This window comes from Devosia sp. (assembly GCF_036563435.1).
Lineage (GTDB): Bacteria > Pseudomonadota > Alphaproteobacteria > Rhizobiales > Devosiaceae > Devosia.
The window spans coordinates 1-55829 of record NZ_DATCMJ010000020.1 but is presented as its reverse complement, the minus strand read 5'-3'; the positions used below and the strand labels follow the sequence as shown (position 1 = coordinate 55829).

The following is a 55829-nucleotide window of genomic DNA, read 5'->3' as shown; positions in this document are numbered from 1 at the left end:
AATGGGCGAGAAGGCGGAATAGTAGACCCGGCGGAGCTTGTAGCCCGAATAAAGTCCGGCCGCGCGATGGAGGATCGCCCCGTCATCGGCGGCGTCGGCCCCCACGATCATCTGGGTCGATTGCCCGGCCGGGGCAAACTTCGGCTTTGCCGCCTTGGCCTTCTTGTCGGGCGCCGCTTCGTCGAGCTTGCCCCGCACATTGGCCATGGCGGTCCGAATCTCGCTCGGCTTCTTTTCGGGCGCCAGGGTTTCGAGACCGATATCGGTGGGCATCTCGATATTGGTGGACAGCCGGTCGGCCCAGCGCCCCGCCTCGGCCAGCAGTTGCGGCGCTGCATTGGGGATGACCTTGAGGTGGATATAGCCGGCAAAGTGGTGGTCCTCGCGCAGGGAGCGCGCCACCCGCACCAGTTCCTCCATCGTATAGTCGGGCGAGCGGATGATGCCCGAGGAGAGAAACAGCCCCTCGATATAGTTGCGCTTGTAGAAGTCGAGCGTCAGCTTGACCACTTCCTCCACGCTGAAGCGGGCGCGCTGGACGTTGGAGGACGAACGGTTGACGCAATAGATGCAGTCATAGACGCAGAAATTGGTGAGGAGGATCTTGAGCAGCGAAATGCAGCGCCCGTCCGGCGCATAGGAATGGCAGATGCCGCTGCCCTCGGTGGAGCCGATGCCACCCGTGCCGGCGCTGTTGCGCTTTTCCGTGCCCGACGAGGCGCAGGACGCATCATATTTGGCGGCATCCGAGAGGATAGCAAGTTTCCGGCGCAGGGTCAGCGCGGCCATGTTTGTTCCCTTTACGTTCAGGTGAAGGGATAACGCAGCGGGATCGTAAACGCATATCAAAAAGACAGGTCTGAGCAGATTGTGATCAGGGCGAACGGAAGCGCCGCCTGTGATGCGGTTGTCGAGCAGCGATGGCGAGACCGCGGTGTCGAGGGGTAGAGTGTGAAGGGAGATCGCGAGCGTCATTTCCGTGCAGGCGGGAACCTCCCTCGATGTGGCAGGGGGATTCCCGCTTTCGCGGGAAGGACGTGGTGGGAGGCTAGTCTGGTTGGTGGGGGTGCGCCACAGGCGCGGACAGAGGAGGCACTCCACCCAAGCATCGTTCAAAAATCCGCACCAATCTGTCGGAACCGTCTACCTCCTCAACCGTGCGCTGATCCTCTACATCTTGTTTCCAACAAGACGCGGCACCCCGCGCCGTTCAGGAGACAGATCATGACGCTCGAATTCGGAGGCATCCACCACCTCACTGCCGTTACCGCCGAGGCCAAGAAGAACCTAGCCTTCTATACCGGCACGCTGGGCATGCGGCTGATCAAGAAGACGGTGAACCAGGACGACACTACCGCCTACCATCTGTTTTATGGCGACGGCGTCGCCTCGCCCGGCGCCGACCTGACCTTTTTCGATTTCGATGCCCCCCGGGAATCGCGCGGCAACCACACGGTGGGCCGCACCGGCCTGCGCGTCGACAGCGAGGACACGCTCAACTGGTGGAAGAACCACCTCCAGGGCAACAATGTCGGCACCAGCGCCATCAAGGAGCGCAATGGCCAACTCTCGCTCGATTTCGAGGATTTCGAAGGCCAGCGCTTCCGCATGGTGATCGACAGCGCCAACAAGGTCGTGCCCTGGGCTAAGTCGCCAGTGCCGGCCGAGCGGCAGATCATCGGCCTCGGCCCCATCACGCTGTCGGTGCCGCGGCTCGACCGCACCGCCGCCGTGCTGACCCAGGTGCTCAACATGCGCAAGGTGCGTGAATACGCCGCCACCAGCCATACGCCCGAAACCCATGTCTTCGAGATGGGCCCCGGCGGCCCGGGCGCCGAACTGCATGTTGCGGTCGATCCCAGCCTGCCCATGGCCCGGCCCGGTGCCGGTGGCGTCCATCACGTCGCCTTCCGCACGCCGGACCAGGACACGTTGCGCCAGTGGATCGAGCGCATCAACAAGGCCGGCATCCGCTCGAGCGGCGAAGTGGAGCGCTTCTATTTCACCTCGCTCTATTTCCGCGAGCCCAACGGCATCCTGTTCGAGATCGCCACCGACGTTCCCGGCTTTGCCGCTGACGAACCGATGGAAACTCTGGGTGAATCGCTGGCCCTGCCCCCCTTCCTCGAAAGCCGCCGCGCCAGCATCGAGGCTAACCTCAAGCCGTTGGTTTGAGGGGTTTTCCATCAACGCACGTTACCCTCGGGCTTGACCCGAGGGGACTGAACTGGCGAAGGCACCGCAAGTGTAGAGCCCTCGGGTCAAGCCCGAGGGTGACGATCGAGAACGCCGGACCACGAAGCTCCATCTTGCCATCGCCACGCGCTCCGGCAACACTCGGGCATGGCCACAATCCTTCGCATCGTTCCCCGGCTCCTGGCCGTCCTCTGCCTCCTGGCCCTCCTGCCGTGGACGCTGGGCATCCCCGGCACGGACAACGCCTATGCTCGCGGCTGGAGCATCGGCTTTTATGCAATCATCCTCTATCTGGTGTTCTTTTCCGCAACGGTCCTCCTGAGATCGCTGCGTCGCTGGCTGCCCGTACCGACCACAACGCTGGACTATCTCAGGTTCGCCGCTGTGGCGGCGTTTATGGTGGCTCAGTTCATCGCCTGGCCGCTGATCCTGAGCTAAACCACCAGCCGCCACCCTCGGGATCGACCGAGGGTGACGATCGCGGTTGTGGGTGCCCGCTATTCGCACGTCCCATGCACCTGGCATACGTCGCTCGCCGTGTCCGGATAGGTTGCCGTATCCGGCTTGAGCAGTGATGCCGTGTCGATGAGGTTGATGAACTCGGCGCGATAGCCGCTTTCATCCGCGCCGCGTCCGGAGCGGGCCAGCGCCTCAATCGCGTCCCAGGGCATGTGCCCGCCATATTCACTGCCCTTGAGCTTCTGCCCGAAGGCTGCGACGGCTGCCGCAAAGCGCATGTCCTCGCCCGCCTCGCTGATGTCGCCATAGACGACGCTGGGCGTCACCGCCTGCTCGATCAGCTGGCTGACCTCGCTCTCGGGCAGCTTGAAGCGCATGCGCAGGAAGCCGATCTCGTCGCTGTCGGCCTGTGCCGGCGTTTCCTGCCCATAGCGCAGTGGATCGATCAAGGCGCCCTCCGAACCGGCTGGGGTGATCTCGTAAAGCGCCGTCACCGTGTGGCCGGCGCCGATATCGCCGGCATCCACCCGGTCATTGTTGAAGTCTTCACGCTCGAGGTGGCGCGTCTCGTAGCCGATCAGCCGGTATTCGCTGACCACGGCCGGATTGAACTCGACCTGGATCTTGACGTCCTTGGCGATCATGTCGAGCGTGCCGCCCATTTCCTCCACCAACACCTTCTGTGCCTCGCGGAAGCTCGAAATATAGCTGGCATTGCCGTTGCCGCTCTGCGCCAGCGCCTGCATCGTGGCGTCGTCCAGATTGCCCTGCCCGAAGCCGAGCACCGAAAGCGTAGTGCCGCTGTCGCGCTTGCCCTTGATGAAGTCGGCGAGCGCCTCGGGATCGTCGATGCCGACATTGAAGTCGCCGTCAGTGGCAAGGATCACCCGGTTGGTACCACCCGCCACCTTGGCCTGCTCGGCCAGCCGGTAGGCGAGCTCGATGCCCTCTGCCCCTGCCGTGCTGCTCCCTGCCGCAAGATTGTCGAGCGCCGACAGGATCCGCGCTTTCTCGGTCGCCGGCGTGGGCTCCAGCACCACGCCTGCCGAACCGGCATAGACGGCAATCGACACCGTGTCGTTGGCGGAGAGCTGGTCTACCAGCAGCGCAAAGGCGCGCTTGAGCAGCGGCAGCTTGTCGGGCTCGTCCATGGAACCCGACGTATCGATCAGGAACACGAGGTTGCTGGGCCGGTCCACGCTCGGCTCCGGCACATAGCCCTTGATGCCGATCTGCAGAATCTGCGTCTGCGGGTTCCACGGCGTCGGGTAGACGGCCAGTGTCGGCCGGAACGGCTGTTCGGCGCTTTCGGCCGTCGGATAGTCATAGGGGAAATAGTTGATCAGCTCCTCGATGCGCACCGCATCGGGCTCTGGCAGCAGCCCGTCCTCGAGCATGCGCCGCGTATAGCTGTAGCTGGCGGTGTCGACATCGATGGAGAAGGTCGAGACAGGCTCGTCCACCACGGCCTTGAGCCGCTGCTCGTCGAAGCTTGTGAAGCTGTCGCCGCTTTCTTGCGGTGCCTGGCTCAACATGGGCGGCGGCGCGAAGCTCTCGCTTTCCATCAGCGCCCCCGAAGGTACCGGAGCGGCCGCCATGCTGGGTGCGGGCGCAACCGGCGCCGGAACGGGCTCGGGCATGGCGACGGCGTCGGCTGCCGCATCCAATTCTGCGGTGTCGGCGACCGTCTGGTTCGGCGCGGCGGCCTCCCGGCGGGCCGGTGCCTCCGCCGCGATCTCCGCCGGCGTCATCGAGGTGGTAGAATAAAGCTGGTAGCCGAGCGGCAGCGCGACCAGCGCGATGGCCATGGTGCCGAGGGGTATGCGCATGTCCATGATCGTGTTCCTTGTCCAGGAGGTGATGATGGACGTGAGACGCTGGCCCGCATGCGTTCCTTGGGGCGGTGCCATTGTTTTTTTCTGAGCTTCCTCGAAGGCATTCCTGGCCGCAGCCAGCGCCCGTTGCCGCGCTTCGGCGCGCGGTTGCGGCGCTTGGGCGCTCCGGAGCTGGTCGAATGGATCGGGCATGTCGTTCTTGCTCATAGCAGCCCCCTCAGGGTCTTGCGTGCTTCATGCACATGCCAGGACACCGTGGCTTCCCTTATGCCCATGATCTCGGCCGCCGCGGCATGGCTCAACTCCTCGGCATAGACCAGCAGCACCGCGTCGCGCTGCTTTTCCGGCAGCGCCCGCACCGCCGCCCAGAGCTGGCGGCTGGTGGCAGCCTCCTCCTGCTCGGCCGGCTGGTCCTCGGGACGGATGTCGCGATAGGCCTCCGCGTGGCGGCCGCGGCGCTTTCCCGCCCGCTGCATGTCGCGCACGGCATTGAGCGTGATGCGGTAGACCCAGGAGGAAAAGGCGCTGCGTCCATCGAACCCGGCAAGGGCCGCGCCGAGCTTGATGCAGACCTCCTGCGCGATATCCTCGGCATCGGCGCGGTTGCCGCACCATTTCCAGGCGGTTCGGTGGATCAGGTCGTAGTGGTCCTCGACCAATTCGCCGAACGCCTCGGCGTCGCCATTCTGCGCGCGCGCCACCAGCGCCCGCGTCAATGCTTGCGCCGGGTCGGGCGGAGATGCGGCAGTCAGTCCCAGCATGGATCCATACACTCGCCCAGCCTTACTTCGGTGGCCATTCTAGTGCTAGGACGATCCTGCTCACCCCCTCCTTGGGTGGGTTGCGCAGAATTTATCGAGGCCGTCATGGATGAACCGGAACAAAGCCCATTCAAGCTGAACCGCGGCCGCGTGCTGATCCTGGCGCTGGGCGTACTGGTCATCATTATCGCCCTCTCTACGGCCCTGGGCGGCATCAACGCCTACCAGGCCCTGCGCGAGGCCAATGCCGAGGCGACCAGCACCGCGCCGGCAACAACCCAATAAGAGTTCCTCACCCACCGCACGTCACCCTCGGGCTTGACCCGAGGGCTCTTCACTTAGTGCAGTTCCCTCGGGCTCAAGCCCCAGGGTGACGATCTGTGTCAAGCCGCAAACACCTGCGGCACCGCTTCGGCGATGAAGCCGCCGCCCCAGACCTCCGACGTCGCCGTATCGTCGGCATAGAACACGCAGGCTTGGCCCGGCGAGATGCCGTATTCACCCGAAACCAGCGTTACGAAGACCTCGTCGCCCTGCATCTGGATCACCGCCGGCTGCGGCCCGCGGGTGGAGCGCACCTTGACCTCAACGGGAGCGCCATTGCCGGCGCTGAGTTCGCGCAGCGGCTTTGCCCCCAGCCAATTGACGTCGCGCAGGCGCACGGTATGGGTCTTGAGCGCCTCGCGGGGTCCGACGATGACGCGGCCGGTTCTGTGTTCGAGCTTGACTACATAGAGCGGCTCGCCGGCGGCGACGCCGAGGCCTTTGCGCTGCCCGATCGTGTAATTGACGATCCCGTCATGGGTGCCAAGGACCCGCCCGTCGAGATGAACGATCTCGCCCTGCGCCAGCGCTTCGGGATACATCTTGCGGATGATGTCGGCATACTTGCCCTGCGGCACGAAGCAAATGTCCTGCGAGTCATGCTTTTCGGCGATCTCGAGCCCCATTTCGCGCGCCAGCTCCCGCACTTCCGGCTTGCTCATGCCTCCCAGGGGGAAGCGGAGGAAATCGAGCTGGTCCTGCGTGGTGGCAAACAGGAAATAGGTCTGGTCGCGGTCGCCATCGACCGGGCGGAACAGCTGCCGGCGCCCGTTCTCGCCCAGCCGCGACTGCACGTAATGCCCCGTCGCCAGCACATCGGCACCGAGGTCGCGCGCCACTTCCATGAGGTCGACGAACTTGACTGACTGATTGCAGGCAATGCAGGGCACGGGCGTTTCGCCCTGCTGGTAGGCATTGGCAAAGGGCGCGATCACCGAGCGCTTGAAGCGCTCTTCATAGTCCAGCACATAGTGGGGTATACCGAGCGCCGCCGCCACGCGGCGGGCATCGTGAATGTCCTGCCCCGCACAGCAGGCGCCCTTGCGATGGGTAGCCTCGCCATGGTCGTAGAGCTGGAGGGTGACGCCGACAACGTCATAGCCTTGGCCAGCCAGGAGGCCCGCCACGACCGAGGAATCCACGCCCCCCGACATCGCAACGACAACGCGCGTGTCTTCAGGACGCTTGGCAATATCAAGCGAGTTCAACATGTTCCGTATCCGGTTGGGGTCAAGGGCCAGCGGACGACTATAGAGCCCGGCTTTTACGCCCATCCTGCGCCGCCCGCAACCATCGGGACCGGAACCCGGCAAAATCTGCCCCCTCGCGGCTGTTCTTGCCCGGCGCCGCGGATAGGTGGCCGCGATCACCACGACAACTTCTCCGCTAAGCCGCTGATCAAGCAGACCATTTCCTTCCATGAAGAAACTGGCACCCGCCTTGCATTGCCCATGGCGGATTAGTGTAACTTGCGAGGCCGCTCCCGTGGCATCACCCCTGACCGTCATTACCGGCACTGCCGGCGCCAGCACCAGCAAGACCTTCGGCCCCTCCGTCAAGGATGGGGGCGAGGACGTGTTTGCCGCGCTGCTCGGCGCGACTGAAACGCGTGAGCCCGAGCCGCAGCCGGAGGCGCCTCAGGCCTCCGCCCGGCCCCGGCCGGCCAACGACGAGGTCGAGATGTCGACCGGCTTCGAGCCGGAAGAGGAAAGGGATCTGGCGGAGGCAGATGCCGTCGCCGTGCCCGTCGATGCGCCCGTCACCCTCGTCCCCGCCGAAACGGCGAAGCCAAAGCTGACCCAGCTCGTGGAAGGCCTTGCCGCGCTTAAGGACAAGCTCGCTGCCGGTGAACCGCTCGATCCGGCAGCCATCGAGGAACTCGACGCCCTGCTAAGCGACCTGGCCCAGGCGCTCGGCATCGATCTCGGCGACATGCCCACGGCCGATGAACTGGCCGCGCTCGCCAAAGGGAGCGCCAGCAACGATGGGAGCCTTGCCGCCAAGCTGGTGAATGCCTTCGGTCCCCTGGTCGGCGAAATCGACGCTCCTGCAGACGCGTCGGAAGCCTTCGCGGCGCAGATCAAGTCCGTCGGTGACAAGCTGGCGGCTCTGTTGAGCGCGCTCAACAATGGCGAGGCCGACCCTGACCTCCTTGCCGAGATGCAAAAGAACATCAGCGGCGATGCCAGCCTTCAGGCAGCGCTGGACGCCGCCGCCAAACCGGCTATCGCCGCAGACGCCGCGCCCGTCCTCGCCAAGCCCGAGCTGAAGCTGACCGAAGCCGCCATCACCGGCAAGACGGAAGCCGTGCCAGCAACGGAGCTCGAACTCGAACCCGCCACGGACAGCAAGCCGGCGGAAGACGCGCCCAAGGCCGAAGCGGCCAAGCCGGTCGACAAGGACGCCAGGCCCGACGCCGATCAGGACAAGGGCAAGAACGCGGACAAGCCGGCGGCCGGTATTGCCGCGACGACCACTGATCAGCAGCCCGAAACGGCGGCCACGACACAGCCCCTGCCCGCCGCGCGGGCCGAAGTGGTCGCAGCCCCGCGCGTCGTCCAGGCCGGCTACCAGACCAGCCAGCAGCAGCTCAACCTGCCCCAGATCGCCTTTGAACTGGCGCGGCAGGTCAATGACGGCAATACCCGCTTCCAGATCCGCCTCGATCCGGCCGAGCTTGGGCGCATCGACGTGCGGCTCGATATCGATGCCGCCGGGCAGGTCAATGCGCGCCTCACCGTCGAGAAGGCCGAAACGCTGGACCTGATGCAGCGCGACCAGCGTGCGCTGGAACGCGCCCTGCAGCAGGCTGGCCTCGACGGCAGCAAGACCAATCTCGAATTTTCGCTGAAGCAGAACCCCTTCGGCGGCAATGGCCAGAACCAGCAGGGCAACGAGCGCAATCCGCTCTTCGGCGACTTCGCCGAAGCGGAGGAAGTGCCGCTCCCCACCGTCAATCTCTACCGCGGCAGCCTCAGCGCCAGCGGCGTCAACATCATCGCCTAAGGAGCAGGGATCATGGCCGTAAGCGGTGTTTCCGGAACCAGCACAAGCCAGATGGCGTCCTCGCGGTCGACCATTGCCGACAATTTTGACACCTTCCTGTCGATCCTGACCACCCAGCTCAAGAACCAGAACCCGCTCGATCCGCTCGATACCAACCAGTTCACCCAGCAGCTGGTGCAGTTCACCGGCGTCGAGCAGCAGCTCAAGACCAACGAGTTCCTCGAAACCCTGATGCTGTCCGGCCAGAACACGGCCAAGTCCGACGCCGTTTCCTATATCGGCAAGGAAGTGACCTCCTCGGGCAAGACCGGGGAGCTGACCGGCACCAATGCCGCCTTCTGGGCCTATAGCGCCGATGCCAAGGCCGCCAACGCGACCATCACCATCAAGGACAGCAAGGGCCAGATCGTCTACAACCAGACCGGCCCGCTCGAGGCCGGCCCCGGCACTTTCCGCTGGGACGGCAAGGGCTCCGATGGCAACATGAAGCCCAATGGCGTCTACACCATCGACATCCAGGGCAAGGACTCTAACGGCCAGACGGTCAAGATCAGCACCGCCTCGATCGGCATCGTCACCGCCGTGGACTTCACCGGCGACGTTCCGCTGCTCACCGTCGGCACTCGCCGCGTCGCGATCACCGACGTCACCGACGTCCGCATCCCCGACGTCACTGCCAAGCCAGCCCCCGACGAAGACGACGCGTAAGCACAGCCGGTCGCCCCATCGCCTCCCTCCCCCTTGCGGGAAGGAGTCGAAGGCGGGGGCCTTCAGTGATCGACCGCCTCCAACCTCATCCACCGCGTCATTCCCGCGAAAGCGGGAATCCACCTTTAGGGCGCAGGAAGAAGCAAGGATCATCCCCGCCTGCGGGAAGCCGCCGTGCCTTTCAGGCGCCGCGGCACCACCCCACTCGCCGCCCCTGATCCTGAATCAATCCATTGAAATCCAAGATCATTCTTAACCTGTTGTAAGTTTCCCCTTAGCTGAATTTTAAGGCCGTTGGCCTAGTCTCTCCTCATATGGTCAGGTTTGAGTAGAGAGTAAAATGACCGTACAAATGCGTCCACGCGTTAAGTACGTTATCGGACCGGACGGTAGTCCGCTCACGATTGCAGATCTTCCCCCGGCAAATACCCGGAGGTGGGTCATCCGCCGCAAAGCCGAAGTCGTCGCTGCCGTACGCGGCGGGCTGCTCAGCCTCGAAGAGGCCTGCGACCGCTACACCCTGAGCGTCGATGAATTCCTTAACTGGCAGGCCGCCATCGACAAACACGGCCTTGCAGGTCTGCGGACCACATGGATCCAGCATTACCGGGAAGGCTAAGCTCTCCCATAGTGCAAAACAGACCCGCCGGAGCGATCCGGCGGGTTTTTACTTGCCCGTCTATCCGATGTCCTCCGGCATCCAGCGCGCTCCCGCCGCCCTTTCCTTGAGCCGGTTGTAGTATTCCTCCACGGCCGGAAACGCCCGCTTCTCGAACGGCGTTCTGTACCAGCGGTGGCACGAGAGCCCGATGGCGATGTCGGCAATGGAGAATTCGTCACCCGCCAGGAACGGCCTTCCCTTCTGGAGTTCGCCGTCGAGGATCACCATCGTCCCGGTCCAGCGCCCAATCGCCTCTGCGATCTTTCGCGGATCGTCATAGCCCGGCATCTTGCGCAAGAGACCGGGCACGACATAGTTCCAGGACGGATTGAGTTCCGCAGCCTGCCAGCCCAGCCACTGCAGCGCCAGCCCCAGCGCCCGGCGCTCCTTCGGCAGCAGCCCGCCCCGGGTCTGCGCCAGGTAGACCAGGAGCCCGTTGCTCTCCCACAGCACGCTGCCGTCGTACTCGACGAAAACCGGCACCTGCCCATTGGGGTTGAGCGCCAGGAACTCGGGCACTTTTGGGTCGCGCACCGGCACGCCCCAATCCTCGCGCTCATAGGCGACGCCCAGCTCGTCCAGCGCCCACAGCACCTTGCGCACATTGATGGACGTGATCCGTCCCAGCACCTTGACCATCGGCTTCATCCTTCCTGAACCTTGACCCGGCATTTTCTGCCCGAATTTGCAAACTGCAACCGGGAGTTAAGACATTGTTTACCATCAGCTAGGTAATTTTTGCCCAGCGGCCTCTACGTGCATCTGCGTCGGCATGGTCGAGCTTCGAATTGAGTATCGGCGTGGAAAACTTCTCCCAGTTGATCAACCGCATAGGACTGCCCCGGCTGGCAGCGATGGCGGTTGTTGCCGTGCTGATGCTGGGCTTTTTCGCCTTCCTGATCACCCGCTCACAGACGCCCAACATGGCGCCGCTCTATACCGGCCTCAGCCTTGAGGATTCCTCGGCCATCATCACCGAGCTGCAGTCGCTCAACGTACCCTACGAGCTTCGCGGCGAGGGCGAAACCATCCTGATCCCGCGCGACCAGATCACCACGACGCGCATGACGCTGGCCGGCTCCGGCCTGCCGCAGCGCGGCCAAGTCGGCTACGAGATTTTCGACCAGCAGTCGACGCTGGGCGCAACAAGCTTCGTGCAGAACCTCAACAACGTCCGCGCACTCGAGGGCGAACTGGCCCGCACCATCACCTCGCTCAACCGCATCAAGTCGGCCCGCGTCCACCTCGTGCTGCCCGAGCGCGAGCTGTTCCGCCGCGAACGGACCGAACCATCGGCCTCCATCGTTCTTTCCGTCCGCGGCCAGCTCGCCACCGGCGAAATCCGCTCCATCCAGCACCTGGTCGCCTCCGCCATCGAGGGGCTCACCCCCTCGCGCGTCTCCATCGTCGACGACCAGGGCAATCTCCTCGCCTCCGGCACCGGCGACGAGGCCGAAGGTGCGCTGGCAGGCGACGCTGCCGAGCGTACCCTGGGCTACGAGAACCGCCTCCGCACCCGCGTCGAGGACATGCTGGCCAATGTGGTCGGCCCCGGCCGCGCCCGTGTCGAGGTCTCGGCCGAGATCGACTTCAACCGCTCCACCACTACCGAAGAACGCTTCGACCCCGAATCCCAGGTCGTTCGCTCCAGCCAGGTCCGCGAAAGCGAAAACATCACTGCCGGCGCCGATGGCCAGGTCACGGTCGCCAATGAACTGCCCGGCGCCTCGCAGAACAACGGCGCCGGCGGCGCCACCGAACAGGGTACGACCAGCGAGGAAGTCACCAATTACGAGATCAGCAAGACCACCCAGACCGCCGTCACCGAAGCGGGCTCGGTCAAGCGCCTTTCCGTGGCCGTGGTCGTCGACGGATCCTACGCGACCGACGCCTCGGGCACCGCCACCTATACGCCGCGCACGGCCGACGAGATCGCGCAGATTCTGACGCTGGTGCGCTCCGCCGTCGGCTATTCGGAAACCCGCGGCGACAGCGTCGAAGTGGTCAACATGCAGTTTGCCGAGCGGCCCGAACTGGCCCCCACCGGCACCGACGCCGCCGGCGGGCTGCTCGACTTCACCCGCGACGACCTGATGAACGGCGCCGAAATGGCCGTGACCCTGCTGATCGCCTTGGCCCTGGTCTTCTTCGTCATGCGCCCGCTGATCAAGAAGGTGATCACCCCCGAAACCCAGCCGCTGGCCCTGCCCTCGGCCGCTGAACTGGGCCACCACGGCGTCCTTGCCGCCGATGGTCAGGTGATCGCCGAGATCGAGGAGGAGGAACCCGCCGACAAGACTCCGGCCTGGGTCGCCAATGCCAAGTCCATGGGCGAAACCCAGCTCCAGACCCTCAAGACCGTGGGCACCCTTGTTGAAGAAAATCCCCGTCAGGCCGCACTGATCGTGCGCGACTGGCTCGGTAACGCTGCGTAAGCGCCATGTCACTCGTCACCCAGCCCCCCGCTTCCGACCAGACCAATGCCAAGCAACTGATCGTCGGCGCTGGCGCCGACCATCGCGTCCTGACCGGCGACGAAAAGGCGGCCGCGCTCCTGCTGGCGCTTGGCCCGGCCTATGGCAAGCCCATATTCGACGAGCTCGACGAACTCGAGGTCAAGCAGCTGTCGCGCGCCATGGTGAAGCTGGGCCCGATCACCCAGGAAATGCTCGACGATCTCATGATTGAGTTCGTCACCACCATTTCATCCAACGGTTCGCTCTCGGGCAATACCGACTCCACCGAACGCCTTCTGCTGAGCTTCCTGCCGCAGGACAAGGTGGATTCCATCATGGAAGAAATCCGCGGCCCGGCCGGCCGCAACATGTGGGAAAAGCTCTCCAATGTGCAGGCCGACGTGCTCGCCGCTTACCTCAAGAACGAATATCCCCAGACCATTGCCGTGGTGCTGAGCAAGATCGCCACCGACCACGCGTCGCAGGTGCTCGCCGTCCTGCCCGAAGAACTTGCCATGGACGTGGTGCAGCGCATGCTGGGCCTCGACCCCGTGCAAAAGGAGATCCTCGAAAAGATCGAGAACACCCTGCGCACCGAATTCATGTCGACGCTCAACCACTCCAAGCGCCGCGACAGCCATGAGCAGATGGCCGAAATCTTCAATAGCTTCGACCGCCAGACCGAGGCGCGCTTCATCACGACGCTGGAAGAGCACAACCGCGACGACGCCGAGCGCATCAAGGCGCTGATGTTCACCTTCGAGGACCTGGCCAAGCTCGAGGCCTCGGCCATCCAGACGCTGCTCACCAAGATGGACAAGAAGGACCTCGCCCTCTCGCTCAAGGGTGCTAACGACACGGTCAAGGAAACCTTCTTCAAGAACATGTCCGGCCGCACCGCCAAGCTGCTCCAGGACGACATGGAGGCCATGGGGCCGGTCCGGCTCAAGGACGTGGACGAAGCGCAGGGCCGCATGGTCTCGACCGCCAAGGACCTGGCGGCCAAGGGTGAAATCATCATCCTCAAGTCCCGCGCCGACGACCAGATGGTGGCGTGATGGCACAACCGGCCCGCTTCACCTTCGATCTGGACCTGGGCAGCCGCCCGTCGCCGACGCCTGCCGTGGCGGCCGCGCCGCCCATTCCCATGGTCCCCGAGGACCTCGTGGCCCAGCTGGTCGCCCAGGCCCGCGAAGAAGCCTATGCCGAGGGCGTGGCCGCCGGGGAACGCAACAGCGCTGCCGTCGCCGCCCAGACCCTGGCCGCCGCGGCCGGTACGCTGGCGACCCAGTCGGCCGAAATGGCTGCCGCTTTTGACGACGCGACTGCTGAACTGCGGCGCGAGGCGGTGGAACTGGCCGCCAGCATCGGCCGCAAGCTCGCTTTGCACCTCCTCGCCCGCTATCCGACGGTCGAGCTCGATGCGCTGATCGGCGAATGCATGCAGAGCCTGAGCGGCGTGCCGCACCTGGTGGTGCGCTGCAATCCCGCCATTGCCGATGCCATCCGCGACATTGCCACCGCCCATATGCAGACCTCGGGCTTTGCGGGACGCCTCGTGGTGATGGGCGAGCCCGACCTGCGCCTGGGTGACGGCCGGCTCGAATGGGTCGACGGCGGCCTCGTGCGCGACATCGGCGCCGTCTCCAAGGACATCGACAACAAGATTTCGGCCTACCTCTCCGCCAGGAGCGGCCGCGCCACACAACAGGAGAGCGGCCATTGAGCGCTTCCGATCCCAATGCCGACGAAATCTCCTTCGAGGAGATGCTCGCCCCCGGCCGCAGCGAGGGCCCCGAAGCCCATGTCGAACGCAGCGCTGCCGACCTCGAAGCGGTGTTCGAGGTTCCCGTGCGTGTCTCGGTCGTCCTGGGCCGCACCAAGATGCCGGTCTCCTCGCTCCTGCGCATGGATACCGGCACGGTGATCGAGCTCGATCGCCAGGTCGGCGAAGCCGTCGAAATCTTCATCAACGAGCGCCTCGTGGCGCGCGGTGAAATCGTGCTCGTGGAAAACAAGCTCGGCGTCACCATGACCGAAATCATCAAGCCGCAATAAGGGAGCCCTAGATGCGCCTGCTCATCATCGGAGCCCTCGAGGGCCAGCTCAGCGAAGCCACCAAGATGGCCATGAATGGCGGGGCCAAGGTCGCCCATGCCCCATCGGTCGAAATAGCCCTTGCCGCCCTGCGCGCCGGCCGCGGCGCCGATCTGCTCCTCTGCGACGTGGTCATGGACATTGCCGGCCTGATCGCCGGCCTCGAAGCCGAGCGCATCGCCATTCCCGTGGTCGCCTGCGGCGTCGAGGCCAATGCCGCCGCTGCCGTTAACGCCATCCGTGCCGGGGCTAAGGAATACATCCCCCTGCCCCCTGATGCCGAGCTGATCGCCGCGGTTATCGCCGCCGTGACCCGCGAGTCGTCGGACTTCCAGTTCCGCGACCCGGCCATGGAACGCGTGGTCAAGATGGCCGATCAGATCGCCGGCTCCGATGCCTCGATCCTGATCACCGGCGAGTCGGGCACCGGCAAGGAAGTGATCGCCAAATACGTCCACGCCCGTTCCAAGCGCGCCGCCAAGCCCTTCATCTCGGTCAACTGCGCCGCCATCCCCGAAGCCCTGCTGGAATCGGAACTCTTCGGCCACGAGAAGGGCGCCTTTACCGGCGCCGTCGCCCGCCGCATCGGCAAGTTCGAGGAAGCCTCGGGCGGCACGCTCTTGCTCGACGAAATCTCGGAAATGGACATCCGCCTCCAGGCCAAGCTCCTGCGCGCCATCCAGGAGCGGGTGATCGACCGCGTCGGCGGCGGCAAGCCGGTGCCGGTGGACATCCGCATCCTCGCCACCTCCAACCGCAACCTCAACGAGGCCGTGCGCGAAGGAAGCTTCCGCGAAGACCTCCTGTTCCGCCTCAACGTCGTCAACCTCAAGCTCCCTGCCCTGCGCGACCGGCCGGGCGACATCGCCGCGCTGTCGGAACACTTCGTTGCCAAGTACAGCAAGGCCAATGGCCTGCCGCCGCGCGAACTCTCCGGTGACGCCCGCGCCGCCCTCCTCAAGGCGCCCTGGCCCGGCAACGTGCGCGAGCTCGAGAACACGCTGCACCGCGCCGTGCTCCTGTCCTCGGGCGACGTCATCGGCCCGGATGCCATCGTCCTGCCCGACGGCATGGGGCTCACCGAAGCCGCCACGACCAACTCGCTCTCGGCCCAGCTTGCCCAGACCGCGCAGACCATGTCGGCCGCCCTGGTCGGCCGCACGGTGGCCGATGTGGAGCGTGACCTGATCCTCGACACGCTCGACCACACCTTCGGCAACCGCACCCACGCCGCCAATATCCTGGGCATCTCCATCCGCACGCTGCGCAACAAGCTCAACCAATATGCCGACGAAGGCACCCACGTGCCCGAACCCGGCGAACGCCGGCACGTGGCGTGATGATGCTCTGGCTGGTTCCCGAGCGAGCGGCTCCTACCCTCCCCTCCCCCTTGCGGGGAGGGGCCGGGGGTGGGGGTCCATCAGTAAACCGCCAAGCCACCCCCACCCTCATTCCCTCCCCGCAAGGGGGAGGGAGGCGCATACCTGACCTCGGTGCCAACATCTGATGACCGACCTGCCCACCGGCCGCGCGTTCAAAGTCCCGACCCCCGCTTCGGTGATCGACCTCCTGCGCTCGGGCGATATCGCCCTGGCCGCGGGCGTCATGGGCCTGATCGTCATCCTGATCGTGCCGCTGCCGCCGCTGCTGGTCGACATCCTGCTGGCCATCTCCATCGTCTTCTCGGTCATGATCCTCATGACCTCGCTCTTTATCCAGAAGCCGCTGGAATTCTCGTCCTTCCCGACCGTCCTGCTGATTGCCACCATGCTGCGCCTCGGCATGAACCTGGCGACCACCCGCCTGATCCTGGGCGAGGGGCACAACGGCGCTCATGCCGCCGGTCACGTCATCGAGGCCTTCGGCAACTTCATCACCCGCGGCAATTTCATCATCGGCACGGTGATCTTCATCATCCTCGTGATCGTGAACTTCATCGTCATCACCAAGGGCTCGGGCCGTATCGCCGAAGTCGCCGCCCGCTTCAGCCTCGACGCCATGCCCGGCAAGCAGATGGCCATCGACGCCGACCTGTCGGCCGGCCTTATCGACGAAGACATGGCCAAGAAACGTCGCGCCGAGCTCGAGGGCGAATCGGCCTTCTTCGGTAACATGGACGGTGCCTCCAAATTCGTGCGCGGCGACGCCATTGCCGGCCTCATCATCACCTTCATCAACGTTTCGGCCGGCATGCTGATCGGCATGATGCAGGAGGGCCTGAGCTTCCAGGAAGCGGGCAACGTCTATACGCTCCTCACCATCGGCGACGGCCTCGTCTCGCAGATTCCGGCGCTGATCGTCTCCACCGCTGCCGGTATCCTCGTCTCCAAGTCCGGCGTCACCGGCTCGGCCGACAAGGCGCTTTCCGCCCAGTTCACTGGCTATCCACGCGCGCTCGGCATGTCCTCGGCCGTGATGGGCGCCCTGGCCTTCCTGCCCGGCATGCCGATGGTCCCCTTCCTGGCGCTGGCCGGCGGCGTCGGCTATGTAGGCTGGCGTGCCGCCCAGGCCAAGGATGCCCGCACCGCCGACGAGACCGTCCAGCAGCTGCAAAAGGCCCAGGCGCAACCCGGCATGCCCGGCGCACCGGGTGCACCCGCCGCCAACAGCGAAGCCCCGATCACCGACTCGCTCAAGATCGACGAACTCAAGCTCGAGCTCGGCTACGGCCTCCTCGCCTTGGTCAAGGAAGACGAGAACGGCTCCGATCGCCTGACCGAGCAGATCAAGGCCCTGCGCCGCCAGCTGGCGGTGGAACTAGGCTTTGTCATGCCGCCCGTGCGCATCCTCGACAACATGCAGCTCGAGCCCAACGTCTATAAGGTCCGCATCAAGGAAGTCGAAGCGGGCGCCGGCGAGATCTATGCCAACCAGCTCATGGTCATGGATCCCTATGGCAACCAGATCGACCTGCCGGGCACCCACACCACCGAGCCGACCTTCGGTCTCCCCGCCACCTGGATCGAGCCCGCCCTGCGCGACGAGGCCGAACTGCGCGGCCTTTCCATCATCGATCCCTCGACGGTGATCTCGACCCACCTGACCGAAGTGCTCAAGGCCAATGTCTCCGACCTCCTGAGCTATGCCAATGTGCAGTCGCTCCTTTCGGGCCTGCCCAAAGAGCAGCAGAAGCTGGTGGAAGATATCGTCCCCGGCCTGATCTCGGTCTCCGGCGTCCAGCGCGTGCTGCAGGCGCTACTGAGCGAACGCATCTCCATCCGCGACCTGTCCACCATCCTCGAAGGCATTGCCGAAGTGGCCGGTCCTGGTCGCACCGTGCAGATGATCGCCGAGCATGTCCGCTCGCGCCTCGCCCGCCAGATCTGTGCCGCCAACCTCAACCGCGACGGCAACCTGCCGCTCCTGACCCTGTCGCCGGCCTGGGAACGCGACTTCGCCGAAGCCATGGTCGGCGACGGCGAGAACCGGCACCTCGCCATGGCGCCGTCCAAGCTGCAGCAGTTCATCGCCGGCATTCAGCAGGGCTATGAGCGCGCCGCCCAGCAGGGCGAACTGCCGGTGCTGATCACCTCGCCCTCCATCCGCCCCCACGTTCGCTCCATCATCGAGCGCTTCCGGCCCCAGACCGTGGTCATGAGCCAGAACGAGGTCCATCCCCGCATCCGCCTCAAGACGGTAGGGAGCATCTGACCATGAACAGCGGCGGCCGGTTTGCCCTGTCCGAACCGGCCCGCCGCCGCGCCCTGTCCGGAGGCCCGGAAGGAGCAGCCTGGCTGGCCGATCTCGACGCCATCCTCGCCTCCCTCGAACACGACTGGGCCATCCGCATCGGCACCTCGCTCGAGGGCGGCAGCGCCGCCTTCGTGGCCGAGGCGCGCGACGGAGCCGGCAACAAGTCGGTCATCAAGGTGGGCAGTCCCGGCAGCAGGCTGGGCCGGCATGAGGCCGAGGTCCTCCGCCGCGCCGACGGCAAGGGCTATGCCCGCCTCCTGCGCGTGGACGGCGAACGCAACGCCCTTCTGCTGGAAAAACTCGGGCCCAGTCTTGCGACCCTCGGCCTGCCCTATAGCCAGCAGGTGGACATCATGTGCGCCACCCTGCTCGAAGCCTGGCACCCCGTGCCCCTCAACGCGACCTTCATGACCGGCGCCGAAAAGGCCAACCTCCTGGGCGCCGACATCGTGGCCATGTGGCACCGGACGGGCCAACCCTGCCCCTCAGCCGCGATCGACACGGCCCTGCTCTATTGCCAGGAGCGGGCGCGTCTCTACCGCCCGGAAGGCACGGTTCTCGCCCATGGCGATCCGCATCCGGCCAACACCCTTATGGTGCCCGGCACCGACCCGGTCCGCTTTAAGTTCGTCGACCCCGATGGCCTCGCCATCGAACCGGCCTATGACCTGGGTGTGCTGCTGCGCGCCTGGAACGAGGGGCTCGACGGCCGCAATGCCTATAACCTCGCCCGCAGCCGCGTGCGGCTGATGACGCAATATACCCAGGTGCCGGCCGAGCCCATCTGGCAATGGGCCTTTATCGAGCGTGTGTCGACCGGGCTCCTGTTGCTCGAAATCGGCGACGCGGCACTGGGTCGCCAATATCTGCGCGTCGCCGAAGCTTTGCTCCTGCCGTCCTAGTGCGTCAGGATGCCGGCCGGAGGCAGCGGCTGCGTGACGCCGCTGGCCAGGTCGGACGTGTCGAGGCCGCTTTCCTCGCTGAGCTCGCGCTCGGCGCGGTGCCAGAATTCCTCTTCCCGTCCTTCGGGCGACCCAGCCTCCTGCCAGAGGGCATAGGCACGGTCGCGAATGTCGTTTTCGTGTGGCGTATGCATGTCGGTCTCCTCCGCTCTACAAGAAATCAATGCCGAGCGGAGGAGTGCGGTTGCCTAGGGCCGCGCTGGAATTTCGAGCCCGCGCTGCACGGCTGGCCGGGCGAGGCCGCGCTCCAGCCAGGCCGGCACATTCTTGAGGCTGGCATAGTCGACGATCTCGGCCGCGCCATAGAAGCCGACCAGGTTACGCACCCAGCCCAGGGTCGCGATATCGGCAATGGAATAGTCGTCCACGAGCCAGTCGCGCCCTTCGAGGCGTGTTTCCAGCACGCCCAGGAGGCGCTTGGATTCGGTGGCGTAGCGGTCGCGCGGCCGCTTGTCGTCATAGTCCTTGCCGGCAAACTTGTGGAAGAAGCCAAGCTGGCCGAACATCGGGCCAATGGACGCCATCTGGAACATCACCCAGGCAATGGTCTCGTAGCGCTTGGCCGGGTCGGCCGAGAGGAACTTGCCGCTCTTTTCGGCCAGGTAGATCAGGATGGCGCCCGACTCGAACAGCGCCAGCGGCTTGCCGCCCGGGCCGTTGGGATCGATAATCGCCGGGATCTTGCCATTTGGGTTGAGCTGGAGGTATTCGGGGCCCCAGGTCTCGTTTTTCATGATGTTGACGGCATGGGCCTCATAGGGAAGGCCGGTCTCCTCCAGCATGATCGAGGCTTTGACGCCATTGGGCGTGGGGAAGGAATAAAGCTGGATCACCTCGGGATTGGCCGGCGGCCAGATCTTGGTGAGGGGAAAGCTTGATAGGTCGGCCATGGTCTAACGCTCCGTGAATGCCAGCTTGGCGCCGAGCAGCACAAGGGCGCCGGCGAAGGTGCGCCGCATCCATAGCATGATTGCCTTCTGGCTGGTCACCCGGCTGCGAATGGCTGCTGCGAACAGTCCGTATAAAACGAAGACGCAAAGGTCATGGTCGTGTCTCCAGCTCCGCAAGCCGCGTTGTGATGATCCGCTCCAGTACGTCCCACGGCATGGGCTTGCTGTAGACGAACTTCACCGTGTCCTTCTTGTCCCGATAGGGGCCGACCATGGCTTCGAACGCGGCATCGCCGCGATAGACCGGGTAGAGCCCGATATGACGTTTCCAGGCGGCGGCATAGACGATGTAGGTGTCCTTGAGCCGCCAGGTCGGCATGTCGTATTTCACCGCTTCGTCCGCATCGGGTGCCAACCGCAGCACGGTCTCGCGCAGCGCCTGAAAAATCTCGGCCACCCCGTCCGGTAGGGCGGCGACATAGGCGTCGACGGTGGTGAACTTGGTGGCCATGACTTATCTGCGCCCAAAAGGCGGACGTCGGCAAGCTGGCAACAGCCGATGACACCGCGGCGCGGAGTGGCTATTGGAAATCCATGCAGATCACCGTCCTTATCGTTCCGCCCTTCTCCACTTTGTGCAACGCCGCCTTTGCCCTGCGGCGCGAAGTCTTCGTCTGGGAGCAGAAAGTGCCCGAAGAGGAAGAAAACGACGCCGACGACCTGACGGCGACCCATTTCGTCGCCATTGCCATGGGCGAGGTCGTGGGCACCTTGCGCCTCATCGACAAGCCCGAACACGTCAAGATCGGCCGCGTAGCCGTCCGCCAGCTGTTTCGCGGCCACGGCATTGCCCGCACCCTGATCAACGCGGCTATGGATCATGCGAAGGCCAAGGGGCGCGACCGCTTCTACCTCACGGCGCAATCGGACAAGCTGGGCATGTATGAAAAGCTCGGCTTTGTCGCCTTCGGCCCGGAATTCATCGACGGCGGCATGCCGCACCGCGCCATGCGCAGCTATGACGTGTGAGAGCCCGCAGTCGGCCCCGGCAACGCTCTCCTTTATGGCCGTCGCTGTTAACCAGTTAGCGCCTTCTTAAGGCTCTTCCCCGTTGGCGGCTGCCCTGCCCCGTCCGCGTCGCTAAAGTCTGCTTCGTCAGGGAGCCTGCGCGCCGCGTGCGAAGCGGCTCCCCGGTTAAAACAACCGCCAGGGAGGCGGACAGGGCCGGCCGCGTTCGCGCGAGCCGGCCTTCCAATCTGCGACAATCGGTTCGGAACATCTGGCTCAGTCTCGGCGTTGTCGAGACATCAATGGGCCGCACGGTACTCTACCGGCAAGTTTTGCACCGCACGGCCCGTTCACTTTCAACAATGAACAAACGGAGCCTACTATGATCCGCACCCTTCTGGCCACTACGGCCCTTGCAGCCCTGATGACCACTGGCGCTATGGCACAGGACGCTACGCCTGTTCAGAGCACCGATGCTCCTGCCGGTTCTGAAGCCCCTGCTGGTGATGCAGCAGCTCCCGCTGCTGGCGCGACCACCACGGAAGCTGCCCCGACTGCTCCAGCCCCGACTGCTGAAGCTCCGGCTCCGGTTGAAGCCCAGCCAGGCGCTGCCATGCCGCAGACCTTTGAAATGGCCCAGGGCTACACCGCCGTGGATAGCGACAACCTTGCTTCCGAGCTGATCGATCAGCCCGTCTACTCCTCGGCTGGCGATGACGCCGAAGAAATCGGCAATGTCACCGACCTTGTGTTCGACGAGCAGGGCAGCATTGCTGCCGTCGTGATCGGCGTTGGCGGCTTCCTCGGCATCGGCGAAAAGTCGGTTGCCGTTCCCTATGACGCCCTGCAGTTCGTGATCGCTGCTGACAACACCGAGCGCTGGGTTGTGGAAACCACTGCCGAAGCCCTTAACGGCGCTCCCGAATTCGTTTGGGAAGAAGACGAACCGGCCGATGAAGGCGATGCCGCCGCTGAAGGCGACGCGATGGCTCCGGCTGACGGCGGTGCAATGGCCCCGGCTGATCCGGCCGCTGCGCCTGCCACCAACTAATCCGCTCAGGATTGTTTCAAGGAAGGGCTGGCCTCAGGGCCGGCCCTTTTTCGTAGTCGGAGTTTGCCATGCCTCGCCACCTCGTCTCGCTGCCCCTCTTCGCCTTTCTGCTGGCCACTACCGCCAATGCCCAGGCACCCGCCACCGGGACGGCGCCCAGTGAACTCGAGCAGAGCGGCCTTACGCCTCCCACCGTTTTGACCGAGGGCTATGCCACAAGCGGCGAGGATGTGCTCGTTACCCAGCTCCTGGGCCAGACCGTCTTCAGCTCCACCGGCGATGACGCCGAGGAAATCGGCACGATCAACGACATGGTCGTGACCTCCGGCCAGGGCATTTCTGTCGTGGTGATTGGCGTCGGCGGCTTTTTGGGCGTCGGGGAAAAGGACGTTGCCGTCGACTTCGCGCAGCTCGAATGGGCCGCCCGCGAAGATGGCTCGCGCCGCTGGGTGCTTGAGACGACTGCCGAAGCCCTGACCCAGGCACCTGCCTTCATCTGGGGCGACAGCGAGGAAGTAACCGGCGAGCCGGCCCTGACGCCCGAGCAGGAAGAAGAGCAGATGGTGGAAGGCGACCCCAATGCCGCACCCGTCGACCCTGCGCTCACCACCGACCAGCCGGAGCGCCCGCCCATCGCCACGCCGATGGACCGCAGCGGCTTCACCGAATTCGATGAAACCGGCCTCACCGCCGAAGACCTGCGCGGCATTGGCGTCTATGGCATCAATGACGAGCAGATCGGCACGATCGGCGACATCGTCACCAATCCTGACGGCAGCTTCGACGCGGTAATCGTCGATGTCGGCGGTTTCCTCGGTCTCGGCGCCAAGCCGGTGGCTGTCGCCTTCGACAATCTCAGCTTCTCGTCCGACACGTTCGGCAACCGCTACCTCTTCATCAACGCCTCGCGCGAACAGCTGGAAAACCAGCAGGCCTATGATCCGGCCACCTACGCCACCGATCGGGCCGCGCAGCGCATGGTGCTGATGCAGTAAGGTTTAGACAGCAAAGGCCGCGCAGCTCAGTCTTGCGCGGCTCACTGATGTTCAGGGCTTCGGCTGGTTCGGCCGCCACACCGTTTCCGTGCGAAGGTCCGCGTCACGCACCACGACTTCCACATCGTCGTCATCGAGGTTGCTGGCTTCTTCGATGGCTGCGGCGACCGCCTCTTCGCGGCTCGTATAGGGCCCGATGATGTCGCCCTTGTAACTATAGTGCCAGGCCCGATCCTGGGCGGCGACGACGAAATGCTGACTGGACATTGCGTTCCTCCGAGACAGCTAACGTTAGCCGCCCGGAGGCGATCCTCGAAGCGATAAAAATCGTCAGAAGGGGTTCCAGGTGGGCTGGTTGGTGAAGTTGAGATAGCCGATATTGATGCCCAGCCGCGCGCCGACGCCCGAGCGGATCGGGACAATCACCACATTGCGCCGCTTAATCACCGTCATGCCGAAGCCGCCCAGCACATAGGCGGAGCCATCAACGCCGGCATAGCGGCCGAGCACGTCCTGAATCTGGTTGAGGTTGTAGACCAGCATCATCACCTTGGAGCCGTCGCCACCGATGTCGAAGCCGATGGACGGACCCTGCCAGTAGACGTTGTATTGGCCGGCATTGCGGGTGTGCAAAATGCCTTCGCCATAGCGTGCTCCGGCGAATAGGGCCCCGCCGGCATCCTCGCCCAGGATGTAGCCATTGGGCAGGCCAAATTCGCTGACGGCGCGCTCCACGATGGAGGCCAAGCCCTGGGAGGTGGAGCCGAAGAATGCGCGGCCATCCTCGACCAACTCTTCTCCAGAGAAGCTGTCGCTGAGCGAGCCCTGCGCCTGCGCCATGCCGGCAGGTGCCAGAAGGGCGGCAAGCAGGGTGAACAGGAGGGCAAGGCGCTTGATCATCGAAATCTCCCACGATGAGCGGGGGGTGTTAACGACACCGTTAGGGCTGAACCCCTACTGTGCCAGGGGCCGAAGCCCCGTGGTCCCACCGATCATTCCCGTCGATGATGAAGCAAAGCTCTAAACAAATCTTAACCATGCTTGCCTTTGTTTTGCCGCTTTCCGGCATGGTTCCGGCTGCCGTCGTCCCCGCTTGCGCGCAGTCGGTGGTCACGCTTTACGTCACCGATCCGCTGACTGGCATCGGCATCTACGGTTGGGATCCGGTAAGCTATTTCACCGAGCCCGAGCCGCTGCGCGGCCGCCCGCAGTTCGAATATGTCTGGAACAATGTCGCCTGGCATTTCGCCACCGCGGCCAACCGCGACATCTTCAAGTCGGCACCGGAAATCTACGCCCCCCAGTTCGGCGGCCACGGCGCCATGGGCGTTGCTCGCGGCTATGTCTCCGACAGCGATCCGCAATTCTACGCCGTCTTCAAGCAGCGGCTCTATCTCTTCTATTCCGCCGCCGGCCGCGAAGCTTTTCTCCAGGCGCCCGACGAAGCCGCTATTGCCGCCGAGGCGCGCTGGCCCGAACTGGCCAAGGGGCTGTCGATCAACTGAGCGCCGTCACGGCCCGGACCAAGTTCATGGGCAATTTACCATGTAGCCACTAAGGTCGTGGCGTTTTGATTCTTCTGGAGACTGCCGGCATGGACATCATCGAGCTCAAGGCAACCGATCTGGCCGCCATGCTGTGCTCCCGGGTCTGCCACGACCTGATCAATCCCATTGGCGCCATCGGCAACGGGCTCGAAGTGCTGGCCGATCCCAACCAGGGCGACATGGCCGAGGGCGCGCGTGACCTTATCGCCAGCGCCGCCAAGCAGAGCCGCGCCAAGCTCGAATTCGCCCGCCTGGCCTATGGCGCGTCCTCGACCTCGGGCACCGATATCGACACGCGCGAATGCGAACGCGTCGCCCGCATCCTGTTCGAGATCGAAAAGGCCGATCTCGAATGGAACGTCCCGCTGATCCTTTTGCCCAAGCACAAGGCCAAGCTCTTCATGAACATGCTGCTGATCGCCGCCATGTCGGTGCCGCGCGGCGGCCAGGTCACGGCCAGCATCCTGGGTGACGCCGGCAGTGAGCGCTTCGAGTTCACCTCCAAGAGCGATCCCGAAAAGCGGCAGAAGACCCTGGTCCCCTCCGGCGCCGCCGGCCTTCTTTCGGGCATGCCCGAGGAAGGCGCCGTCGATGCCCGCGGCATCCAGCCCTTCTATACCGGCCTCCTGGCGCGCATGACGGACATGGAGCTCGATATCGGGCTCGAAAACGACATGTTCTTCTTCACCGCCAAGCCCAAGGCGGCCGAGGCGGCTCCGGCCGAAACCGCTCCCACGGAAGAGCCTTCCTCTTCCGAGACTGAAACACAGGCTTGATGCTAACCATTTCCTAGGATGTGCTGAGCTAGACTAGGGTCGCGCGTCAGCCTCTGCGGAGCTCTCGGACATGAAGTCCTGCCTCATTGTCGATGACTCCAGCGTCGTGCGCAAAGTCGCACGACGCATTCTCGAAGACATGGACTATATCGTCGAGGAAGCCGAAGACGGGCAGGACGCCTTCGACAAGTGCCGGCAGGAAATGCCGGACGCCATCCTCCTCGACTGGAACATGCCCATCATGAGTGGGCTCGAATTCCTCAAGCTCCTGCGCGCCTATGTGGGCGGCGACAAGCCGCACATCGTCTATTGCACCGTCGAAAACGACATCGGCGCCATCGCCATGGCCCTCAAGGCCGGTGCCAGCGACTACATGATGAAGCCCTTCGACCGCACCATCCTCGAAGCCAAGTTCGAGCAGCGCAGCATCGCCGCCTAGGCGCCCTCGCCCGCCCTGCCGATCAGATAGGCCTTTTCACGCGCATTGCGCGTGAGATCGGCCGCACGGCGGAATTCCAGCGTCGCCTCGGTATGCCGACCGAGCTTGCTCAAGAGATCCCCGCGCACGCCGTAGAGCAGGTGGTAGTTCTTGAGCGCCGGGCTCTCGCGAATGGCATCGATCAGCGGCAGCGCCGCAGCCGGCCCCTCCGCCATGGACACGGCCACGGCCCGGTTGAGCTCCACCACCGGCGACGGCGCGACGGCGCTGAGACGCGCATAAAGCGCCGCGATGCGCTGCCAGTCGGTGTCTTCCGCCCGCTCCGCCCGTGCATGGCAGGCCGCGATCGCCGCCTGCAGCGCATAGGGCTCGTCCTCGCCACCCAAATCCACCGCCTGCTGCAGGGCCGTGAGCCCATGGCGGATCAGCTCGCGGTCCCAGAGCGTCCTGTCCTGCTCCAAGAGGAGCACCGGCGCCCCGTCCTTGGCCGTTCGCGCCGCGGTGCGCGAGGCCTGCAGTTCCATCAGGGCAAGGAGCGCATGCACTTCGGTGTCCTGCGGCGACAGCTGCGCCAGGATACGGCAGAGCCGGATCGCCTCGTCGCAAAGCTGCGGCCGGATCAGGTCATCGCCCGCCGTGGCCGAATAGCCCTCGTTGAAGATGAGGTAGAGCACACCCAGAACCGAGCTCAGCCGCTCCGCCCGCGCCGCACCGCGCGGCACCTCGAAGGGAATGCCGGCCTCGGCGATCGTCCGCTTGGCCCGCACGATGCGCTGCCCGATGGTCGGCTCCGCCGCCAGGAAGGCGCGGGCAATCTCCTCCGTCGTCAGTCCGCCCAGCAGCCGCAGGGTCAGCGCCACGCGCGACTCCGCAGGCAGGATCGGGTGACAGGCGGTAAAGATCAGGCGCAGCAGGTCGTCGCCGACATCGTCATCCAGCGCCTCGATCGCGGCCGTCTGTACGTCCGGCGCGTCATCCTTGATGATGCGGCCGACCTCTTCGAGCTTGCTCGCCGCCATCTTGCGGTGGCGGAAATAGTCGATGGCGCGGCGCTTGGCCGTCTGCATCAGCCAGGCGCCGGGATTGCTCGGCACCCCGGTTTCCGGCCATTTCCTGAGCGCCGTCACCAGCGCATCCTGCGCCAGTTCTTCGGCCATCGAGATGTCGCGCATCATACGCGTCAGGCTGGCGATCAGCCGCGGCTGCTCGTTCTTCCAGACGGCGGTGATGGCGCGATGCGTTTCAGACTCGGAATTCATGACGGCGAAACAAAGCAGCATCCGCCGTCATGAGCAATCGTCTCGTGTCAGAACATGCCCTTGGGCGTCTCGCCCTCAAGGAACGGCTCGATAAAGGCGTGCAGAAGATCGACCTGGTTGATCACCGCCGTATGCGAGGTCGCCGGCAGGATCGCCAGCCGCGACGCCGGCAGCGGCTGCCCCATGTCACCCATGACGCCGCCGCCCAGGAGGCGGAACATGGCCACCGCATGCTCAAGCGTCATGGCATCGGCATCGCCGGCAATGATCAGCACCGGCGTCTCGAGCCTGGCGACATCGTCGCCCCAGGCCTGCGGCTCATGTTCGAGGGCGATGAGCTTTTCCACCAGCGCCGGAAAACCCTCCTTGTCGACCGCCAGCTCCCGAAAGGCATCTTCCATGGGCGTGCCGACAAACATTTCGGGGCTCATGGAGGGGATCATCTCGACCATCGCGGGCTGCCATCCCTCCACGTCATAGGACACGGAGGCGGCGATCAGCTGGTCGACCTTGTCGGTGTGGCGAATGGCCAGCTGCAGGCCCGCGCCGGCGCCCATCGAGTAGCCGAAGACGTCGGCCTTCTCCAAGTCCACTGCATCCATGAAGGCTGCAACATCATCGGCCAGGTTGGGATAGGTGATCGGCCGGTCGATGTCGTTGGTGCGGCCATGTCCCTGGAACTCCAGGGCGTAGACCTTGTGGGTCTCGGCCAGTCTGGGAATGATGCCGCCCATGGCGGGGATGTTCATATAGGCGCCGTGCAAGACGATCAGCGGCTCGCCCTCGCCCGACACCTCGTAATACATCTCCATGCCATTGACCGTGACGGTCTGGCCTTGGGGTTCTGACTGGGCAAAGGCCGGGCTGGCCATCAGCAGGGCTGCGGCGAAGGTCGCGATGCGGATCATTTGGGTCTCCTATCAAGCGCGGTTATAACCGCGGTCCTGACTTGGCGACGAGCCACCCCCGCCGCTTTCGACGGGGGTGCGAACAATCTGCTTCTCAGGGAGCGCGTTCGAACTGCAGGCCCGACAGGGCACAGCCCTCGGCATTGCCGATGGTGAAGCCACCGGCATTGCGCTCCACCGGGCAGGTCATCGGGAAACTGGCATTGCCGATCGAGCCACTGGCCTCCGAAAGCACCAGGTCGGTATCGCTGAGCTCATAGCGGCCGGACACCGCACGACCGTTGCGGCCGGTAAGGGCAAAGCTGCCATCCTGCTCCAGCGCCAGGGTCAGCCCCTGCGCCTCACCTTCCCCCGCAACGGAGAAACGCCCGATCTGCGCCGCGGCGTCGGACTGCTGGTTGGCCGCAGCGATGCGCTCTTCCAGCGCAGCCAGTTCCTCGGCGCGCGTGGCAAGCGTCTGCGCCAGCTGGTCGACCTGCGGCTGCAACTCTTTGCGCTGCGTTTCATAGCCCACGACCGCTTCGTTCAGCTCGTCGCGGCGGGCGGTGAGGTCGGCCACCTGGCCCTGCAGCGCCTGCAGATCGGCACCCGCTGTCTCGCTCTGCGCCGTGAGATCGGCGATCTGGGTCTGGATGGCGGTAAGCTGCTCGCGCGCCGTCTGCAGTTGCGACTGCGTGTCGGCAAGCGCTGCGGTCGCGCTCGCAGCCTCGTTGCTCAATTGCGCCACGCTGTTGCTGGAGGCCGCCTCCTGGTTGCGGGCCTCGGCGAGGCGCGCGCCAATATCGGTCAGCTGCTGGTTGGCCGTGTCGATCTGGGCGGTGAGGTCCTGTTCTTCGCTTGCAAGCGTATCGACGCGCGCCTGCGCTTCTTCCGCCTGCTGTTGTGCCGCACTCGCTTCCGTCCGCCGGGCTTCGAGATCGGCCGTTGCGGTATCGAGTTCTTCGCGCCGGGCGGCGAGGTCATTGTTGACGGTCTGCGCCGTCGCCGTTGCAGCGGCGAGATCGCGCTGCGCCTTGGTCAATTGCGCCTGCGTCTCTTCCAGCGCGCCCTGCGCCTCTTCCCGCTCCGCCAGCTGGCCGGCGACGTCGTCGCGCTCGGCGGTCAGCGCCGCGATCGTCTGCTGGTCCTGCCCAGCCTGGTTGGACGCGTTGATCCACATGGAAATGAACGACACCCAGCCGACCACGGCAAGGATCAGAAGCATCAGCACCAGCGGCTCGCGCAGGCGTTGCGACAGGTTCGACATGGCAGAGCTCCCAACACAGTGTCCCAGCTCGACAACGCGGACGAGGCACCGATGTTCCTGAACTTGGCTGCCGCCCAGGCGCCGGCAAAACAAAGCCCCGCGCAATGGCTTGCGCGGGGCTGATGGGGAGCGGGGGAAGCGCCGGCTTTAGGCGACGTTCTCGCTATAGCCTTCATCGGCATCGGGCTCGCGCAGCACATAGCCACGGCCCCAGACGGTCTCGATGTAGTTCTTGCCGCCGGTGGCCACCGAAAGCTTCTTGCGCAGCTTGCAGATGAACACGTCGATGATCTTGAGCTCGGGCTCATCCATGCCGCCATAAAGGTGGTTGAGGAACATTTCCTTGGTGAGCGTGGTCCCCTTGCGGAGGGAGAGCAGCTCGAGCATCTGGTATTCCTTGCCCGTGAGGTGCACCCGCTGGGTCTGCACTTCAACGGTCTTGGTGTCGAGGTTCACGGTCAGGTCGCCGGTCTGGATGACCGACTGGGCGTGGCCCTTGGAGCGGCGGACGATGGCGTGGATGCGGGCCACGAGTTCGTCCTTGTGGAAGGGCTTGGTCATGTAGTCGTCGGCACCGAAGCCGAGACCGCGCACCTTGTCCTCGATGCCGGCAAGGCCGGAAAGGATCAGGATCGGCGTCTGCACCTTGGCGACGCGCAGTGTGCGCAGCACCTCGTAACCGCTCATGTCGGGCAGGTTGAGGTCGAGCAGGATGATGTCGTAGTCATAGAGTTTGCCGAGATCGACGCCCTCTTCACCGAGATCGGTGGTGTAGACGTTGAAGCTTTCGGACTTGAGCATCAGCTCGATGCTCTGCGCTGTAGCGCTGTCGTCCTCAATAAGGAGTACCCGCATTATATTCCCCTTGTCATTTCGTTCCTGCTGGAACCGTGGACCTGGCTGCCCACGCCAACCCTACTGGATATGACTGAACCCTAAGCCCAAATAGTTAACAAAGTTTAATTCACTTGGGCAATACGCAAACAGCGTTAGGATGAATTAAGTTTAAGTGATTGAAATCTTTAGGTTAATTGAACGTATTTTTCTTAAGAAAATGGTTTAAGAAGCCGCTCTAAGCGACTCTTTCGACTCGGGCAATTGTGGCGATGTCAGGGGTTTGCCGGATGATCTACGCAATGCTGCGGACAGACCGGCCCAAACCGTGAAATAGCGCCATTTGCTTAACAATGCGTTACCCTGTGATTCGGCGAGGGTGACGAATCGAGCCTTGCGGAAACCATACCGGCCGCTCGAACGAACGGAACATGACAGCAGCATGAAGGCACTGATCTCTGCTATTGACGCAATCGACGATGTCGAGGTGTTCGGCCGGGTCAAATCAGTGCAGGGCCTGCTGATCGAGATCGTCGGCCCGGTGCGTGAGCTGCGTGTCGGCGGCCGCGTGCAGATCGAGACCGTCAACGACGAACAGCTGGCGGCCGAAATCATCGGCTTCAAGGATGGTCACGCCCTCTGCCTGCCTTTCGGCCAGCTCGGCGGCGTCCGCCTCGGCTGCAAGGCCGTGTTCCAGCGCAATGACGGCTCGGTCTTTCCATCCGAGGCCTGGCTCGGCCGCGTCATCAACGCCAATGGCGAACCCATCGACGGCCTTGGCCCCCTCCAACGCGGCGCCAGGCCCTTCCCCCTCCGCCAGGATCCGCTCCTCGCGCATGACCGCGTGCGTGTCGGCGATCCGCTCAACCTCGGCGTCCGCTGCCTCAACACCTTCACCACCCTTTGCGAAGGCCAGCGCATGGGCATCTTTGCCGGCTCGGGCGTCGGCAAGTCGGTGCTGATGTCCATGCTGGCCCGCAATACTGATGTCGACGTTTCCGTCATCGGCCTCATCGGTGAGCGCGGGCGCGAGGTGCACGAATTCATCCAGGAGTATCTGGGCGAGGAAGGCCTGCGCCGCGCCGTGGTCGTAGTCGCCACCTCCGATGAGGCCGCCCTGATGCGCCGACAGGCCGCCTATATGTCGCTGGCGCTTTCCGAGTTCTTCCGCGACCAGGGCAAACGCGTCCTCTGCATGATGGACTCCCTCACCCGCTTCGCCATGGCGCAGCGCGAGATTGGCCTTGCCATCGGCGAACCACCCACCGCCAAGGGCTATCCGCCCACCGTTTTCACCGAATTGCCACGCCTGCTCGAGCGCGCCGGACCTGGAACGCCTTCGACCGGTTCCATTACCGGACTATTTACCGTTTTGGTGGAAGGTGATGATCACAATGAGCCTATTGCCGATGCCGTGCGCGGCATTCTCGATGGGCATATTGTGATGGAGCGCGGGATTGCCGAAAGGGGTCGTTACCCGGCGGTCAACGTGCTCCGGTCCATCTCGCGCACCATGCCAGGGTGTGTTCCGGCCGATTTTCGGCCTGTCCTGGCCAAGGCGCGCGAGCTCATGTCCATTTTTGCGGACATGGAGGAGCTGATCCGGCTGGGGGCTTACCGGAAAGGGTCAGATCCGAAAGTGGACCGCGCGATCGCCATCAACCCGGCACTTGAGGCTTTTCTAAGTCAGAGCCGGGAAGATACGACATCGATTGCCGAGGGCTATGAAATGCTCAGGGCCATCGTGGAGCAGGCGGGCGCGGCAGGCTGATGGGGCGGACTCCGCCCCGGAACTGACTTGGTGTGTAAGGAGTACAGGTCTTGAAATCGCGCAGCGAGAGCCTCATCCGGCTCAAGAAGTTCCAGGTGGACGAGAAGCGCCGTCAGGTCGCCCAGATCGAGATGATGATCAACGACTTCGAGCGCATGGCGTCCGAACTCGACCAGCAGATCGAGATCGAGCAGACCAAGACCGGCATTTCCGATGTCGCCCACTTCGCCTATTCGACCTTTGCCAAGGCGGCCATGACCCGCCGCGACAACCTCCTGGCCTCCGCCAGCGACATGCGCGGCAAGCTCGAGGCCGCCCAGGACGCCCTGGCCGAGGCGCTCGAAGACCTCAAGAAGGTCGAGCTGCTCGACCAGCGCGAGCATCAGCGCGAAGCCGCCGACCAGCTCAAGGCCGAGCAGGCCGACTACGACGAAATCGCCCGTCTCCGCTTCTCGCGCCAATAGGTGCTGACGGAGCCGTTCTGCCTTGCTGCCTGGCCCGTGCGGCCGGGCCGTCACGCCTTGGCAACTCACCACCCACTGGGGAATTACCCTGCGGGTGACGCCGGGCGCGCAACGCGTTAGGGTTAACCGGGAGCAAATCTGGTCAGCCGCCCGGGCTGGTGCCAGAACAGAACTGCCCGTATGCCTTGCGCGTGCGGAGCGCCGGAGTTGGGCAATGGTCATCGAGAACATCATGTATTTCGCGCTTGGCCTCCTCGTGGCGGGCCTCGTGGCGCTGATCCTCCTCCCCGCCGTGTGGAAGCGGGCCGTGCGCCTGACCAAGCGCCGCATCGAGGCCGCCACGCCCATCACCATGGCCGAGTTTCGTGCCGACAAGGACCAGCTGCGCGCCGAATTCGCCCTCTCCACCCGCCGTCTCGAAATGAATGTGGAGCAGCTGCGCAAGCGGCTGGCCGAGCAGCTGGGAGACGTCAACCAGAAGCGCGCCGAACTCGGCACGCTCAAGGCCGAGCGCGATCAGCATCTCTCCATCGTCCGCGAACTCGAGGCGCGCGAGGCGGAACTGCGCGCCCGCACCACCGAGCTCGAGCGCGAAGCCACCGACCTCGCCCAGCGCCTGCGCATGCGCGACAGGGAACTCGGCACCCGCAACGAAGAGCTCGAAAAACTGCGCCAGACCCTGCGCAGCACCATTCCCCAGGGCAGCGACGAGCTGGCGCTGACCGGCGACTATGACGAGGACGTGGCCAAGCTGAGCACGGCCTTGGCCATCGAACACAAGCGCTCGACCTTTCTTGAAGAGCAGGCCCGCAGCCTGGTTGCGCGCCTTGAAACCTCCGACCGCCGCAGCGCCGAAGTCACCGCCGCCATCGCCGCCATGCGCGAGGCGCTGGCCAAGCAAGCCGACCAGAGCAGCAGCGACAGCGAGAGCCTCGTTGCCGCCGAAGCCCGCATCGCCAGCGCCGAGAGCCGCCTCACCGCCCTTCTGGCCGAAACAAGCCAGACGGTGGAGCGCAGCAATGGCCGGGCCGAGCAACTCCTTGCCGAAAAGCTGAGCCTTGAAGCCGAACTCGAACAGCTCCGCGGCAAGGTGAGCGGCGTCGAGTCCGCCATCCTCGCCGATTGGGACACCGAGCGCATGGAGGAAGCGCATCTGCGCGAACGCCTCAACGACATCGCCGCCAGCGTCAGCCGGCTGGTCTATGCCGTGGATCGCGACGGCGAGGTGCCGGTCGGGGTGGAAGAAAGCCTCTTTGACCGCGTGCAGCGCTTTGCCGATGACGGCGTCGGCAGCGACCACCTGCCCGCCACCCCCGCCAAGGGCCAGCGCAAGGGCGGCTCCGTCTCGGACCGCATGACCGCCCTCCGCGAAATCCAAGGCCGCTGACTGCCCACCAGCCGTCACCCTCGGGCCTGACCCGAGGGCTCTTCACTGGACAATGCCCGCGTAAGCACAGAACTCTCGCATCAAGCCCAAGGCTGACGATCGGAAGATCCCCTACTCCCCGATCACCACGTCCCGCAGCTTCTCGCCCGTCCGTCCATCATAAAGCGTCAGCACCGTGGCCCCCTCCAGCCGGTAGGTTACGTTGACCTGCCCGTCGCTGACCAAGGCCGAGACGATCTCCGCCCCTGCCGGCACTGAAACCTCGGCCGCCACGGTCGGCGGTGGCTGGTCGCGCATCACGCGATAGACAAGGGCGAAGGCAATCGCCATAAAGCCCAGCAACAGGGTGCCCATCGAGATCGCAAACGAGCGGCGCGCCTTCGCCAAAGCGGCGAGTGCCTCGGGCGACAGTGGCGCCTCGGGCTTTTGCTCTCTCTCGTCAGGATCACTCATGGCTGAAAATACCGTTGCAGATTTCGAGGGCGACGAAGTCGAAGTCGTGGTCGATGCCGAGATGGCCGGCGGGCGGCTCGATGCCACGCTGGCCCGGGTGCATACCGTGCTGAGCCGCAACCGCATCAAGGACCTGATCCTCGAAGGCGCCGTCAGCATCGATGGCAAGACCGTCAGCGAGCCCAAATACCGGCTAACGGCAGGCGAGACAATCACTCTTCTCGCCCCGCCCCCCGAAGATGCCGACCCGCAGCCGCAGGACATTCCGCTCGATATCCTGTTCGAGGACGACCAGCTCATCGTCGTCAACAAGCCCGTCGGCATGGTGGTCCATCCCGCGCCGGGCTCGCCCGACCGCACCCTGGTCAACGCCCTCCTCTTCCATTGCGGCGATAGCCTCCAGGGCATCGGCGGCGTCAAGCGCCCCGGCATCGTTCACCGGCTCGATCGCGACACCTCCGGTGTCATGGTCGCTGCCAAGACCGAAACGGCGCACAAGCACCTGTCGGCCCAGTTCGCCGACCATGGCCGCACCGGCCCGCTCCACCGCGCCTATCTCGCCTATGTCTGGGGCTCCACCGAAACCGCCAAGGGCACGGTCGACGCGCCGCTGGGCCGCGACCAGAACAATCGCCTCAAGCAGGCCGTGCGCCGGGATGGCCGCGAGGCCATCACCCACTACTTCGTCGAAGCCCGCTTCGGCGGCGAGGGTTGGGACATCACGCGCGTCCAGTGCCATCTCGAAACCGGCCGCACCCACCAGATCCGCGTCCACATGGCCCATATCGGCCATCCCCTGGTCGCCGACACCGTCTATGCCTCGGGCTACGCCACCAAGATCAACCGCCTGCCCGCCGACGTGGCCCAGCCGATCCTCGCCTTGGGCCGCCAGGCGCTCCACGCCGCCGAGCTCGGTTTCGAACATCCGGTGACGGGCGAAGAAATGTTCTTCGAAGCCGACCTGCCCCCCGATCTGCAGGCGCTCGACGACGCCCTCCAGAACCACGACAAGGCCTTCGCCCGGTAGCGCCACGCACCGATTCACCGCATGGTGATTGAACCCCGGTCCCTGCCCACGCGTAATATCTGTGGACCGCAATGCAAGGGCTGGAACCCTTTCGCATTTGTAACGTTTTGGCGCGTTCTTGCTCTTACATTCGCCAGATTGCGTCCTATATATTCATCGTCGTTTGCCGATGGGCCGTTTACGGCCATCGCGTCAGGCACATTTCTGCCCGCGCAATGCGGGGGATTGAGAAAGGGGTGCGTCCATGGCCCAGACAAATTTGCCGGTGCTTTCAGCCGAAGGTGGCTTGAGCCGTTATCTTCAGGAAATCCGCAAGTTCCCCATGCTGGAACCGGATGAAGAATACATGCTCGCCAAGCGCTACAAGGAACATACCGATCCGGCGGCAGCGCAGAAGCTGATCACCTCCCATCTCCGCCTCGTTGCCAAGATCGCTATGGGCTATCGCGGCTACGGCCTGCCCATTTCCGAGGTGATCTCGGAAGGCAATGTCGGCCTCATGCATGCCGTCAAGCGCTTCGAGCCCGAAAAGGGCTTTCGCCTCGCCACCTATGCCATGTGGTGGATCCGCGCAGCCATCCAGGAATACGTTCTGCGGTCATGGTCGCTGGTCAAGATCGGCACCACCGCCGCCCAGAAACGCCTGTTCTTTAATCTGCGCAAGGTCAAGGGCCAGATTGCCGCTCTGGACGATGGTTCGCTCCATCCCGACCAGATCAAGCAAATCGCCACGACGCTCAACGTCACCGAGGACGATGTCGTGTCGATGAATGCGCGCCTCTCCGGCGACGCCTCGCTCAACTCGCCCATGCGCGCCGATGAAGGCACGTCCGAGTGGCAGGACTGGCTGGTCGACGACACGCCCAGCGCTGAAACCACCCTGGGCGAAAGCGAGGAATATACCGAACGCATGGGTCTTCTGACCAATGCCATGGATGTCCTGAACGACCGCGAACGCGCCATCTTCCACGCCCGCCGCCTCCAGGAAAACCCGGCAACGCTGGAAGAACTGGCCCAGCAATACGACGTCAGCCGCGAACGCATCCGCCAGATCGAAGTCCGCGCCTTCGAAAAAGTCCAGGACGCCGTCAAGGAAGCCGCCGCAGCGCACTAGCTGGGCGACGGAGAAAACAAAAAAGGCGGGCGCAAGCCCGCCTTTTTTGTTGCGCCGGATTCGCAGTCGTCTCCCTCCCCCTTGAGGGGAGGGATCAAGGGTGGGGGTTCTGCGCTATCCACCCGCTCAGGCGTCAGTCAATCTGCCGGAACCCCCACCCTCACTCCCTCCCCTCAAGGGGGAGGGAAGCTCGTTCTGTGGATGGCGCGAGATAGAGCCACAAACACCGCACGGCACCTCCCCCTTAAGGGGGAGGACGGGAGGGGGCGTGGTTTAGCCACCATCGACCGGCTTACCCACCATCCTCACCCCACCCACCAGCCGTCACCCTCGGGCCTGACCCGAGGGCCCTGCACTTGCGGAGCGCGAGTTGAAGCAAAGCTCCCTTGGATCAAGCCCGAGGGTGACGTTCAGCTGTTGAATGCGTCACCGCCCAAACAAACTTATCCCCACCCCCTCCTTCCCAGCATATCCTCCCCCCATCCACCCCGCGCAGGCGGCCTGCAGGCGACAGTGGCGGGAGTGGGCCGGGCGCATGGCAACGTCAGCCAGGGCGGGTCGAGGCATGGGCCGGTATCTCTGCGAGCGTTGGAGATCCCGCGAGTCCCGTGTCCGGCGTAAAACCGGACGTCCCGAGACGGCAATCGTCTCACACTATAATCCCACAGAGGCGAAAGCCGTCTCGGGATCCGCCTTCGCAGCCGGTCTGCGAAGCAATCGAAAACCGCGTTCAGGCGGCGCTTCCGCACGCCCCAACCAAGTCCCACAGCCGTTCCTTGCGGAGGATCAGCAGCCATGGCGTTTCGTCTTCCGGCACCACCTCCACCAGGCCGCCGGTCCCCTCGTTGGACGTGCCGATCAGCCCGCCCGGAGCCAGCGTGTGCCCATCCATCGGATAGAACAAACCCGTCGAAGAACGGAAGCGGATCGGCAGCAGCGGATGGATCGAGACGCGCTCGCGCAGACCGGCATCGAAGCGGATGGGTCCGATCACGGCCAGTGCCACGTCCACCTCGTCCACGAGAAGGAGCTTGCGCTTGGGCGCATATTGGAGAACGGCACTCAGCGCCGCCAGCGTATGGTCGAGCCGCTTGCCTGTCATGCCCAGCGCCAGCGTCACCGGCGCCTGGGTCGAATAGAGCGCCTTCTGGAAGTCCGTCGTGATCTGCTCGGGAATATGGATCACCCGCGTCCGCTGTTCCCAGCCCGCACGATCCTCGAGCGAATCGAGGTCGCCGATGATCGCCGCCGGCACGAGGCCCGCCGCCCCCATCGCATCCGCACCCCCATCGGCGCCGACCAGGGTCACACCACGCCCGGCCAGCTCCAGCAGCAGCGCCGGGTCCACGGCGCCGCCGCCGACAATGGCCAGCGGCCCGTTGCATACAACTATGGGCGCGTCCGCCCGGGGCACGGAAGTGTCTTGCACTGCGACAAAGCTCTCATTAGATGTGGGGCGTCTCGCTGGGGTGTTCCGGAGTTTTCCGGAGCTGAGAGTTACCCATTGAACCTGAACCAGGTCATGCTGGCGGAGGAAGTTCGAGATGGCAAGAGCGTCTCGACGTTCCCACCATTGACACCTGCCCCTTCACTCATGGCCGCAAACCACCTGAAGGGATGACCCATGGTCAAATCCACCCGTCTCGCGCTTGCGGTCCTTTCCGGACTGCTTGCCTTCCCCGCTCTGGCGCAGGATGCGCCCCAGCTCACCATCTATACCTATGACGGCTTTGCCGCCGAATGGGGCCCGGGCCCGCAGCTCAAGGCCGGCTTCGAGGCGATCTGCGGTGGCTGCACTGTGGAATGGATCGCCGCCGACAGTTCCATCGGCACCCTGCGCCGCGCGCAGCTCGAAGGCGACACGACCGAGGCCGACATCATCCTGGGTCTCGACACGGCCGTGGCCGGTGAAGCGCGCGAGACCGGGCTCTTTGCCGATCACGGGCTGGAGCTGACCGATCTCGCCCTGCCCGGCGCGTGGACGGACGAACAATTCGTGCCCTTCGACTATGCTCACTTCGCCATGATGTACGACACCGACACCATGGAGACGCCGCCCACGTCCTTCGAGGAGCTGATCGCCCTCCCCGACGAGATCAAGATCACCATCCAGGATCCGCGCTCGGCCACGCCCGGCTTTGGCCTCGTTCTCTGGATCAAGGCCGCCTATGGCGATCGGGCCGCCGAGATCTGGCAGGGGCTCAAGCCCCATATCCTCACCGTCACCCGCGACTGGAGCGAGAGCTACGACCTCTTCCTTTCGGGCGAAGCCGACATGACGCTGAGCTACACGACGTCGCCCTCCTACCACATCATCGAGGACGGCGACGAAACCATCAAGGCAGCCCTCTTCACCGAAGGCCACTATCCCCAGATCGAAGTGGCCGGCATCCTCAAGTCCTCCGATCAGCCTGAACTGGCCCGCCAGTTCCTCGAATATCTCCTGTCGAGCGATGCGCAGAACACCATTTCGCACACCAACTGGATGTTCCCGGTGACCGATCTGGGCGATGCACAGGACCCGGCCTTCGCCACCCTGCCGCAGCCCAAAAAGACGCTGGGCTTTACCGACGAGGAAATCGCCGCCAACCGCCAAGCCTGGATCGACGAAATGCTGGCAGCGATTCAGTAGAGGTCGGGAGAGAAAGCGGACGTGTCCATCTCAACCGCGATCGTCACCCTCGGGCTCGACCCGAGGGGTCTTCCCCTGTGGAGCGCCGGTCAAGTACAGTCCCCTCGGGTCAGGCCCGAGGGTGACGGTCGGAGCCTGGAACACTGCCCGTGCTGACCCTTCCCCACCGCCCCCTCCGCGTCGCAGCCGCCTGCACCCTGGCCGCAGCCGTAGCCACGCTGATCGCCCTCGTCCTGTGGTCCATTCTCGCCGCCGCCACCCAAGGCAGCGCCGGCTCCCGGGTCGACGTCCTTCACCTGCTGCGCATGACCGCGCTGCAGGCCGGCCTAACGACCATTCTGTCCCTGCTGGTGGGCGGCGCCCTCGCCTGGGCCTTGAACCGGCTCCGGTTCCCCGGCCGCGACTTCGTGGTTGCCCTTTTCGCCTCCGCCATCGTCACCCCGGGCATGGTCGTGGCCTTCGGCCTCCTCTCCCTCTGGGGCCGCAATGGCTGGATCAATCAACTGAGCGAGTGGCTCTTCGGCACCGCGCTCGGCAATCCGGCTTTCGGCCTTTCCGGCATCCTCCTTGCTCATGTCGTGCTCGACGGCGCCTTTGCGGCGCGCATCATGCTGGCGCGGCTCGATGCCATCCCGGAAGCGCGACTCAAGATCGGCCAGTCGCTTGGCCTGTCACCCTGGCAGCGCTTCCTCCTCCTTGACTGGCCTGCCCTGCGCGGCACCGTGCCCGGCGTCGGGGCCATCATCTTTCTTCTCGCTTTCACCAGCTTCCCCATCGTCCTGATGCTGGGCGGCGGGCCTGCCAACCAGACGCTGGAAGTGGCCATTTATGCCGCCGTCCGGCAGGATTTCGGCCTGGTCGGCGCGGTCAACCTGGCCGCGACGCAAATTGCTGTCTGTTCGCTGGTCATCCTTGCCGCCTCCGCACTTGCCCCCATCCCGGCAAACTTCGGCAGTTCCCGCCCGCCGGTCTGGCAGGACGCGCGGAGCGCGCGGCTCCTCCAGTGGCTGGTGCTGGCAATCTGCTTCGTCGGCTTCCTCCTGCCGCTGCTTTCCGTCTTGGTCGACGGCCTGGGCGCTGGCATCGGTGCCGTGGTCGCCCGACCCGCCTTCTGGTGGGCAGCCCTCAGCAGCTTGGTGATTGGTTCGGCATCGGCCCTTCTGACGCTTGGGCTTGCACTCGCCCTGGCCCTGGGCCGGGGCGCGAGCGGCCGTGGCCCCATGCGCACACTCCTGGGCGTTCCAGCCTTTGCCTACCTTGCGGTTCCCGCAGTGGTCCTGTCGCTGGGCTTCTTTCTCCTTGTGCGCCGCCTGGGCCTGCCCACCGAGATGGCTGCCCCCTTTGTCGTCGTCCTTGGCAACAGCCTCCTGGCGCTGCCCTTTGCCATGGCAACGCTCGGCCCGCCGCTTGAAGCCATCGCCCGCAGCCGCGGCAAGCTGATCCGTTCGCTGGGCCTCTCGGGCTGGCAGCAGTTCGCCTTGGTGGAATATCCCCTGCTCGGCCGCGACATCGGCGTCACCCTTGCCCTCTCCTTCTGCTTCTCGCTGGGAGACCTGGGTGTCATCGCGCTTTTTGGCACGCAGGATTTCCAGACCCTGCCGCTGATGATGTTCCGGGCGCTCGGCTCCTATCGGGGGAACGATGCCGCCGCCATCGCCGCCATTCTCCTTCTCGGCACCATCATCGTTTTTGTCGGCCTGCCCAAGCTTCTCGAAAGAACCGCCAATGCTGCGCGTTGACCACCTGACCTTCGCCCATCCCGGCCAGCATCAGCCCTACACCTTCTCCCTTGAGGCTGAGGCGGGTGAAGTGACCGCCATTTCCGGCCCCAGCGGCTCGGGCAAGTCCACCCTGCTCGACCTCCTTGGCGGGTTTCTCGCCCCACTGTCCGGCACGATCGAGCTCGACGGCGCAAACCTCGTGCCCCTGCCGCCCGAGCGGCGGCCGCTGTCCCTGCTTCTCCAGTCCGAAAGCCTCTTTGAACACCTCAGCGCCGCGCAGAATGTGGCACTCGGCCTGCCGCGCAATACCAGTCGCGACGAGGCAGCCGACAGGATCGCTGCGGCGCTGGGGGAAGTCGGCCTCGAAGGTGTCGGACGCCAGCTGGCGAGTACCCTGTCGGGTGGACAAAAGCAGCGCGTGGCGCTCGCCCGCACCCTGCTTCGCGCCCGCCCAATCCTCCTTCTCGACGAGCCCTTCTCGGCCCTGGACGACGAAACCCGCCACGTCATCCGCGACCTCGTCGGCACGCTGACTAAAGGGCACGGCTGGCACACGATCCTGGTCAGTCACCATGCCGACGACGTCGCTGCCCTGGCGAGCCGGCTTTATGTGCTCGATGCCGGACAGTTGCTGCTGGCGTGACCGCAAATAAAAACCCCCGGCACGATGCCGGGGGTTAAACTTGTTTTCCTGGGTTCTACTGGGCCCAGGCGGTAAAGACCTTCTCGAACAGTGTCTGCGCCGCATCGTCCTTTTCGAGGGTAATGATGGCGTTGCGTCCGGTGCCATAAACCACCGCCAGATCCATCCAGCGCCGGGTCCGGAGCAGATCTGTATTGGTTGTTGCATCAGCCGGCGTCGCACTGAGTGCAAACAGGAAGGAGTTGCCCACAACCCGCGCCGACGCCCCGACCAGGGCCGTCCCAGGCACCAGTTCCTCGTCCTTGAGCAGCACGCCCGGAAGATTGGCAATCGTGCCGCCGATAAACGTATCGGAGACCTCGAAATCCACTTCCATCAGGTGGCTGGCTGGAAGGCTCGGATCGGAATTCTTGCGGATGGTGATATCGACACCGAGATTGCGCGCAGGAATGCTGGCGCTGCCCTTGAGGGTGGGCAGGCCAAGCTCGTCCTCGCCTTCGCTCCACTCCACGGTGCCCGAGAAGGGTACGGCGCCCGTGGTGCCATCCTGGCTCGCTTCCAGCAGCAGCGACTGGCTGCCCGCAAGCACAGCCGGGTCGACGGAAGCCGCAGGATCATCCGCTGCGACTTCGGCCGGCGCCTCGATGCCAGGCAGGCGCTCTTCGGTCTTTTCCCCGCCCGTGCCAATATCGGGCAGTACCGTTTCGCTGCCGTTAGGCGTCACAGGCTCCGGCGTCGGCTCCAGGCGCTCGTCTGCGGAGAGCCCACTAAGCTCCGGATCGGTGATGGTCGGGTTGGCGTCCGGAGACGTGTTGCCCGGCCCGGCCGCGCCTTCGGTATTTTGGACCGGATCAAGCGTCGGCGTGGCCGGCGCGGCGTCTGCCGTTTCGGTCACCGGCGCCTGCGCCTGGCCAAACATCTGGTCGAGGTCGACATAACCTTCGCGCCACGCCCAGAAGCCGGCGCCACCAACCCCAGCCAGGAGAATGGCGAAGACAACAAGGAATATGGTCAGTCCGGTGCCGCTGCGCTGCGTCCCGGGATCGGCAGGAGCTGCGTCATCGACGGCTTCGGCAGGGGCAGCCGCGGCGAAGCTGTTTTCATCGCGCAGCGGCAGCAGGGGTGTAGCCTCTCCGCGTGCTTCGCGGTCGAGGGTTTCGATGGCGCGTTCTATAGCGCCCTCGGCTTCGCTGGCGTCCCGCTCTACCTCGACTTCGCGGATGGTCGAAAGCGCCTTGTCTACCGGCAGGGCACCAGAGACGGCGATCGGTGCAATCACCTGCTGGCGTGCCGTGGCGGCATTGCCGACGGCAGGTTCAGCCCGCATCGTGGTGCGCAGCGGCTCGACCATAGCGTTGGCGGCGAGAGGCCCCGCAGCTTCCCGGCGCGGCTCAAAGCTCGGCATGCGAGCGGGCTCGATCGTCCGTACATTGGCGGGTGGAATAAGGGGTGACGTGGGACCCGTCTTGGCCGCCTCTGCGCGGGCTACGATGGACGGCAGGGTCGGCCCCTCGCGCACGGCTTCCGGCTTTGGCGCAGCAGGCTCGTTCTTGACCAACCTAACCGGAGCCCCGGATGTCTCGGCGGCCTGCGCGATTATGTCCTCGATGGACATCACATTGCGGGCAGGTGCCTCGGGCTCGGGAGCTTCAGCTGGTTCCGCGGCCTCCTCCGGCTGCTCGACTTCGGGTTCTTCCACTTCGTTCAGCGGAGTCTCCGCCGATTGAGGTGTCTCTTCGGACTTAGGCAGCTCGGCCGGCCGGAGCGGCATGGCCTCGGCGACTGGTCGCACGACGGGCGGAGCCGCAGGCGTGCGCGGCGGAGCGACGCTGTCGCGCCCAAGCGAAATGATGGCTTCGCTTGCCTCCTGCTCCACCTGGCGGATGCAATCTTCGAGCTGCAGGCGGTGCTGGGTGATGTCGCGGGCCGGCAATGGCGGATTGATGGCGCGCAACTGCCCGACAAGAGCCGAGCGCGCCTTCTCGTAGACTGCCCGGCGGGCGGCCCCATTGTTTTCCGGAAGCGCCGAGATGGCCCGGCGCAACAGCTCCTTGTAGTCCGCCATTGGTTAGTTGGTACTCACAATTGCAGCGACACGTTGTAACAAAAAAACTCAGTCTTGGAATGGGTCAACGACAAGGATGGTATCGAGCCGCTCCGGTGAGGTGGAGAGCATGGCCACCGGTGCGCCGATCTGCTCCTCGATATAGCGGACATACTTGATCGCCTGCGCCGGCAGGTCTGCCCAGCTGCGCGCGCCGGCCGTGGTTTGCGACCACCCTTCCAAGGTCTCGTAGATCGGCTTAACCCGCGCCTGTGCCCCCATTGAGGCCGGCAAGTAATCGATACGTGAGCCATCAAGCTCGTAGCCGACACAGACCTTGATCTCCTTGAGCCCGTCGAGCACATCGAGTTTGGTGAGAGCGATGCCGGTGATACCGGAGGTCTTGACCGTCTGGCGCACCAACACCGCATCAAACCAGCCGCACCGGCGTGGACGTCCGGTATTGACCCCCACTTCGCGGCCAACGGTCGCCAGATGCTTGCCGATCTCGTCGTCGAGTTCGCACGGGAAGGGGCCTTCGCCGACGCGGGTCGTATAGGCCTTGGTAATGCCCAGCACATAGCCGATCGCGGTGGGCCCCAGCCCTGAACCGGCAGCAGCCTGGCCGGCAACGGTATTGGAGGACGTAACAAAAGGATAGGTGCCGTGATCGTTGTCGAGCAGAGCGCCCTGCGCTCCTTCGAAAAGGATGCGGGCGCCGGCTTTGCGCTTGTCGTCTAGCACCTTCCAGACCTGGTCCATGAAGGGCAAAATTTCGGCGGCAACGGCCGTTAGCTCGTCAAAGATTTTCTGCGCTTCGATTTCGACCAGGCCCATGCCACGGCGGAGCGCATTGTGATGGCCAAGGAGCCGCTCGATCTTGACCATCAAGGTGTCGGGTTCGGCAAGATCGATCAGGCGGATCGCGCGGCGGCCGACCTTGTCTTCATAGGCTGGCCCGATGCCGCGCTTGGTGGTGCCGATCTTGAGCCCGGAATTGCTATCTTCGCGGATGGCATCGAGTTCGCGATGCAGCGACAGGATCAGCGGAGCATTGTCGGCAATGCGCAGGATTTCGGGAGTAATCTTCACCCCCTGCCCGCGCAGCTTGGCCATTTCCTCAACGAAATGATGCGGATCGACGACGACGCCATTGCCGATGACGGAGAGCTTGCCCTGCACTAGGCCAGATGGCAGCAGCGCCAGCTTGTAGCTCACACCGTCAATGACCAGTGTGTGGCCGGCATTGTGGCCGCCATGGTAGCGCACCACCACATCGGCGCGCTCGCTCAGCCAGTCGACGATCTTGCCCTTGCCCTCGTCGCCCCACTGCGAGCCGACGACAACCACATTAGCCATGAAACAACCTTCTCCGGATATGTCCGATTGGGGCCGGCCTGCGTGCCGCACCCGAACTGATGTTTGGACGTCCGTCCCCCCGGCTTCCTTTGGCAGGTTTTGCCGGCGGCCGAATAACTGCTAAGTCCGATTGTCCTTACATCACCCAGGCCACGATGACAAAGCCGCTAGACCATGAAAATCGCGGCATTTATGCCCGACTGCTCGACCAGCCCTATTTGCTCCTGCTGCTAGCGCCGCTCTTTTGGGGCGGCAATGTCGTCGCGGCAAAACTGGTGGTTGGAGAAATCGATCCTTTCCTGCTGCTTTCAGCGCGTTGCGTGGGCGCGACGCTGTTCATCCTTCCCTTCTCCTGGCGCTACATGCAGCGGGATTGGTCTACCATCCGGCGCACGTGGCCACTGGTTATGGGCTTCGGCGCACTCGGCTATGCCCTATACAATGTCCTGCTCTATGTGGGACTGACGACCACGACCGCCGTCAATTCCTCCATCGAGACCGGCGCCCTGCCGATGATGATTCTCCTTGCCAACTTCATCGTCTTTCGCGTGCGCGCCACCATTCTGCAGATCCTCGGAGTAGTGATCGCAATTTCCGGCGTCATGCTGACGGCAACCCACGGCGACCTCGGCCGTATTCTGACCCTCGACATTAACGTGGGTGACGGCTTCGTCCTTTTGGCCTGCCTGACCTATACCGGCTATACGCTGGCCCTCCGATTTCGACCCCAGATCCACATGATGAGCTTTATGGGGGTTGCCTTCCTTGGTGCCGCTTTGACCGGCCTCGTCATGCTGCAGTTGCTCGGTCCTGGACTTGCGAGCTATGCCACCATTCCGTCCATGTCTCCAAAAGTCTGGGCAGTCCTCGCCTATGTCATGGTGTTCCCATCGATGTTCAGCCAAGTCTTCTATGCCCGCGGCGTGGACCTCGTCGGCCCCAATCGTGCGGCCCCGAGCCACAATCTCATTCCTGTATTCGGTGCAATGGGTTCGGTGTTGATCCTGGGAGAGCGGCTCGAGCTGTACCACTATCTTGCCGCGGCCATCATCATTGGCGGCATCGTCCTTGCTGAGTGGGCAGCGCGGCACCGAAAAACCCATCTCAGCTGATTTGGTCGAACCTGGTGCGGCTTCGCCCTTGACGAGGCCAGTATTTCCCCGTGCGCCAAGCACCTTCCAAGGCAATGGCCTTGGGGCTATGATCAGTGGCTTAGTCTTCTTAGTGCCTGTCTGTCCTTCTTCGGGGGATTCGACCATGAGCCACAATGGGGAAACTACGACTGGTGATCACCAGGCTGCGCGGCATTCGCAGCTGAGCATTCGGATGATCGCCCGCATCGCTCTACTGGCAATCCTGCTTGGCCTGGTGATGCAAGCACTGGTGATCTTCGCACGGTTACTCGGTGGCGGTAGCCTGCCGGGCATAGGTGCCCTTGCCGACCTAGTGCAGAGCGTTACCTGGGCTCTGTTCGTCTGCATCGGCGTGTCAATTGGGGTCGCGATCGGCAAGGCGCGCAAGGCTCTCGCCGGCCTCATGGGCTTGGTCTTTGCTCCGGCAGGGTTAGCGGTGGCCAAGGCAGCACAAAAATCAACGCTGACGCTGATCGATGCCATGGAGCAGCCAGTGGTCGTGCCACTTGCAACCGTTGGACTGATCCGGGCGGTTGAATATGGACTGCTTGCCTGGACACTTACGGTGCTCGCCGAAAGGGAGGTCAGCCGGGCCCCTCCTTATCTGCTGGCCGGCGCCATCACCGGCATCGTTTTTGGCGGAGGGCTGGTGGCATTGACTGGCCAAACGCTGCGGGCTGCTGACCAGGTTTTCGCATTGCCGCAGATGGTTGGAATGCTGGTCAACGAGATCGGCACGCCACTTGGATGTGCACTGGTGATCTTTATCGGCCAGATAGTGCCACAACACTTCAAGACTTACGCGCAGCGTCTCCCGGCCAATCAACGAGCCCCAACTAACCACCGCGATCGGCCAAGCGCTTAGCGCCGGAAGTCAGTGGCGTAGTCTTCGACAGTGAGAAAGCAGAAGTGTACCAGCCCAGCGAATTCCTTGAAATCGCGCGCCAAATGGCCATGAATCTGATAGATGAGCTGTAACCACCCCGCTATAACTGGAGGAGGTCTGACAGCGATGGGCGCTGCCAGGCCTCCGTTCCCGCCACGGCGCAGCGTTAAAAGCGCAGTGCCTTGGCCTGCTTGACGCCCTCGAGCTTGGTGATCTCGCCGAGTTGCTCTTCGGTCAGCGTTCCGTCAATGGAAACCAGCGCGATGGCGTCGCCGCCGATTTCGGCGCGGCCGAGATTGAAGTTGGCGATGTTGATACCCTGCTTGCCAAGCAGCGACCCGAGGCGGCCGATATGGCCCGGCTTATCTTCATTGGTCACATAGAGCATCGAGGGCGCCAGTTCGGCTTCCATGTTGATGTCCTTGACCTGGATGACGCGCGACTTGCCATTGGCAAACAGCGTTCCAGCAACGGCCCGTTCGTTCTGCTCGGTAGTGACGGTCAGGCGGATATAGCCTTCATAGGCGCCCTGCTGGTCGCGCGTGGTCGTTTCCACAGCGATCCCGCGATCCTTGGCGATCTGGGGCGCCGAGACCATGTTGATGTCACCTAGCGAGGGCTTGAGCACACCATTGATGGCGGCAGCAACCATCGGACGGGTGTTGAGCTGCGCCACGGTCCCTTCGAATTCAAGCGTGATGCCGGTGATCGCGGTGTCCGTCAGCTGGCCGGCAAACGAGCCCAGCTGCTCGGCAAGCTTGACCCATGGCGTCAGGATCGGGGCCTCTTCGGCCGAGATCGATGGGAAGTTCAGCGCATTGGTGATTTCGCCTGTCATCAGATAGGCCGAGATCTGTTCGGCGACCTGCAGCGCGACATTTTCCTGCGCTTCGGTTGTCGAGGCGCCAAGATGGGGCGTGCAGATGACGTTGGGCAGTTCGAATAGCGGGTTGTTCTGCGCCGGTTCTTCCAGGAACACGTCGAGCGCGGCACCGGCCACCTGGCCGGACTTGAGCGCGTCGTAGAGCGCGGCTTCATCGATCAACCCGCCACGGGCGCAGTTGATGATGCGCACGCCCTTCTTGGTCTTGGCCAGGGTCTCGGCATTGAGGATGTTGCGGGTGGCGTCGATCAGCGGCGTATGGAGCGTGATGAAGTCGGCACGCGCTAGCAGTTCGTCGAGCTCCACCTTTTCGACACCCATGGTCTGGGCGCGTTCCGGCGTCAGGAATGGATCGAAGGCGACGACCTTCATCTTGAGGCCGAGGGCACGGTCGGCAACGATCGAGCCGATATTGCCGGCGCCGATCAGGCCGAGCACCTTGTTGGTGACTTCGACACCCATGAAGCGGTTCTTTTCCCACTTCGAGGCACGGGTGGAGGCGTCGGCCTCAGGCAACTGGCGGGCGAGAGCGAACATCATGGCAATGGCATGCTCGGCCGTGGTGATCGAATTGCCGAAGGGCGTGTTCATCACGATGATGCCCTTCTTGGTCGCGGCCGGAATGTCGACATTGTCGACACCGATACCAGCGCGGCCGATCACCTTGAGATTGGTCGCCGCCGAAATGATCTTTTCGGTGACCTTGGTGGCCGAGCGAATAGCAAGGCCATCATACTGGCCGATGACTTCGAACAGCTTGTCCTTGTCCTTGCCCAGATCGGGCAGGTAGTCGACCTCGACGCCATTGTCCTTGAAGATCTGGACGGCGGTGGGGCTGAGCTTATCGGAAACGAGAACCTTAGGCATGGGGTATTCCCTTTGCATCTGTGTTGGGGTGAGAACCCCCACCCGGCCTCCCCCTGGGAGGGGGAGGAGTGGCTCCGAGCTTGGGCAATATTGGGCCGCCAACTCGATCAGCCCCTCCCCCTAGAGGGGGAGGTTGGGTGGGGGTGCCGGAAATTAGGCTGCGGCCTTGAGCTCTTCGGCAAAGGCGTAGTCGAGCCAGGGCGTCAGCGCCGCGAGATCGGCAGTCTCGACCGTGGAGCCGGCCCAGATACGCAGACCGGACGGGGCGTCCTTGTAGGCGCCGATGTCATAGGCAACGCCCGCCTTGTCGAGCCGTGCAACGATCGCCTTGGCAAAGGCGGCCTGCTTGGCGTCGTCGAGCGCAGTGATCGCCGGATCGACGATGGACAGGCAGACCGAAGTGTTGGAGCGCGTGGCCGGATCCTTGGCGAGGAATTCAACCCAGTCGGTCTTGGCGACCCAATCGGCCAGCACCTTGAAGTTGGCATCGGCACGCGCCTGCATGGCCTGAAGGCCACCCAGGGACTTGCCCCATTCCATGGCATCGATGGCGTCTTCGATGCAGATCATCGAGGGCGTATTGATGGTTGCGGCCTCGAACACTTCCTCGAGCAGCTTGCCGCCCTTGGTCAGACAGAAAATCTTGGGCAGCGGACGGTCGGGCTTGAAGGTTTCGAGCCGCTCGACGGCGCGCGGCGACAGGATCAGCACGCCATGGGCGGCCTCCCCACCCAGCGCCTTCTGCCAGGAGAAGGTCACCACGTCGAGCTTGGCGAAGTCGAGCTTCTGCGCAAAGGCGGCCGAGGTCGCGTCGCAGATGGTGAGGCCTTCACGGTCAGCCGCAATCCATTCGGCATCGGCGACCCGGACGCCCGAGGTTGTGCCGTTCCAGGTGAAGACCACGTCGCGGGCGAAATCGACCTGAGCAAGGTCGGGCAACTCGCCATAGGGCGCCTTGATGATGCGGACGTCATCAAGCTTGAGCTGCTTTTGAACGTCGGTGACCCAGCCTTCGCCGAAGCTCTCCCAGGCGAGCATGTCGACGCCGCGGGCCCCCAGCATGCTCCAGAGAGCCATCTCGACGGCACCCGTATCGGATGCAGGGACAATGCCGATGCGGTAGTCGGCGGGAACTTCGAGCAGTTCACGCGTCAGGTCGATGGCGCGCTGAATGCGGGCCTTGCCGGGCTTTGAGCGATGCGAACGGCCGACCAGCGCATTGCTAAGCGCTTCAACCGTCCAGCCAGGACGCTTGGCACAGGGGCCCGACGAAAAATTCGGATTAGCCGGTTTCACCGCCGGCGCGGTCAGGGGCATTGCAGCCATCTTCAGCGACCCTCCCAGGTCTATGCGTCTTGCGTTAGGGCAAGATGTCCTGAGGCGGGGAATACGCCCGATAGACCGACGCCGTCAATGAGTCTTTTGGCGTGGTGGTGCAGAAAGGACTGCCCCGATAACCTCATCCGGCGCTGCGGGCTGGGCCATCTGGTCGAAGGTGCACTGCTCGGGCGCCTTGTCCGGGCGCCAGCGGTGGAGGCGGGTACCATGGCGGAAGCGGCCGCTGGTGACTTGGTCGTAAAGGACCTCAACCACCAGGTCGGGGCGGAGCGGCACCCATTCGGCCGATCGCTCCGTGGACCAGCGGCTGGGACCACCCGGGGCATTGCCGGTAAAGCCGGTGCCGCCCTTGAGCGCCTCGAGCTTGCGGGTAAGTTCGGGCTTGTCCTTGGCCGCAATGGCGGAGGTGAAGCCGACATGGTCGAGCTTGCCCTCGCCGTTGTAGAGCCCCAGCAGGAGCGAACCAACCTGCTCCGAGCCCGTGCCATAGCGGAAGCCGCCGACCACGCAGTCGGCCGACCGGATGCGCTTGATCTTGCGCATGGCGCGTTCGCCGCTGGCGTAAGGCTCATCGAGGCGCTTGGCGATGACGCCATCAAGTTCGGTACTGATGTCCTCGAACCATTGACGCGCCACAGCAGGATCCGTGCTGACCGGCGAGAGGCGCAAGCGGGGATCTGAAACGCCTGCCATATAGCGTTCGAGCTCTTCGCGGCGGCGGGAGAGCGGTTCATCAAGATAGTTGGTGCCGTCGAGATGAAGAAGATCGAAGGTAATCAGAAGTGCCGGTGTTTCCGCCGACAACTTGCGCACCCGGCTCTCAGCGGGATGGAGGCGGTTTTGCAGCGCGTCGAATGAGGCGGCGCCGTCGAGTGGGATGATGAGTTCGCCATCGAGCATCACGCTCTCTCCGGGAAGCGCTCGGACCAGATCGACGATTTCCGGGAAGTAGCGCCCTAGCGGCTTGCCCGACTTAGCCCAGAGGTCAGCCGAGCCGCCCTGTTTGACAGCAATACAGCGAAAGCCATCCCACTTGGGTTCGAACTGCCATCCGCTGTCGCTGGGAAAGTCCTCGACGGCTTTGGCTTCCATGGGCGGCACAAAGGCGGGCTTGGTCATGGCATGTCTCCCCTTCAGCAACGCACACGAGGGAGACGACGTTGCCGGTCATCCGCCCAAAGCAAATCGGCGCCCCATGTGGAGCGCCGATTATAGTCGACGGAGAGTGACCGGGGATTAGTTGAAGCGGTAGCGGAGGGTACCGCGCACTTCGTGGATGAAGTTGTCGTTGATGAAGTAGGGGCCCTGTGTCACGCCGAGAGCATTGCTGCCATTGCTGAACTGCGGCATGTAGATCATGCGGTAGCCCAGATCGGCGACCATTGCGCCCATGTCGTAGGTGACGCCGGTCATCAGCGCACCCGCGGCCGTGAAGGAACCGCCATCGGGATCGTAGCCGGTGAAAGGACCACGGCTTTCGAGCCAGTTGTAGGCGCCACCAAGGCCGGCACCGACATAGGCGCCGAAGCCACCCTGGGCGGAACCGTAGTCGCTGAAGCCGAAGTCGTAGTAGACGTTGGCGAGAGCAACCGTCGAACGCAGGTTGAGCTGCTGACCGCGGGAGTTGGCGAGACCGGAATTGTAGGTGTGGTCGACCGTGACGTCGGCACGGACGCCGGTGCCGGTTTCGTAGCCGAAGCCGCCGCCGAAGCTGTAGCCGTAGCCGTTTGCGGTGGCAGATTCAGTGACGACGGTGCCGACGGGAGCGCACCCACCGGCGGGCGGGCAGAAGAAGTTCTGGTTGCGCGCCCAGAGCAGGTTACCGGCGGCGCTGCCGCGGAGATAGAAGGAGCCCTGTACGCCGTAATCCACATCGGGGATCTCGATGATCGGGGGATATTCGGGGAAATCGGCGGCGACTGCCGCGCCGGCGACCAGCGTGGCTCCTGCCACCATAATTGCTGCAATTAGCTTGCGCATGAAAAACGTCCTTGGGTTGCCACGACACCAGTCGATTAAGCCCAATATTGAACATTTTCCTTAAAGCAGGCTTAACCCTACGTCTTAACCCTAACAATTGCTGGCTGACGCCTATCGTTAACAGCAAGTAAACGCAAGTTGTTCCGGCTAGGCGACATCCCGAATAGCGGCCTCAACTTGGGCAACGACGGTGGAAACCAGCGTGGCATCGTCCGCCTCACCCATGACGCGGATGACCGGCTCGGTGCCGGAGGCGCGGACGACCAGGCGCCCCCCTGCCCCCAGCATGGCCTCTGCATCGGCGATGGCCTGAATGACCAGCTTGTGCTCGAGCGGCTTGCCCGCCTTGAACTTGACGCTGCGCAGGAGCTGCGGAACCTTGGTGAAGCGGGAACAGATTTCCGAGACGCTCCGGTCCTGCTGCTTGAGCACCGATAGCAACTGCAGGGCCGCCACAAGGCCATCGCCCGTCGTGGTGAAGTCCGAAAGGATAATGTGGCCGGACTGCTCCCCACCTACATTGAAGCCCTTGGCGCGCATGGCTTCGAGCACATAGCGGTCACCCACCTGGGTGCGCTCGAGCGTCAGGCCCAGCGAGGTCAGATAGCGCTCGAGACCCAGATTGGACATGACGGTGGCGACGATGCCGCCGCCCTGAAGCATTTCCCGCTCCATCCAGCTCTGGGCGATCACGGCCATGAATTGGTCGCCATCGACCACCTCGCCCTTTTCATCGATGATGATGACGCGGTCGGCATCGCCGTCGAGCGCGATGCCGATATCGGCGCGCACTTCCTTGACCTTGGCCGACACGGCGTCCGGCGCGGTGGAGCCCACCTTGTCATTGATGTTGAAGCCATCGGGACGGTCGCCGATGGTGAAGACCTCAGCGCCCAGCTCCCAGAGTGCGACCGGAGCGACCTTGTAGGCCGCGCCATTGGCGCAGTCGAGCACGACGCGCAGGCCTGACAGGTCGGTGTTCCGCGGCAGGGTGCGCTTGGCATATTCGATATAGCGGGTGCGCGCCTCTTCGTCACGATGGGCGCGGCCGATGGCGCGGCCATGCGCCAGTGACTTAGACATATCGCTGTCGATCAGTTCCTCGATCTCACGCTCTACGTCGTCGCTGAGCTTGTAGCCGTCGGGGCGGAACAGCTTGATGCCGTTGTCTTCGTAAGGGTTGTGCGAGGCCGAGATCATGACGCCGAGGTCGGCGCGCAGGGAACGGGTCAGCATGGCGACGGCGGGGGTCGGCATGGGCCCGAGGAGATAGACATCCATGCCAACGGCGGTGAAGCCGGCGGTCAGCGCCTGTTCCAGCATATAGCCGGAACGCCGGGTATCCTTGCCGATGACGACGCGGTTGCGGTGGTCGCCACGCACGAATTTCTGGCCGGCGGCCATGCCCACCTTGAGGGCCAGTTCGGGAGTCAGCTTTTCGCCATTGGCAAGGCCACGGATACCGTCGGTGCCGAAATACTTGCGTGCCATTCTGCGCTGTCCCGTCTCAGACCGTCTGCGGTCCGGATAATACCACTTTTTGCGGCATAGCGGAAAATGGGGAAAGGCAAAAGGGCCGCCTTGCGGGCGACCCTCCGATTGTTTGCCTCAGCTGTTGGGCTGCGGTTCGAGACCCGGCTCGGGCGGCGCATCGGGGCGCTTCTTGCCCGACTTGCCGGCGGACGGCACGCCGCTGGCCTTGGTGGTGGGCCCGTTATCGTCCGGGCGGATCGGCTGCACGCCATCCATCAGGGCGCGGAGCTCGTCGCCGGTCAGGGTTTCGTATTCCAGCAGCGCCTGGGCAATGGCTTCCCACTGGTCGTGGTAGGTGGTGAGGATCTCCTTGGCGGAGGCCTCCCCGTCCTCGATCAGCTTGCGCACTTCCTGATCGATGATGCGCGCCGTGTCGTCCGACATGTGCTGCGACTGCGTCACCGAATGGCCCAGAAACACTTCCTGGTCATTGCTCTTGTAGCGCACGCGACCGAGCTTTTCGCTCATGCCCCATTCCATGACCATGGAGCGGGCGAGGTTGGTCGCCATCTGGATGTCGCCCGAGGCGCCCGAGGTCACCTTTTCCGGACCGAACTTGATGATCTCGGCCTCGCGGCCGCCGAACAGCATGGTGAGGCGGGCCAGGGCCTTTTCACGGCTGAACGAATAGCTGTCGCTTTCGGGCAGCGTCATCACCATGCCCAGCGCACGGCCGCGCGGGATAATGGTGGCCTTGTGGATCGGGTCGATGCCGGCGACCTTGAGGGCGATAATGGCGTGGCCGGCTTCATGGTAGGCGGTCAGCTTCTTTTCGTCCTCGGACATGGCCATGGTGCGGCGCTCGGCGCCCATCATGATCTTGTCCTTGGCGTCTTCGAATTCCTGGTGGGTGACGAAGCGCTTGTTGCGCCGCGCCGCCATCAGGGCCGCCTCGTTGACGAGGTTCATGAGATCGGCGCCGGAGAAACCGGGCGTACCGCGGGCGAGGACCTTGAGGTCAACGTCGGGTGCCAGCGGCACCTTGCGCACATGGACCTTGAGCACCTTTTCGCGACCCGAGACGTCGGGGTTTGGCACGACGACCTGGCGGTCGAAGCGGCCGGGACGCAAGAGCGCGGGGTCAAGGACGTCCGGACGGTTGGTCGCGGCAATGAGGATGATGCCTTCATTGGCCTCGAAGCCGTCCATTTCGACCAGGAGCTGGTTGAGGGTCTGTTCGCGTTCGTCGTTACCGCCGCCCAGACCTGCGCCACGCTGGCGGCCGACGGCGTCGATTTCGTCGATGAAGATGATGCAAGGGGCGTTCTTCTTGGCCTGCTCGAACATGTCGCGGACACGCGAGGCGCCGACGCCGACGAACATTTCCACGAAGTCGGAACCAGAAATCGTGAAGAAGGGAACGTTGGCTTCGCCGGCGACCGAACGGGCAAGGAGCGTCTTACCGGTACCCGGAGGGCCGACCAGTAGCACACCGCGCGGAATACGGCCGCCGAGGCGCTGGAACTTGCCGGGATCGCGCAGAAATTCGACGATTTCCTCCAAGTCCTGCTTGGCTTCGTCCACGCCGGCGACGTCCTCGAACGTCACCTTGCCATGCGTTTCGGTCAGGAGCTTGGCGCGCGACTTGCCAAAGCCCATGGCGCCGCCACGGCCACCGCCCTGCATCTGGCGTATAAAGAAGAACCAGACGCCGATGATGACGATGAAGGGCAGCCAGGAGGAGAGGAGGATGGACCAGAACGGGCTCGATTCCGGCGCCTGCGCCGTGATCGAGACGTTCTTTTCTTCGAGGCGCGTGATGACGTCGGCACCGGCGGGCAGCACCGTTTCAAACCGCGTGCCGTCGCGCAGCGTACCGGAAACGACGTCATCGGTGATGGTCACGCTGGTGACGCTGCCGGCTTCGACATCGTTGACGAACTGCGAATAGCTTTTGTCAGCAACCGAAATAGACCGGCTGGACGACTGAAAGACCTGGAACAGGCCCATCAGCATGAAGAGTATGACCAGCCAGATGGCGAAGTTGCGGAAGTTTCCGTTCATCAATCCTGTCCCGGAGAAAGCGGCACCAGAAGGCGCGCCGCATGTGCCGAATGTATGTCCGGCATTGGGGCGTTACAAGGGCAAGACCTGCGGCCCTTTGGGCGCTCCGTAAAGGCACATTGTGGCGATTGGGTTAATACGCGGCCGATTCCGAAGGTTCCATCACGCCACGACAAAACGCCGCCTCGAACGCGGTTGTGACGCCATGCGAGCATAGCTCTCATGGCCTTCTTGCCTTGAAAGGCTCCACCGGAGCCTTTCATCTGCTTCGCAGAGCAGCTGCGAAGCGGATCCCGAGACGGCTTTCGCCTCTTGAGATGATTTAGTGTGAGACGATTGCCGTCTCGGGACGTCCGGTTTTATGCCGGACACGGGACTCGCGGGATCTCCAACGCTCGCAGAGATTCCGGCCCATGCCTCGACCCGCCCTGGCTGACGTTGCCATGCGCCCGGCCCACTCCCGCCACTGTCGCCTGCAG

The 55829-nt window shown here is 64.1% G+C and carries 53 protein-coding genes, 1 pseudogene and 1 riboswitch (1 of these 55 running past the window's edge); of the genes and pseudogenes, 29 read left to right on the top strand and 25 right to left on the bottom strand.

Translation table 11 applies throughout. The annotated features are described in order from the left end of the window. Positions 1-789, bottom strand: partial view of a putative DNA modification/repair radical SAM protein gene (locus VIL88_RS17705; RefSeq protein WP_331990942.1) — the 5' portion only. It extends 447 nt beyond the left edge of the window; the window shows 789 of its 1236 coding nt (coding positions 1-789); the start codon lies at positions 787-789; its stop codon lies off the left edge, out of view. Between the two features lie 435 nt (positions 790-1224). On the opposite strand from VIL88_RS17705, the gene VIL88_RS17700 reads away from it, so the two are divergent. Continuing rightward, positions 1225-2175 (top strand): ring-cleaving dioxygenase, encoded by a 951-nt coding sequence (locus VIL88_RS17700; protein WP_331990941.1) that lies wholly within the window; start codon positions 1225-1227, stop codon positions 2173-2175. Positions 2176-2343: 168 nt separating this feature from the next. Next, a complete protein-coding gene (locus tag VIL88_RS17695; RefSeq protein WP_331990940.1) occupies positions 2344-2634 on the top strand; it encodes a hypothetical protein in 291 nt (96 codons plus the stop codon). A 59-nt stretch (positions 2635-2693) separates the two neighbouring features. Here VIL88_RS17695 and VIL88_RS17690 read toward each other — a convergent pair whose 3' ends face one another. After that, positions 2694-4697 (bottom strand): VWA domain-containing protein, encoded by a 2004-nt coding sequence (locus tag VIL88_RS17690; RefSeq protein WP_331990939.1) that lies wholly within the window; start codon positions 4695-4697, stop codon positions 2694-2696. Continuing rightward, positions 4694-5251, bottom strand: a complete 558-nt coding sequence (locus tag VIL88_RS17685; protein WP_414650167.1) for an RNA polymerase sigma factor — start codon at positions 5249-5251, stop codon at positions 4694-4696. The genes VIL88_RS17690 and VIL88_RS17685 overlap by 4 nt, the downstream gene beginning before the upstream one ends. 105 nt (positions 5252-5356) lie before the next feature. Between VIL88_RS17685 and VIL88_RS17680 the strand changes: the two genes are divergently transcribed. Beyond that, positions 5357-5536, top strand: coding sequence for a hypothetical protein (locus VIL88_RS17680; protein WP_331990938.1), 180 nt, complete (start codon positions 5357-5359; stop codon positions 5534-5536). 98 nt (positions 5537-5634) lie between these two features. Here VIL88_RS17680 and mnmA read toward each other — a convergent pair whose 3' ends face one another. Then, on the bottom strand, positions 5635-6786 hold the full coding sequence (gene mnmA / locus VIL88_RS17675) for a tRNA 2-thiouridine(34) synthase MnmA (protein WP_331990937.1): 1152 nt from the start codon (positions 6784-6786) through the stop codon (positions 5635-5637). Positions 6787-7060: 274 nt separating this feature from the next. On the opposite strand from mnmA, the gene VIL88_RS17670 reads away from it, so the two are divergent. From VIL88_RS17670 to VIL88_RS17660, 3 genes are all read left to right on the top strand, one after another. Then, positions 7061-8581, top strand: coding sequence for a flagellar hook-length control protein FliK (locus tag VIL88_RS17670; protein ID WP_331990936.1), 1521 nt, complete (start codon positions 7061-7063; stop codon positions 8579-8581). Between the two features lie 12 nt (positions 8582-8593). Next, a complete protein-coding gene (locus VIL88_RS17665) occupies positions 8594-9289 on the top strand; it encodes a flagellar hook assembly protein FlgD (RefSeq protein WP_331990935.1) in 696 nt (231 codons plus the stop codon). 340 nt (positions 9290-9629) lie between these two features. Next, positions 9630-9908: a DUF1153 domain-containing protein gene (locus tag VIL88_RS17660; protein WP_035102845.1), complete on the top strand. Its 279-nt coding sequence runs from the start codon at positions 9630-9632 to the stop codon at positions 9906-9908. Positions 9909-9968: 60 nt separating this feature from the next. On the opposite strand, the gene VIL88_RS17655 is transcribed toward VIL88_RS17660, so the two are convergent. Further along, positions 9969-10589 (bottom strand): glutathione S-transferase family protein, encoded by a 621-nt coding sequence (locus tag VIL88_RS17655; RefSeq protein WP_331990934.1) that lies wholly within the window; start codon positions 10587-10589, stop codon positions 9969-9971. A gap of 149 nt (positions 10590-10738) precedes the next feature. Here VIL88_RS17655 and fliF point away from each other — a divergent pair, with 149 nt between their 5' ends. The 7 genes from fliF to VIL88_RS17620 all read left to right on the top strand — a co-directional run bounded on the left by fliF (position 10739) and on the right by VIL88_RS17620 (position 19098). Further along, complete coding sequence (gene fliF, locus VIL88_RS17650; RefSeq protein ID WP_331990933.1) at positions 10739-12385, top strand: flagellar basal-body MS-ring/collar protein FliF; 1647 nt, start codon at positions 10739-10741, stop codon at positions 12383-12385. A gap of 5 nt (positions 12386-12390) precedes the next feature. Next, positions 12391-13464 (top strand): flagellar motor switch protein FliG, encoded by a 1074-nt coding sequence (fliG, locus tag VIL88_RS17645; RefSeq protein ID WP_331990932.1) that lies wholly within the window; start codon positions 12391-12393, stop codon positions 13462-13464. Then, positions 13464-14132, top strand: coding sequence for a hypothetical protein (locus tag VIL88_RS17640; protein WP_331990931.1), 669 nt, complete (start codon positions 13464-13466; stop codon positions 14130-14132). The genes fliG and VIL88_RS17640 overlap by 1 nt, the downstream gene beginning before the upstream one ends. Before the next feature lie 41 nt (positions 14133-14173). After that, complete coding sequence (gene fliN / locus VIL88_RS17635) at positions 14174-14464, top strand: flagellar motor switch protein FliN (protein WP_331991013.1); 291 nt, start codon at positions 14174-14176, stop codon at positions 14462-14464. Positions 14465-14475: 11 nt separating this feature from the next. Continuing rightward, complete coding sequence (locus tag VIL88_RS17630; RefSeq protein WP_331990930.1) at positions 14476-15843, top strand: sigma-54 dependent transcriptional regulator; 1368 nt, start codon at positions 14476-14478, stop codon at positions 15841-15843. Between the two features lie 166 nt (positions 15844-16009). After that, positions 16010-18154 (top strand): flagellar biosynthesis protein FlhA, encoded by a 2145-nt coding sequence (gene flhA, locus VIL88_RS17625; protein ID WP_331990929.1) that lies wholly within the window; start codon positions 16010-16012, stop codon positions 18152-18154. Positions 18155-18156: 2 nt separating this feature from the next. Further along, positions 18157-19098 carry an aminoglycoside phosphotransferase family protein gene (locus VIL88_RS17620; RefSeq protein ID WP_331990928.1) on the top strand — a complete coding sequence of 314 codons (942 nt, stop codon included), beginning with the start codon at positions 18157-18159 and terminating at the stop codon, positions 19096-19098. Here the strand turns inward: VIL88_RS17620 and VIL88_RS17615 are convergent. From VIL88_RS17615 to VIL88_RS17600, 4 genes and pseudogenes are all read right to left on the bottom strand, one after another. Then, positions 19095-19292, bottom strand: a complete 198-nt coding sequence (locus tag VIL88_RS17615; protein WP_331990927.1) for a DUF2934 domain-containing protein — start codon at positions 19290-19292, stop codon at positions 19095-19097. The genes VIL88_RS17620 and VIL88_RS17615 overlap by 4 nt on opposite strands. Before the next feature lie 54 nt (positions 19293-19346). Further along, complete coding sequence (locus tag VIL88_RS17610) at positions 19347-20048, bottom strand: glutathione S-transferase N-terminal domain-containing protein (RefSeq protein WP_331990926.1); 702 nt, start codon at positions 20046-20048, stop codon at positions 19347-19349. A 3-nt stretch (positions 20049-20051) separates the two neighbouring features. Beyond that, positions 20052-20192 (bottom strand): annotated as a pseudogene (locus VIL88_RS17605) (LysE family translocator); the annotation flags it as partial. A 7-nt stretch (positions 20193-20199) separates the two neighbouring features. Next, positions 20200-20559 (bottom strand): iron chaperone, encoded by a 360-nt coding sequence (locus VIL88_RS17600; RefSeq protein ID WP_331990925.1) that lies wholly within the window; start codon positions 20557-20559, stop codon positions 20200-20202. A gap of 83 nt (positions 20560-20642) precedes the next feature. On the opposite strand from VIL88_RS17600, the gene VIL88_RS17595 reads away from it, so the two are divergent. The 3 genes from VIL88_RS17595 (at position 20643) to VIL88_RS17585 (ending at position 23102) form a co-directional block, all read left to right on the top strand. Further along, a complete protein-coding gene (locus VIL88_RS17595) occupies positions 20643-21077 on the top strand; it encodes a GNAT family N-acetyltransferase (RefSeq protein WP_331990924.1) in 435 nt (144 codons plus the stop codon). Positions 21078-21438: 361 nt separating this feature from the next. After that, on the top strand, positions 21439-22107 hold the full coding sequence (locus VIL88_RS17590) for a PRC-barrel domain-containing protein (RefSeq protein WP_331990923.1): 669 nt from the start codon (positions 21439-21441) through the stop codon (positions 22105-22107). Between the two features lie 68 nt (positions 22108-22175). Further along, positions 22176-23102 (top strand): PRC-barrel domain-containing protein, encoded by a 927-nt coding sequence (locus tag VIL88_RS17585; protein ID WP_331990922.1) that lies wholly within the window; start codon positions 22176-22178, stop codon positions 23100-23102. Positions 23103-23153: 51 nt separating this feature from the next. On the opposite strand, the gene VIL88_RS17580 is transcribed toward VIL88_RS17585, so the two are convergent. Both VIL88_RS17580 and VIL88_RS17575 read right to left on the bottom strand, forming a co-directional pair. Next, complete coding sequence (locus VIL88_RS17580) at positions 23154-23369, bottom strand: hypothetical protein (RefSeq protein WP_331990921.1); 216 nt, start codon at positions 23367-23369, stop codon at positions 23154-23156. A 63-nt stretch (positions 23370-23432) separates the two neighbouring features. Next, positions 23433-24002, bottom strand: coding sequence for a DUF1134 domain-containing protein (locus VIL88_RS17575; protein WP_414650166.1), 570 nt, complete (start codon positions 24000-24002; stop codon positions 23433-23435). Positions 24003-24139: 137 nt separating this feature from the next. Between VIL88_RS17575 and VIL88_RS17570 the strand changes: the two genes are divergently transcribed. The 3 genes from VIL88_RS17570 to VIL88_RS17560 all read left to right on the top strand — a co-directional run bounded on the left by VIL88_RS17570 (position 24140) and on the right by VIL88_RS17560 (position 25864). Continuing rightward, positions 24140-24607 (top strand): YHS domain-containing (seleno)protein, encoded by a 468-nt coding sequence (locus VIL88_RS17570; RefSeq protein ID WP_331990920.1) that lies wholly within the window; start codon positions 24140-24142, stop codon positions 24605-24607. Positions 24608-24696: 89 nt separating this feature from the next. Next, on the top strand, positions 24697-25425 hold the full coding sequence (gene chpT / locus VIL88_RS17565; protein WP_331990919.1) for a histidine phosphotransferase ChpT: 729 nt from the start codon (positions 24697-24699) through the stop codon (positions 25423-25425). 70 nt (positions 25426-25495) lie between these two features. Further along, the gene (locus VIL88_RS17560) at positions 25496-25864 is read left to right on the top strand and encodes a response regulator (protein WP_331990918.1); all 369 of its coding nucleotides are present in this window, start codon (positions 25496-25498) and stop codon (positions 25862-25864) included. Here VIL88_RS17560 and VIL88_RS17555 read toward each other — a convergent pair. The 4 genes from VIL88_RS17555 to ctrA form a co-directional block, all read right to left on the bottom strand. Further along, entirely contained in the window at positions 25861-27123 is a 1263-nt protein-coding gene (locus VIL88_RS17555) for an RNA polymerase sigma factor (protein ID WP_331990917.1), read from the bottom strand. The genes VIL88_RS17560 and VIL88_RS17555 overlap by 4 nt on opposite strands. A gap of 47 nt (positions 27124-27170) precedes the next feature. Next, the gene (locus VIL88_RS17550; RefSeq protein ID WP_331990916.1) at positions 27171-28031 is read right to left on the bottom strand and encodes an alpha/beta hydrolase; all 861 of its coding nucleotides are present in this window, start codon (positions 28029-28031) and stop codon (positions 27171-27173) included. Positions 28032-28125: 94 nt separating this feature from the next. After that, positions 28126-29277, bottom strand: a complete 1152-nt coding sequence (locus VIL88_RS17545; RefSeq protein ID WP_331990915.1) for a hypothetical protein — start codon at positions 29275-29277, stop codon at positions 28126-28128. 147 nt (positions 29278-29424) lie between these two features. Further along, complete coding sequence (gene ctrA, locus VIL88_RS17540) at positions 29425-30132, bottom strand: response regulator transcription factor CtrA (protein WP_201660906.1); 708 nt, start codon at positions 30130-30132, stop codon at positions 29425-29427. 421 nt (positions 30133-30553) lie between these two features. On the opposite strand from ctrA, the gene fliI reads away from it, so the two are divergent. The 3 genes from fliI (at position 30554) to VIL88_RS17525 (ending at position 33733) form a co-directional block, all read left to right on the top strand. Then, a complete protein-coding gene (gene fliI / locus VIL88_RS17535) occupies positions 30554-31882 on the top strand; it encodes a flagellar protein export ATPase FliI (protein WP_331990914.1) in 1329 nt (442 codons plus the stop codon). A 50-nt stretch (positions 31883-31932) separates the two neighbouring features. After that, positions 31933-32346 carry a flagellar export protein FliJ gene (gene fliJ, locus VIL88_RS17530; protein ID WP_331990913.1) on the top strand — a complete coding sequence of 138 codons (414 nt, stop codon included), beginning with the start codon at positions 31933-31935 and terminating at the stop codon, positions 32344-32346. 214 nt (positions 32347-32560) lie between these two features. Then, the gene (locus tag VIL88_RS17525; RefSeq protein ID WP_331990912.1) at positions 32561-33733 is read left to right on the top strand and encodes a hypothetical protein; all 1173 of its coding nucleotides are present in this window, start codon (positions 32561-32563) and stop codon (positions 33731-33733) included. A 111-nt stretch (positions 33734-33844) separates the two neighbouring features. Here VIL88_RS17525 and VIL88_RS17520 read toward each other — a convergent pair whose 3' ends face one another. Next, positions 33845-34186 (bottom strand): hypothetical protein, encoded by a 342-nt coding sequence (locus VIL88_RS17520; protein ID WP_331990911.1) that lies wholly within the window; start codon positions 34184-34186, stop codon positions 33845-33847. Here VIL88_RS17520 and VIL88_RS17515 point away from each other — a divergent pair. Further along, positions 34185-35213, top strand: a complete 1029-nt coding sequence (locus VIL88_RS17515; protein ID WP_331990910.1) for an RluA family pseudouridine synthase — start codon at positions 34185-34187, stop codon at positions 35211-35213. The two genes, VIL88_RS17520 and VIL88_RS17515, sit on opposite strands and share 2 nt — an antisense overlap. Positions 35214-35457: 244 nt before the next feature. Then, positions 35458-36327, top strand: coding sequence for an RNA polymerase sigma factor RpoH (gene rpoH / locus VIL88_RS17510; protein WP_331990909.1), 870 nt, complete (start codon positions 35458-35460; stop codon positions 36325-36327). 730 nt (positions 36328-37057) lie between these two features. On the opposite strand, the gene VIL88_RS17505 is transcribed toward rpoH, so the two are convergent. Next, entirely contained in the window at positions 37058-37756 is a 699-nt protein-coding gene (locus tag VIL88_RS17505; RefSeq protein WP_331990908.1) for a thiamine diphosphokinase, read from the bottom strand. A gap of 26 nt (positions 37757-37782) precedes the next feature. Next, positions 37783-37881, top strand: a riboswitch (TPP riboswitch). A gap of 70 nt (positions 37882-37951) precedes the next feature. Between VIL88_RS17505 and thiB the strand changes: the two genes are divergently transcribed. The 3 genes from thiB (at position 37952) to VIL88_RS17490 (ending at position 41323) form a co-directional block, all read left to right on the top strand. Next, complete coding sequence (thiB, locus tag VIL88_RS17500; RefSeq protein WP_331990907.1) at positions 37952-38959, top strand: thiamine ABC transporter substrate binding subunit; 1008 nt, start codon at positions 37952-37954, stop codon at positions 38957-38959. 149 nt (positions 38960-39108) lie between these two features. Continuing rightward, positions 39109-40698 carry a thiamine/thiamine pyrophosphate ABC transporter permease ThiP gene (locus VIL88_RS17495; protein ID WP_331990906.1) on the top strand — a complete coding sequence of 530 codons (1590 nt, stop codon included), beginning with the start codon at positions 39109-39111 and terminating at the stop codon, positions 40696-40698. Then, on the top strand, positions 40685-41323 hold the full coding sequence (locus VIL88_RS17490; RefSeq protein WP_331990905.1) for an ATP-binding cassette domain-containing protein: 639 nt from the start codon (positions 40685-40687) through the stop codon (positions 41321-41323). Before VIL88_RS17495 ends, VIL88_RS17490 begins: the two co-directional genes overlap by 14 nt. A gap of 55 nt (positions 41324-41378) precedes the next feature. Here VIL88_RS17490 and VIL88_RS17485 read toward each other — a convergent pair whose 3' ends face one another. Further along, positions 41379-43388, bottom strand: coding sequence for a hypothetical protein (locus VIL88_RS17485; RefSeq protein WP_331990904.1), 2010 nt, complete (start codon positions 43386-43388; stop codon positions 41379-41381). Positions 43389-43436: 48 nt separating this feature from the next. Next, a complete protein-coding gene (locus tag VIL88_RS17480; protein WP_331990903.1) occupies positions 43437-44726 on the bottom strand; it encodes an adenylosuccinate synthase in 1290 nt (429 codons plus the stop codon). A 155-nt stretch (positions 44727-44881) separates the two neighbouring features. Here VIL88_RS17480 and VIL88_RS17475 point away from each other — a divergent pair, with 155 nt between their 5' ends. Together VIL88_RS17475 and VIL88_RS17470 are read left to right on the top strand one after the other, a co-directional pair. Next, positions 44882-45838 carry a DMT family transporter gene (locus VIL88_RS17475; RefSeq protein ID WP_331990902.1) on the top strand — a complete coding sequence of 319 codons (957 nt, stop codon included), beginning with the start codon at positions 44882-44884 and terminating at the stop codon, positions 45836-45838. A gap of 214 nt (positions 45839-46052) precedes the next feature. Continuing rightward, positions 46053-46724 carry a hypothetical protein gene (locus VIL88_RS17470; protein WP_331990901.1) on the top strand — a complete coding sequence of 224 codons (672 nt, stop codon included), beginning with the start codon at positions 46053-46055 and terminating at the stop codon, positions 46722-46724. A gap of 187 nt (positions 46725-46911) precedes the next feature. On the opposite strand, the gene serA is transcribed toward VIL88_RS17470, so the two are convergent. The 6 genes from serA to ftsH form a co-directional block, all read right to left on the bottom strand. Further along, entirely contained in the window at positions 46912-48495 is a 1584-nt protein-coding gene (gene serA / locus VIL88_RS17465) for a phosphoglycerate dehydrogenase (RefSeq protein ID WP_331990900.1), read from the bottom strand. 153 nt (positions 48496-48648) lie between these two features. Next, the gene (locus VIL88_RS17460; protein WP_414650165.1) at positions 48649-49821 is read right to left on the bottom strand and encodes a phosphoserine transaminase; all 1173 of its coding nucleotides are present in this window, start codon (positions 49819-49821) and stop codon (positions 48649-48651) included. Positions 49822-49905: 84 nt separating this feature from the next. Next, positions 49906-50952 carry an ATP-dependent DNA ligase gene (locus VIL88_RS17455; protein ID WP_331990899.1) on the bottom strand — a complete coding sequence of 349 codons (1047 nt, stop codon included), beginning with the start codon at positions 50950-50952 and terminating at the stop codon, positions 49906-49908. Between the two features lie 117 nt (positions 50953-51069). After that, positions 51070-51813, bottom strand: coding sequence for a hypothetical protein (locus tag VIL88_RS17450; protein WP_331990898.1), 744 nt, complete (start codon positions 51811-51813; stop codon positions 51070-51072). A gap of 147 nt (positions 51814-51960) precedes the next feature. Then, entirely contained in the window at positions 51961-53304 is a 1344-nt protein-coding gene (glmM, locus tag VIL88_RS17445) for a phosphoglucosamine mutase (RefSeq protein ID WP_331990897.1), read from the bottom strand. Between the two features lie 117 nt (positions 53305-53421). Beyond that, positions 53422-55350 (bottom strand): ATP-dependent zinc metalloprotease FtsH, encoded by a 1929-nt coding sequence (gene ftsH / locus VIL88_RS17440; RefSeq protein ID WP_331990896.1) that lies wholly within the window; start codon positions 55348-55350, stop codon positions 53422-53424. Positions 55351-55829 lie beyond the last annotated feature (479 nt).

Coding starts and splice junctions, on each gene's coding strand:
- VIL88_RS17700 (WP_331990941.1), top strand. CDS start 1,225: ATGACGCTCGAATTCGGAGGCATCCACCACCTCACTGCCGTTACCGCC.
- VIL88_RS17695 (WP_331990940.1), top strand. CDS start 2,344: ATGGCCACAATCCTTCGCATCGTTCCCCGGCTCCTGGCCGTCCTCTGC.
- VIL88_RS17690 (WP_331990939.1), bottom strand. CDS start 4,697: ATGAGCAAGAACGACATGCCCGATCCATTCGACCAGCTCCGGAGCGCC.
- VIL88_RS17685 (WP_414650167.1), bottom strand. CDS start 5,251: ATGCTGGGACTGACTGCCGCATCTCCGCCCGACCCGGCGCAAGCATTG.
- VIL88_RS17680 (WP_331990938.1), top strand. CDS start 5,357: ATGGATGAACCGGAACAAAGCCCATTCAAGCTGAACCGCGGCCGCGTG.
- mnmA (WP_331990937.1), bottom strand. CDS start 6,786: ATGTTGAACTCGCTTGATATTGCCAAGCGTCCTGAAGACACGCGCGTT.
- VIL88_RS17665 (WP_331990935.1), top strand. CDS start 8,594: ATGGCCGTAAGCGGTGTTTCCGGAACCAGCACAAGCCAGATGGCGTCC.
- VIL88_RS17660 (WP_035102845.1), top strand. CDS start 9,630: ATGACCGTACAAATGCGTCCACGCGTTAAGTACGTTATCGGACCGGAC.
- VIL88_RS17655 (WP_331990934.1), bottom strand. CDS start 10,589: ATGGTCAAGGTGCTGGGACGGATCACGTCCATCAATGTGCGCAAGGTG.
- fliG (WP_331990932.1), top strand. CDS start 12,391: ATGTCACTCGTCACCCAGCCCCCCGCTTCCGACCAGACCAATGCCAAG.
- VIL88_RS17640 (WP_331990931.1), top strand. CDS start 13,464: ATGGCACAACCGGCCCGCTTCACCTTCGATCTGGACCTGGGCAGCCGC.
- fliN (WP_331991013.1), top strand. CDS start 14,174: ATGCTCGCCCCCGGCCGCAGCGAGGGCCCCGAAGCCCATGTCGAACGC.
- VIL88_RS17630 (WP_331990930.1), top strand. CDS start 14,476: ATGCGCCTGCTCATCATCGGAGCCCTCGAGGGCCAGCTCAGCGAAGCC.
- flhA (WP_331990929.1), top strand. CDS start 16,010: ATGACCGACCTGCCCACCGGCCGCGCGTTCAAAGTCCCGACCCCCGCT.
- VIL88_RS17620 (WP_331990928.1), top strand. CDS start 18,157: ATGAACAGCGGCGGCCGGTTTGCCCTGTCCGAACCGGCCCGCCGCCGC.
- VIL88_RS17615 (WP_331990927.1), bottom strand. CDS start 19,292: ATGCATACGCCACACGAAAACGACATTCGCGACCGTGCCTATGCCCTC.
- VIL88_RS17610 (WP_331990926.1), bottom strand. CDS start 20,048: ATGGCCGACCTATCAAGCTTTCCCCTCACCAAGATCTGGCCGCCGGCC.
- VIL88_RS17600 (WP_331990925.1), bottom strand. CDS start 20,559: ATGGCCACCAAGTTCACCACCGTCGACGCCTATGTCGCCGCCCTACCG.
- VIL88_RS17595 (WP_331990924.1), top strand. CDS start 20,643: ATGCAGATCACCGTCCTTATCGTTCCGCCCTTCTCCACTTTGTGCAAC.
- VIL88_RS17590 (WP_331990923.1), top strand. CDS start 21,439: ATGATCCGCACCCTTCTGGCCACTACGGCCCTTGCAGCCCTGATGACC.
- VIL88_RS17585 (WP_331990922.1), top strand. CDS start 22,176: ATGCCTCGCCACCTCGTCTCGCTGCCCCTCTTCGCCTTTCTGCTGGCC.
- VIL88_RS17580 (WP_331990921.1), bottom strand. CDS start 23,369: ATGTCCAGTCAGCATTTCGTCGTCGCCGCCCAGGATCGGGCCTGGCAC.
- VIL88_RS17575 (WP_414650166.1), bottom strand. CDS start 24,002: ATGATCAAGCGCCTTGCCCTCCTGTTCACCCTGCTTGCCGCCCTTCTG.
- VIL88_RS17570 (WP_331990920.1), top strand. CDS start 24,140: ATGCTTGCCTTTGTTTTGCCGCTTTCCGGCATGGTTCCGGCTGCCGTC.
- chpT (WP_331990919.1), top strand. CDS start 24,697: ATGGACATCATCGAGCTCAAGGCAACCGATCTGGCCGCCATGCTGTGC.
- VIL88_RS17560 (WP_331990918.1), top strand. CDS start 25,496: ATGAAGTCCTGCCTCATTGTCGATGACTCCAGCGTCGTGCGCAAAGTC.
- VIL88_RS17555 (WP_331990917.1), bottom strand. CDS start 27,123: ATGAATTCCGAGTCTGAAACGCATCGCGCCATCACCGCCGTCTGGAAG.
- VIL88_RS17550 (WP_331990916.1), bottom strand. CDS start 28,031: ATGATCCGCATCGCGACCTTCGCCGCAGCCCTGCTGATGGCCAGCCCG.
- VIL88_RS17545 (WP_331990915.1), bottom strand. CDS start 29,277: ATGTCGAACCTGTCGCAACGCCTGCGCGAGCCGCTGGTGCTGATGCTT.
- ctrA (WP_201660906.1), bottom strand. CDS start 30,132: ATGCGGGTACTCCTTATTGAGGACGACAGCGCTACAGCGCAGAGCATC.
- fliI (WP_331990914.1), top strand. CDS start 30,554: ATGAAGGCACTGATCTCTGCTATTGACGCAATCGACGATGTCGAGGTG.
- VIL88_RS17525 (WP_331990912.1), top strand. CDS start 32,561: ATGGTCATCGAGAACATCATGTATTTCGCGCTTGGCCTCCTCGTGGCG.
- VIL88_RS17515 (WP_331990910.1), top strand. CDS start 34,185: ATGGCTGAAAATACCGTTGCAGATTTCGAGGGCGACGAAGTCGAAGTC.
- VIL88_RS17520 (WP_331990911.1), bottom strand. CDS start 34,186: ATGAGTGATCCTGACGAGAGAGAGCAAAAGCCCGAGGCGCCACTGTCG.
- rpoH (WP_331990909.1), top strand. CDS start 35,458: ATGGCCCAGACAAATTTGCCGGTGCTTTCAGCCGAAGGTGGCTTGAGC.
- thiB (WP_331990907.1), top strand. CDS start 37,952: ATGGTCAAATCCACCCGTCTCGCGCTTGCGGTCCTTTCCGGACTGCTT.
- VIL88_RS17490 (WP_331990905.1), top strand. CDS start 40,685: ATGCTGCGCGTTGACCACCTGACCTTCGCCCATCCCGGCCAGCATCAG.
- VIL88_RS17485 (WP_331990904.1), bottom strand. CDS start 43,388: ATGGCGGACTACAAGGAGCTGTTGCGCCGGGCCATCTCGGCGCTTCCG.
- VIL88_RS17480 (WP_331990903.1), bottom strand. CDS start 44,726: ATGGCTAATGTGGTTGTCGTCGGCTCGCAGTGGGGCGACGAGGGCAAG.
- VIL88_RS17475 (WP_331990902.1), top strand. CDS start 44,882: ATGACAAAGCCGCTAGACCATGAAAATCGCGGCATTTATGCCCGACTG.
- VIL88_RS17470 (WP_331990901.1), top strand. CDS start 46,053: ATGATCGCCCGCATCGCTCTACTGGCAATCCTGCTTGGCCTGGTGATG.
- serA (WP_331990900.1), bottom strand. CDS start 48,495: ATGCCTAAGGTTCTCGTTTCCGATAAGCTCAGCCCCACCGCCGTCCAG.
- VIL88_RS17460 (WP_414650165.1), bottom strand. CDS start 49,821: ATGGCTGCAATGCCCCTGACCGCGCCGGCGGTGAAACCGGCTAATCCG.
- VIL88_RS17455 (WP_331990899.1), bottom strand. CDS start 50,952: ATGACCAAGCCCGCCTTTGTGCCGCCCATGGAAGCCAAAGCCGTCGAG.
- VIL88_RS17450 (WP_331990898.1), bottom strand. CDS start 51,813: ATGCGCAAGCTAATTGCAGCAATTATGGTGGCAGGAGCCACGCTGGTC.
- glmM (WP_331990897.1), bottom strand. CDS start 53,304: ATGGCACGCAAGTATTTCGGCACCGACGGTATCCGTGGCCTTGCCAAT.
- ftsH (WP_331990896.1), bottom strand. CDS start 55,350: ATGAACGGAAACTTCCGCAACTTCGCCATCTGGCTGGTCATACTCTTC.